The organism is Arthrobacter sp. 92, assembly GCF_050260325.1.
Lineage (GTDB): Bacteria > Actinomycetota > Actinomycetes > Actinomycetales > Micrococcaceae > Arthrobacter.
Genome location: NZ_CP189863.1, coordinates 4436150 through 4491259, shown reverse-complemented (window position 1 = coordinate 4491259; position 55110 = coordinate 4436150). Strand labels below are relative to the sequence as shown.

The 55110-nt window shown below is 66.4% G+C and carries 54 protein-coding genes (1 of these 54 running past the window's edge); 28 read left to right on the top strand and 26 right to left on the bottom strand.

The window, feature by feature from the left end:
- The first annotated feature begins 49 nt into the window (after positions 1-49).
- Together ACP4XC_RS20915 and ACP4XC_RS20910 are read left to right on the top strand one after the other, a co-directional pair.
- Positions 50-922 (top strand): ABC transporter permease, encoded by an 873-nt coding sequence (locus tag ACP4XC_RS20915; RefSeq protein ID WP_427175186.1) that lies wholly within the window; start codon positions 50-52, stop codon positions 920-922.
- Positions 919-1977, top strand: coding sequence for a sulfate/molybdate ABC transporter ATP-binding protein (locus ACP4XC_RS20910; RefSeq protein WP_427172646.1), 1059 nt, complete (start codon positions 919-921; stop codon positions 1975-1977). Before ACP4XC_RS20915 ends, ACP4XC_RS20910 begins: the two co-directional genes overlap by 4 nt.
- 61 nt (positions 1978-2038) lie before the next feature.
- Here the strand turns inward: ACP4XC_RS20910 and ACP4XC_RS20905 are convergent, their stop codons facing one another.
- Together ACP4XC_RS20905 and ACP4XC_RS20900 are read right to left on the bottom strand one after the other, a co-directional pair.
- Positions 2039-2557, bottom strand: coding sequence for a carboxymuconolactone decarboxylase family protein (locus ACP4XC_RS20905; protein ID WP_427172645.1), 519 nt, complete (start codon positions 2555-2557; stop codon positions 2039-2041).
- 193 nt (positions 2558-2750) lie between these two features.
- Positions 2751-3086 carry a hypothetical protein gene (locus tag ACP4XC_RS20900; protein WP_427172644.1) on the bottom strand — a complete coding sequence of 112 codons (336 nt, stop codon included), beginning with the start codon at positions 3084-3086 and terminating at the stop codon, positions 2751-2753.
- A gap of 242 nt (positions 3087-3328) precedes the next feature.
- On the opposite strand from ACP4XC_RS20900, the gene clpB reads away from it, so the two are divergent.
- Positions 3329-5986 carry an ATP-dependent chaperone ClpB gene (gene clpB / locus ACP4XC_RS20895; protein ID WP_427172643.1) on the top strand — a complete coding sequence of 886 codons (2658 nt, stop codon included), beginning with the start codon at positions 3329-3331 and terminating at the stop codon, positions 5984-5986.
- Between the two features lie 94 nt (positions 5987-6080).
- Here the strand turns inward: clpB and ACP4XC_RS20890 are convergent, their stop codons facing one another.
- Positions 6081-6596 (bottom strand): septum formation family protein, encoded by a 516-nt coding sequence (locus ACP4XC_RS20890; protein ID WP_427172642.1) that lies wholly within the window; start codon positions 6594-6596, stop codon positions 6081-6083.
- A gap of 540 nt (positions 6597-7136) precedes the next feature.
- On the opposite strand from ACP4XC_RS20890, the gene ACP4XC_RS20885 reads away from it, so the two are divergent.
- Together ACP4XC_RS20885 and ACP4XC_RS20880 are read left to right on the top strand one after the other, a co-directional pair.
- A complete protein-coding gene (locus tag ACP4XC_RS20885; protein WP_209748114.1) occupies positions 7137-7370 on the top strand; it encodes a DUF3073 domain-containing protein in 234 nt (77 codons plus the stop codon).
- Positions 7371-7738: 368 nt separating this feature from the next.
- Complete coding sequence (locus ACP4XC_RS20880) at positions 7739-8557, top strand: VOC family protein (protein WP_427172641.1); 819 nt, start codon at positions 7739-7741, stop codon at positions 8555-8557.
- A 108-nt stretch (positions 8558-8665) separates the two neighbouring features.
- Here ACP4XC_RS20880 and purM read toward each other — a convergent pair whose 3' ends face one another.
- The 8 genes from purM to ACP4XC_RS20840 all read right to left on the bottom strand — a co-directional run bounded on the left by purM (position 8666) and on the right by ACP4XC_RS20840 (position 16562).
- Positions 8666-9820 (bottom strand): phosphoribosylformylglycinamidine cyclo-ligase, encoded by a 1155-nt coding sequence (purM, locus tag ACP4XC_RS20875; protein WP_427172640.1) that lies wholly within the window; start codon positions 9818-9820, stop codon positions 8666-8668.
- On the bottom strand, positions 9817-11475 hold the full coding sequence (gene purF / locus ACP4XC_RS20870) for an amidophosphoribosyltransferase (protein ID WP_427172639.1): 1659 nt from the start codon (positions 11473-11475) through the stop codon (positions 9817-9819). The genes purM and purF overlap by 4 nt, the downstream gene beginning before the upstream one ends.
- 46 nt (positions 11476-11521) lie before the next feature.
- Positions 11522-11872 carry a hypothetical protein gene (locus tag ACP4XC_RS20865; protein WP_427172638.1) on the bottom strand — a complete coding sequence of 117 codons (351 nt, stop codon included), beginning with the start codon at positions 11870-11872 and terminating at the stop codon, positions 11522-11524.
- A gap of 39 nt (positions 11873-11911) precedes the next feature.
- Complete coding sequence (gene uraH, locus ACP4XC_RS20860; RefSeq protein WP_427172637.1) at positions 11912-12253, bottom strand: hydroxyisourate hydrolase; 342 nt, start codon at positions 12251-12253, stop codon at positions 11912-11914.
- Positions 12250-12747 carry a 2-oxo-4-hydroxy-4-carboxy-5-ureidoimidazoline decarboxylase gene (uraD, locus tag ACP4XC_RS20855; protein ID WP_427172636.1) on the bottom strand — a complete coding sequence of 166 codons (498 nt, stop codon included), beginning with the start codon at positions 12745-12747 and terminating at the stop codon, positions 12250-12252. Before uraD ends, uraH begins: the two co-directional genes overlap by 4 nt.
- Before the next feature lie 153 nt (positions 12748-12900).
- Entirely contained in the window at positions 12901-13710 is an 810-nt protein-coding gene (locus tag ACP4XC_RS20850; RefSeq protein ID WP_427172635.1) for an IclR family transcriptional regulator, read from the bottom strand.
- Between the two features lie 126 nt (positions 13711-13836).
- Positions 13837-15108 carry an aminopeptidase P family protein gene (locus tag ACP4XC_RS20845; protein WP_427172634.1) on the bottom strand — a complete coding sequence of 424 codons (1272 nt, stop codon included), beginning with the start codon at positions 15106-15108 and terminating at the stop codon, positions 13837-13839.
- Between the two features lie 50 nt (positions 15109-15158).
- Entirely contained in the window at positions 15159-16562 is a 1404-nt protein-coding gene (locus ACP4XC_RS20840) for an MFS transporter (protein ID WP_427172633.1), read from the bottom strand.
- A gap of 230 nt (positions 16563-16792) precedes the next feature.
- Here ACP4XC_RS20840 and purU point away from each other — a divergent pair, with 230 nt between their 5' ends.
- Positions 16793-17680: a formyltetrahydrofolate deformylase gene (purU, locus tag ACP4XC_RS20835; RefSeq protein ID WP_427172631.1), complete on the top strand. Its 888-nt coding sequence runs from the start codon at positions 16793-16795 to the stop codon at positions 17678-17680.
- Between the two features lie 85 nt (positions 17681-17765).
- Here the strand turns inward: purU and bcp are convergent, their stop codons facing one another.
- The 9 genes from bcp to ACP4XC_RS20790 all read right to left on the bottom strand — a co-directional run bounded on the left by bcp (position 17766) and on the right by ACP4XC_RS20790 (position 26389).
- Entirely contained in the window at positions 17766-18245 is a 480-nt protein-coding gene (gene bcp, locus ACP4XC_RS20830; protein ID WP_427172630.1) for a thioredoxin-dependent thiol peroxidase, read from the bottom strand.
- A gap of 67 nt (positions 18246-18312) precedes the next feature.
- Positions 18313-18978 (bottom strand): winged helix-turn-helix domain-containing protein, encoded by a 666-nt coding sequence (locus ACP4XC_RS20825; RefSeq protein WP_427172629.1) that lies wholly within the window; start codon positions 18976-18978, stop codon positions 18313-18315.
- An 8-nt stretch (positions 18979-18986) separates the two neighbouring features.
- Complete coding sequence (allB, locus tag ACP4XC_RS20820; protein WP_427172628.1) at positions 18987-20330, bottom strand: allantoinase AllB; 1344 nt, start codon at positions 20328-20330, stop codon at positions 18987-18989.
- Positions 20323-21522 carry a glycerate kinase gene (locus ACP4XC_RS20815; protein ID WP_427172627.1) on the bottom strand — a complete coding sequence of 400 codons (1200 nt, stop codon included), beginning with the start codon at positions 21520-21522 and terminating at the stop codon, positions 20323-20325. The genes allB and ACP4XC_RS20815 overlap by 8 nt, the downstream gene beginning before the upstream one ends.
- A gap of 2 nt (positions 21523-21524) precedes the next feature.
- Positions 21525-23315: a glyoxylate carboligase gene (gene gcl / locus ACP4XC_RS20810; RefSeq protein ID WP_427172626.1), complete on the bottom strand. Its 1791-nt coding sequence runs from the start codon at positions 23313-23315 to the stop codon at positions 21525-21527.
- A 164-nt stretch (positions 23316-23479) separates the two neighbouring features.
- A complete protein-coding gene (locus ACP4XC_RS20805; protein ID WP_427175185.1) occupies positions 23480-24418 on the bottom strand; it encodes a 2-hydroxy-3-oxopropionate reductase in 939 nt (312 codons plus the stop codon).
- 67 nt (positions 24419-24485) lie between these two features.
- Complete coding sequence (locus ACP4XC_RS20800; RefSeq protein WP_427172625.1) at positions 24486-25286, bottom strand: hydroxypyruvate isomerase family protein; 801 nt, start codon at positions 25284-25286, stop codon at positions 24486-24488.
- A gap of 329 nt (positions 25287-25615) precedes the next feature.
- Positions 25616-25792, bottom strand: a complete 177-nt coding sequence (locus ACP4XC_RS20795; protein WP_427175184.1) for a CsbD family protein — start codon at positions 25790-25792, stop codon at positions 25616-25618.
- A gap of 102 nt (positions 25793-25894) precedes the next feature.
- A complete protein-coding gene (locus ACP4XC_RS20790; RefSeq protein ID WP_427172624.1) occupies positions 25895-26389 on the bottom strand; it encodes a hypothetical protein in 495 nt (164 codons plus the stop codon).
- Positions 26390-26705: 316 nt separating this feature from the next.
- Between ACP4XC_RS20790 and ACP4XC_RS20785 the strand changes: the two genes are divergently transcribed.
- The 13 genes from ACP4XC_RS20785 (at position 26706) to ACP4XC_RS20725 (ending at position 41056) form a co-directional block, all read left to right on the top strand.
- Positions 26706-26954: a hypothetical protein gene (locus tag ACP4XC_RS20785; RefSeq protein ID WP_427172623.1), complete on the top strand. Its 249-nt coding sequence runs from the start codon at positions 26706-26708 to the stop codon at positions 26952-26954.
- Between the two features lie 83 nt (positions 26955-27037).
- On the top strand, positions 27038-28096 hold the full coding sequence (locus tag ACP4XC_RS20780; protein WP_427172622.1) for a serine hydrolase: 1059 nt from the start codon (positions 27038-27040) through the stop codon (positions 28094-28096).
- Between the two features lie 166 nt (positions 28097-28262).
- Positions 28263-28868, top strand: coding sequence for a cation transporter (locus ACP4XC_RS20775; protein ID WP_427172621.1), 606 nt, complete (start codon positions 28263-28265; stop codon positions 28866-28868).
- A gap of 106 nt (positions 28869-28974) precedes the next feature.
- Positions 28975-29895, top strand: a complete 921-nt coding sequence (locus ACP4XC_RS20770; protein WP_427172619.1) for a 2-hydroxyacid dehydrogenase — start codon at positions 28975-28977, stop codon at positions 29893-29895.
- Between the two features lie 106 nt (positions 29896-30001).
- The gene (locus ACP4XC_RS20765; protein ID WP_427172618.1) at positions 30002-33460 is read left to right on the top strand and encodes an NAD-glutamate dehydrogenase domain-containing protein; all 3459 of its coding nucleotides are present in this window, start codon (positions 30002-30004) and stop codon (positions 33458-33460) included.
- A 123-nt stretch (positions 33461-33583) separates the two neighbouring features.
- The gene (locus ACP4XC_RS20760; RefSeq protein WP_427172617.1) at positions 33584-35332 is read left to right on the top strand and encodes an ABC transporter ATP-binding protein; all 1749 of its coding nucleotides are present in this window, start codon (positions 33584-33586) and stop codon (positions 35330-35332) included.
- Positions 35329-37350 (top strand): ABC transporter ATP-binding protein, encoded by a 2022-nt coding sequence (locus ACP4XC_RS20755; RefSeq protein WP_427172616.1) that lies wholly within the window; start codon positions 35329-35331, stop codon positions 37348-37350. The genes ACP4XC_RS20760 and ACP4XC_RS20755 overlap by 4 nt, the downstream gene beginning before the upstream one ends.
- Positions 37351-37554: 204 nt before the next feature.
- Positions 37555-38040, top strand: a complete 486-nt coding sequence (locus ACP4XC_RS20750; protein WP_427172615.1) for an Hsp20/alpha crystallin family protein — start codon at positions 37555-37557, stop codon at positions 38038-38040.
- Positions 38041-38291: 251 nt separating this feature from the next.
- Positions 38292-39011, top strand: coding sequence for a GAF and ANTAR domain-containing protein (locus ACP4XC_RS20745; protein WP_427172614.1), 720 nt, complete (start codon positions 38292-38294; stop codon positions 39009-39011).
- 12 nt (positions 39012-39023) lie between these two features.
- Entirely contained in the window at positions 39024-39377 is a 354-nt protein-coding gene (locus tag ACP4XC_RS20740; RefSeq protein ID WP_427172613.1) for a hypothetical protein, read from the top strand.
- Positions 39378-39503: 126 nt separating this feature from the next.
- Positions 39504-39824 (top strand): YegP family protein, encoded by a 321-nt coding sequence (locus ACP4XC_RS20735; RefSeq protein WP_427172612.1) that lies wholly within the window; start codon positions 39504-39506, stop codon positions 39822-39824.
- 153 nt (positions 39825-39977) lie between these two features.
- Entirely contained in the window at positions 39978-40697 is a 720-nt protein-coding gene (locus ACP4XC_RS20730; protein ID WP_427172611.1) for a GAF and ANTAR domain-containing protein, read from the top strand.
- Positions 40698-40708: 11 nt separating this feature from the next.
- The gene (locus ACP4XC_RS20725) at positions 40709-41056 is read left to right on the top strand and encodes a hypothetical protein (protein ID WP_427172610.1); all 348 of its coding nucleotides are present in this window, start codon (positions 40709-40711) and stop codon (positions 41054-41056) included.
- Positions 41057-41098: 42 nt separating this feature from the next.
- Here ACP4XC_RS20725 and ACP4XC_RS20720 read toward each other — a convergent pair whose 3' ends face one another.
- The gene (locus ACP4XC_RS20720; protein ID WP_427172609.1) at positions 41099-41761 is read right to left on the bottom strand and encodes a PAS and ANTAR domain-containing protein; all 663 of its coding nucleotides are present in this window, start codon (positions 41759-41761) and stop codon (positions 41099-41101) included.
- Between the two features lie 139 nt (positions 41762-41900).
- Between ACP4XC_RS20720 and ACP4XC_RS20715 the strand changes: the two genes are divergently transcribed.
- Positions 41901-42317: a hypothetical protein gene (locus ACP4XC_RS20715; RefSeq protein WP_427172608.1), complete on the top strand. Its 417-nt coding sequence runs from the start codon at positions 41901-41903 to the stop codon at positions 42315-42317.
- 55 nt (positions 42318-42372) lie between these two features.
- Here ACP4XC_RS20715 and ACP4XC_RS20710 read toward each other — a convergent pair whose 3' ends face one another.
- Complete coding sequence (locus tag ACP4XC_RS20710; RefSeq protein WP_427172607.1) at positions 42373-43386, bottom strand: medium chain dehydrogenase/reductase family protein; 1014 nt, start codon at positions 43384-43386, stop codon at positions 42373-42375.
- A gap of 123 nt (positions 43387-43509) precedes the next feature.
- Between ACP4XC_RS20710 and ACP4XC_RS20705 the strand changes: the two genes are divergently transcribed.
- On the top strand, positions 43510-43869 hold the full coding sequence (locus ACP4XC_RS20705) for an ArsR/SmtB family transcription factor (protein WP_427172606.1): 360 nt from the start codon (positions 43510-43512) through the stop codon (positions 43867-43869).
- 28 nt (positions 43870-43897) lie between these two features.
- A complete protein-coding gene (locus ACP4XC_RS20700) occupies positions 43898-44395 on the top strand; it encodes an SRPBCC family protein (RefSeq protein WP_427172605.1) in 498 nt (165 codons plus the stop codon).
- A gap of 86 nt (positions 44396-44481) precedes the next feature.
- On the opposite strand, the gene ACP4XC_RS20695 is transcribed toward ACP4XC_RS20700, so the two are convergent.
- Positions 44482-44694 (bottom strand): hypothetical protein, encoded by a 213-nt coding sequence (locus tag ACP4XC_RS20695; protein ID WP_427172604.1) that lies wholly within the window; start codon positions 44692-44694, stop codon positions 44482-44484.
- 313 nt (positions 44695-45007) lie between these two features.
- Between ACP4XC_RS20695 and ACP4XC_RS20690 the strand changes: the two genes are divergently transcribed.
- The 4 genes from ACP4XC_RS20690 (at position 45008) to metH (ending at position 49579) form a co-directional block, all read left to right on the top strand.
- On the top strand, positions 45008-45301 hold the full coding sequence (locus ACP4XC_RS20690) for a hypothetical protein (RefSeq protein WP_427172603.1): 294 nt from the start codon (positions 45008-45010) through the stop codon (positions 45299-45301).
- Positions 45301-45432, top strand: a complete 132-nt coding sequence (locus ACP4XC_RS20685) for a hypothetical protein (RefSeq protein WP_427172602.1) — start codon at positions 45301-45303, stop codon at positions 45430-45432. Before ACP4XC_RS20690 ends, ACP4XC_RS20685 begins: the two co-directional genes overlap by 1 nt.
- 116 nt (positions 45433-45548) lie before the next feature.
- A complete protein-coding gene (locus tag ACP4XC_RS20680) occupies positions 45549-45854 on the top strand; it encodes a hypothetical protein (RefSeq protein WP_427172601.1) in 306 nt (101 codons plus the stop codon).
- 62 nt (positions 45855-45916) lie between these two features.
- Positions 45917-49579, top strand: coding sequence for a methionine synthase (gene metH / locus ACP4XC_RS20675; RefSeq protein WP_427172600.1), 3663 nt, complete (start codon positions 45917-45919; stop codon positions 49577-49579).
- Here metH and ACP4XC_RS20670 read toward each other — a convergent pair.
- The 3 genes from ACP4XC_RS20670 to ACP4XC_RS20660 form a co-directional block, all read right to left on the bottom strand.
- Positions 49569-52469 carry an ATP-binding cassette domain-containing protein gene (locus tag ACP4XC_RS20670; RefSeq protein ID WP_427172599.1) on the bottom strand — a complete coding sequence of 967 codons (2901 nt, stop codon included), beginning with the start codon at positions 52467-52469 and terminating at the stop codon, positions 49569-49571. The genes metH and ACP4XC_RS20670 overlap by 11 nt on opposite strands.
- The gene (locus tag ACP4XC_RS20665) at positions 52466-53023 is read right to left on the bottom strand and encodes a hypothetical protein (protein ID WP_427172598.1); all 558 of its coding nucleotides are present in this window, start codon (positions 53021-53023) and stop codon (positions 52466-52468) included. The genes ACP4XC_RS20670 and ACP4XC_RS20665 overlap by 4 nt, the downstream gene beginning before the upstream one ends.
- Positions 53024-53124: 101 nt before the next feature.
- Entirely contained in the window at positions 53125-53466 is a 342-nt protein-coding gene (locus ACP4XC_RS20660) for a YciI family protein (RefSeq protein WP_427172597.1), read from the bottom strand.
- A 382-nt stretch (positions 53467-53848) separates the two neighbouring features.
- On the opposite strand from ACP4XC_RS20660, the gene ACP4XC_RS20655 reads away from it, so the two are divergent.
- Positions 53849-54733, top strand: a complete 885-nt coding sequence (locus tag ACP4XC_RS20655; protein WP_427172596.1) for an aminoglycoside phosphotransferase family protein — start codon at positions 53849-53851, stop codon at positions 54731-54733.
- Between the two features lie 58 nt (positions 54734-54791).
- Positions 54792-55110: the 5' end (the start) of a DUF222 domain-containing protein gene (locus ACP4XC_RS20650; RefSeq protein ID WP_427172595.1), read on the top strand. It continues 1151 nt past the right edge of the window; 319 of the gene's 1470 nt are visible here — the first part of the coding sequence; it begins with the start codon at positions 54792-54794; its stop codon lies off the right edge, out of view.

The following is a 55110-nucleotide window of genomic DNA, read 5'->3' as shown; positions in this document are numbered from 1 at the left end:
CGGCCACGAGCACCCAGCCATGACAACCCGAACCCGCGTTGCCAGGGACATGTCCTCCGGGCGGCCGGCCAGCCGACGCTCCCGGCGCCCCGTTGCCGGCCATGCCTACAGCGGGATCCCGGCGTGGATCTATGCCCTTGCCGTCGTGGGCGGCGTCTTTGTGGTGCTTCCGCTGGCCGCCATGGCCGCCAAGGTCAACTGGGCGCAGTTCGTCCCGCTGGTGACGTCCGATTCCTCCCTCACCGCACTGGGGCTGAGCCTGCGGACCTCCGCGGCCAGCACCGTGCTTTGTATCGCATTGGGCGTTCCGCTGGCATTGGTGCTGGCCAGGGGAAATTTCCCCGGCCAGAGGCTGCTTCGCGCCTTGGTGCTGCTGCCGCTGGTGCTGCCTCCCGTGGTGGGCGGCATCGCTTTGCTGTACACCTTCGGGCGCCAGGGGCTGCTGGGCCGCAGCCTGGAGGTGGCGGGAGTACAGATCGCCTTTTCGACGACGGCGGTGGTCCTGGCCCAGACGTTTGTGGCGCTGCCGTTTCTGGTGGTGAGCCTTGAGGGCGCGCTGCGCACGGCCGGAGGGCGTTATGAGGCCGTGGCCGCCACTCTGGGCGCCAAACCCTCCACGGTCCTGCGGCGCGTTACCCTGCCGCTGGTCCTTCCAGGCCTGGCCTCGGGCGCGGTGTTGTCCTTCGCCCGCAGCTTGGGCGAATTCGGCGCGACATTGACGTTCGCGGGCAGTCTCCAGGGAGTGACCCGGACCCTGCCGCTGGAGATCTACCTGCAGCGGGAAACCGATGCCGATGCCGCCGTCGCCCTGTCCCTGGTGCTGGTGGCCGTCGCCGTTGCCGTGGTGGGTCTGACATATCGCAGGTCTTCGCCGGCCAGCGCCGGCGGCAGCGGCGCCACGCCCGGGGAGGTCCGGCCGTGACGTTCATGCTGCGGGCGGCGGTCCAGGAGCGCGGTCTCGACGTCGAATTGGCCCTCGGCCCCGGGGAAACGCTGGCAATCCTTGGTCCCAACGGCGCAGGGAAATCGACCCTGCTCTCAGTCATTGCCGGGCTGCTGCGGCCCGATTCGGGCCGTGCCGAGGTGGACGGCAAAGTGCTCTTTGACCTCACCTCAGGCACAAGCGTGTGGACCGCCCCGCACCGCCGCGGGACGGCCCTGCTGGCGCAGGAGCCGCTGCTCTTCCCGCACCTCACGGCCCTCGACAATGTGGCGTTCGGGCCACGAAGCGCCGGGATGGCCCGGAAAGCCGCCCGCGACTCGGCCCGGAAATGGCTGGCGGCGGTGGACGCCTCGGAGCTGGAATCCCGGCGCCCGGGCGAGCTCTCCGGCGGCCAGGCCCAACGGGTGGCGGTGGCGCGTGCGCTGGCCGCGAACCCGGACGTGTTGCTGCTGGACGAACCAATGGCCGCCCTGGACATCCATGCCGCCCCACTGCTCCGCCGGCTCCTGAGGGTGGTCCTTGATGGCCGCCGCGCCATCATCATCACCCATGACGTCCTGGATGCCCTGATGCTGGCGGACCGCGTCATTGTGCTTGAAGGGGGCAAGATCACCGAGGAAGGGCCAACCCGGGAGGTCCTGGAGCGGCCGCGCAGCCGGTTCGCGGCCGGCCTGGCCGGGCTGAACCTGATCCAGGGAACCCTTACCGCCACAGGCGTCAGCACGCCTCGGGGCCTGGAGATCGCCGGGCATCAGGAAGAACCCCTGCCGCCCGCCAGCCTGGGGCACGCGGGCGTTGCGGTCTTCCCGCCGTCGGCCGTTTCCATCTTCCTCTCGGCTGCCCACGGCAGTCCCCGGAACTCCTTCAAGGTGACCGTGACCGACCTCGAACCCCATGGTGACCAGATCAGGGTCCGGGCAGGAGGCATGTCCGCTGATATCACGCCCTCCGCCTCGGCGGAGCTGGGGCTCGCGCCGGGGATGGGCGTCTACTTTGTGGTCAAAGCGGCGGCAGTCTCTGTCTATCCCGCATAGGGTCCGGGGATATCTCGGGGTTATCCCGCATGGGATCAGGCCGAATGAGGTTCAGGAGCCGCTAGGGCTGGGCCGGTTGCGCGGTCGGCTGCCGCTGATCCCGCCGGACGGGGTGTTGGCTGGTGATGGACACCCGGTTGAAAGCGTTCATGGTGATGGCGAGCCAACTGACCGCGGAGTATTCCGCCGTGCTGAGGTGTTCGCGGGCGAAGGCGTCCTCGCGGTCCCGGGTGTGGGCGTCCGGCAGGATGGTGATGGATTCCGCCAACGTCAGGGCGGCCCGCTCCCTTGCCGTGAAAAGCCCGGTGTCACGCCAGGCCGGCAGGACGGCAAGGCGTTGCGAGGTCTCACCGGCCTTGAGGGCGTCGGCCACATGCATGTTCAGGCAGAAGGCGCAGCCGTTGATTTGTGAAATGCGGACGTGCATCAGTTCCACAAGCGTGCGGCTGATCCCGGCCTCATCGGCGGCTTCGCGGGCTTTCAGGCCGAGCCCGTTCAGGGCCCGCCATGCGGCCGGGGCCTCCTTGTCAAGGAAGATGTGCGCGGCGGCGGAGGCGCCGGATTCCGGTGTCTGGTCCATGGCTCCCAGAATACTCACCGGCATACTCACCGGCCCCCCGAACCTCCTGTTCGGGGGCCGACCTTTGGCGGCCCGCGCTCTTTCCGCGGCCGGTTCGGTAGCGACTACGCGGTAGCGACTACACGGTGGCGGCTGCGCGGCACCGGCTACGGCTCGGGCGATCAGGCAGAGCGGGCCGGAGGACGGCCGGCGGCTACATTCCCGGCATGTCCAAGGCCTCGTAGACCTGGATGCTGGCCGCGGGCATCATGAGGTGCGGGTGGCCTTCAAGGAGCGCCAGGGCGCCCTCCATGTCCTCAGCCTGCAGGACGCTGTAGCCGCTGACGTTGGTGGCGGTGTCCGATGTGCCGGCGGTGACCACCTCCTTGCCGGCGCCCAGGGGAGCCCCCAGATCCACCAGTCCGTCACCGGCTTTTTCGGCCCATTGCGTCCAGGCCTTCATGCCTTCCTGGGCAGCCTCGGGGGAGCTTTCCGCCATCAGCGACTGTGCGGACTGGGGCGCGATGTAAAGAACCACAAATTTCTTCATCGTAAATCCTCGTCTCGAGCGTGCCGCTGGAACCGGCCGTCCACGGTCACAGCCTGACCCTAACGGGAAGAAGGTGTCCGCGCTACGGCTGGACGGCATGAAAAACCTCCCGGCTGTCCGGGGGTCCTCCGCCCCTAGACAGGGGGTTCGCTCTGGGCAAACATGGTCCTTGAGGAGCGCGCTTTGAAAGTTGAGCGTAGTACACTCAACTTAAGTGCAGACTATTCCGGAAGGAGCTCTCTTTGGACGCCAAGTTCACCACCAAGAGCCAGGAGGCTCTGTCGGCAGCCGCCATGAACGCCTCCACGGCGGGAAACCCGCAGGTGGAACCCGCCCATCTGCTCAAGGCGCTCATGGACCAGAGGGAGGGCGTCGCCGTAGCGCTCCTGCGCGCCACCGGCGCGGATCCGGACGCGGTCAGCGTCCAGGCGAGCACCGCCATCAAGGCATTGCCGGCAACTTCCGGGACCTCGGTCCAGCAGGCGCAGTTGTCCCGCGCCGCACTTCAGGCCATCAAGAACGCCCAGAACGAGGCGGACAAGCTGGGGGACAGCTATGTCTCCACCGAGCACCTGCTGCTGGGCGTCTCCGCCGGCAGTGACGCCGTCGGGAAGCTGATGCGCGACGCCGGGGCCTCCCACGAGGCGCTGCTCGCCGCTTTGCCGGGAGTCCGCGGGGACCGTAAGGTCACCAACGCGGATCCCGAAAACACCTTCCAGGCGTTGGAGAAGTTCGGCACGGACCTTACGGCCATGGCCCGCTCCGGCAAGCTGGACCCGGTGATCGGCCGCGACGCGGAAATCCGCCGGATCATCCAGGTGCTAAGCCGGCGCACCAAGAACAACCCCGTGATCATCGGCGAACCCGGGGTGGGCAAGACCGCCGTCGTCGAGGGCCTGGCCCAACGCATCGTGGCCGGCGACGTGCCGGAGAGCCTGCGCGGCAAGACCCTCATTGCCCTCGATCTCGCCTCGATGGTGGCAGGGGCCAAATACCGCGGCGAATTCGAGGAGCGGCTCAAGGCGGTCCTGGAGGAGATCAAGAGCTCCGAGGGCCAGATCGTCACCTTCATTGACGAAATCCACACCGTGGTGGGCGCCGGGGCCACGGGGGACAGCTCCATGGACGCCGGAAACATGCTCAAGCCCATGCTGGCCCGCGGCGAGCTGCGGCTGATCGGCGCCACCACCCTGGATGAGTACCGCGAGAACATCGAAAAGGACCCTGCCCTGGAGCGCCGGTTCCAGCAGGTCTACGTCGGCGAGCCGAGCGTGGATGACACCATCGGCATCCTCCGCGGCCTCAAGGAGCGTTACCAGGCCCACCACAAGGTTTCCATTTCCGACTCAGCCCTCGTGGCGGCAGCCACGCTCTCCAACCGTTACATCTCGGGGCGGCAGTTGCCGGACAAGGCCATTGACCTCGTGGACGAGGCCGCATCCCGGCTGAGGATGGAGATTGATTCCGCGCCGGAGGAGATCGACCAGTTGCGCCGCCAGGTGGACAGGCTGACCATGGAGGAACTTGCCCTTGCAGGTGAAACCGACGCGGCTTCGGTGGAGCGCCTGGCCGCCTTGCGGGCCGACATGGCGGACAAGAAGGAGGAGCTGTCGGCCCTGAATGCGCGCTGGGAGGCCGAGAAGGCCGGGCTCAACCGAGTTGGCGACCTCCGCGCAAAGCTCGATGAATTGCGCTCCATGGAGGAAAAAGCTGAGCGCGAGGGTGACTTTGAGACGGCATCCAGAATCCTCTATGGCGAGATTCCGGCCCTCGAGCGGGAACTCAATGCCGCCGCCGAAGCGGAAGCCGCCGTGACGGACAAATCTTCGAAGATGGTGGCCGATGAAGTCACCGCCGATGACATTGCCGAGGTGATTTCCGCCTGGACAGGCATTCCCGCCGGCCGCATGCTGCAGGGCGAGAGCCAGAAGTTGCTGCACATGGAGGAAGAACTCGGCAAGCGGCTGATCGGCCAGCAGAAGGCCGTCGCCGCGGTGTCCGACGCCGTCCGCCGCGCCCGCGCGGGCATCAGCGACCCCAACCGCCCCACCGGCTCCTTCCTGTTCCTGGGCCCCACGGGCGTGGGCAAGACCGAGCTGGCGAAGGCACTCGCGGATTTCCTCTTCGACGACGAACGGGCCATGGTGCGGATCGACATGTCCGAGTACGGGGAGAAGCACTCCGTGGCCCGCCTGGTGGGCGCCCCTCCCGGCTACGTGGGCTACGAGGAAGGCGGCCAGCTCACCGAAGCCGTCCGCCGGCGCCCGTACTCCGTGGTGTTGCTGGACGAAGTGGAGAAGGCGCACCCCGAGGTGTTCGATATCCTCCTGCAGGTCCTCGACGATGGCCGCCTCACGGACGGCCAGGGCCGCACGGTGGACTTCCGAAACGTGATCCTGGTGCTGACGTCCAACCTGGGAAGCCAGTTCCTGGTGGATCCCGCCCTGGATGAGACCGCCAAGCGGAACGCCGTGATGGCCACCGTGCACGCTTCCTTCAAGCCTGAGTTCCTGAACCGTCTGGATGAGGTGGTGCTCTTTGACGCGCTCAACGTCGAAGAGCTGTCCAGGATCGTGGAACTGCAGGTCAAGGACCTTGCGGGCCGCTTGCAGGACCGGCGGCTGAATCTCGAGGTAACCGACGGCGCCCGTGCCTGGCTTGCCCTGACCGGCTTCGATCCGGTCTACGGCGCCCGGCCGCTGCGCCGGCTGGTGCAGAAGGAAATCGGCGACCGGCTGGCCAAGGCAATCCTTTCCGGCGACATCGTGGACGGAGACACCGTCCTGGTGGACACAGCGGCCGACGTCGACGAACTCACCGTTGCCGGACTGCACGCGCAGGAAGGGCCCGACGGCGGCCTTCTGGCCGGCAGCGGGCTCTCCGTGCGGCGCAAGGGCTAAGCCGCCAGCAGGCGCCCGTCTGCGGCGCGCACAGTAACGGGCCGGATGGTAGCCGGGTGGGGCGGCAGCCCGGCGGTAGCGGTTGGCCGGCGAGTCAGGGGAGCAAGGATTCCATGATGATGTTTCCCTTGTCCGAGGTGACGTAGCAGTCCACTCGCCGGTCGCCCTTCTCCCAACTGGTGTCGCTGGGGTAGGAATTGCGCTGCATCAGCACGTACTTGGAGACTGCGTCGCTCAGGTCTGCGCTGAGGCAGGCCTGGCGGCCCATGTCCCGGAGCGCAGTTATGCCGGGGTAGGGGTCGCTAGAGGCGTACCGATGGACGGCAACCAGCTGGGCCGAATGGGCGGTGTTGCATGCCACCACGGTGGATTTGGTGGCTTCCGGATCGAAGTCCTTGAAGCAGTCGCCGAGTTGATATTCGAGGGCGCCAACGCCTTCCTGTGGGAGTTGGCTCCGGGTGGCCTGCGCGGAAGGCGGCGATTCCGCGGTGGCTGATGCCGGCGCGGCGGTCCCGGCGGACTGCTGGTTCCAGCTGGCGAGGAGGGAGGCGACTCCCCACACGATGAGTCCCAGTACAACAACTGCCGCCAGCACGAAGGCCACTTTCATTCGGGTCTCCCGGGTCTCCCGCGGGTCCCCGCCCGTGGAGCGGCCACGTCGGGAAGAAGTTTCCTGCGGGTCGGTGTCCTCAGGGTCCGGGTCCTGCGGGCCGGAACTGGCGTCTCTTAGTCCTGGGCCAGCCTGGGTCGGGAGCCGGCCAGTGGGCGGCCTGGAGGGCCGTGGCGGCGGCACGGAGAGCCCCGGCGCAGTGCGCGGGGGCTCATTTGGCGTCCCCGGGTTGGCGCCATTTTTATTGTCATCGTCCACTGGGGGATCCACCTCTTCCCGGCCTCTGCTTCTTCGGCGGGCCGCCCGTGGGTGCGGCCCACCCTTGCGGTCCGAGAGTCGACTCTACCGAAGAAAAAGGCGCGGCAGGAGGAGGCCGCCGCCACCCGGCCAGGAGTCGCCGCCCACTGAGGTCCCGTCGCGGGGAGCAGTTACCGCTGAAAGCATGTAATCTAGGTGTACGACAAATTGACCAAACATTCCGGGGCCTCACTAACGCCAATGGTGACCACCTCCGGTCCGAGTACAAAAGGGGGTCACGCCATGGGGCGCGGCCGTCAAAAGGCAAAAGCTACCAAGCAGGCTCGGGATATCAAGTACTATTCCCCGAACACTGACTACACCGCGCTTCAGCGTGAGCTCAAGAGCTCTGAGGGGCGTGCTCCAAGCCGTTTCTCGAGTGAGCCGGTTGAGCCGGATTATTCGGCTTATGTGGATAAGTACGCGGACGATTTGGAAGAAGACGACGACGAGGTTGACACCCGTCGAATCGGCTAGTTCTCGCCCAGCGAATCTGCTCTAGCAAATTCCCGGGCGTGCCGTCGGCGTACAGTTCACCATCCCGATCTGTTCGCCGTGTTCGGCTCTTCTTATGCAGCACCCGGTGCTGATCACTGTTTTACGGCCCGTCGGGCACGCCTTTCACTGGTGTGCCCGGCGGGCCTTTTTGTTGTTGATGTCGGTCCCCCGTACTAGATTGCCCGTAGCGGGTTAGGCGCCGGGAGGCGCATTCACCCTCTCTACACGCCGCAATCGAAGGGACTGACTCCTATGCCAGATGTTGAGGGCGACAAGCAGCGGACGCCTTGGTGGAACTCCGGTGGCTCGGCGTTCAGCCTGGTGGCCGGCGAAACGTCGGTGACGCCATGAGCGTGCGCACCGGATTCGACACCGGCGAGGTTTGCTGGGCCGATCTGCAGACCAGGGACGTTGCGGCCGCCAAGTCCTTTTATGCTGCGGTGTTCGGCTGGCGCTTCGAAGACCTGCTCACCCCGGACGGGCGCAGCTACTCGAAGGCCTTCCTCGGCGGGGACCTCGTCACCGTGGTTGCGCCGCAGAGCCCGCTCCAGGAGGCCAAGGGCGCCGCCGCGCAGTGGAACATCTACTTCGCCGCCGATGACGCCCAGGCCATTGCCGCGGAGGCTCCGCACGCCGGCGGGACGCTGCAGTTTGGTCCCGAAGCCGTGGCGGATACAGGCGTGATGCTCTTCCTTGAGCCACCCGGGGGAGGAACCACCGGTGTGTGGCAGGCCGGCACGCATTTCGGGGCTGCCCGGCACCACGAGGCGGGTGCCTTCGCGTGGGCGGAACTGCTGACTCCCGAACCGCGGGCCGCCGTCGGCTTCTTCCAGCAACTGTTCGGCCACGAGGTCACCGAATACCCGCAGGACGACGGCGGCACTTACACCACGCTGACGGTGAACGGCGTCGAAGTGGCCGGCGTCGCCCCGCTGCCGGAGGACGGGACTGGCGAGGAACAGGACGCGGACGCTGAGAACGCTGAAGGCACCGGCTCCGCTGAGTGGCAGGTGTACTTTGGCGTCGCCAGCGTCGCGGAAGCGGTGAGGGCGGCGGTGGCCGCCGGCGCCGAGGTGCTGGTGGAACCGGACGAATCCGAGGACGGCGGCAGTATCGCCACGCTGCGGGACCCGCAGGGCGGGGTGTTCAGCCTGCTGGAGGTGTAGCGCCCCAACGCAAGCTCCGCTCTGCGCACTGCGCTTAAGCAGCGAGAGTGCCCCGAACCGCCGTCGGGAACTGCTACAACGGCGGCTCGGGGGCACTCTCTGAGAGCTCTAGGCGTAGGCGTTGACCAGGCGAACGGCGCCGCCGTCCACACCCTTGGCGCCCTGAACATAGTCCGGACCGGTCTTCACGATCGCATCCGAGTTCTCTTCCACGGTTCCCATGATCCAGGACGGGAGGCCGCGGTCGTTGAGGCGGTTCACTGCGGCGTCGGCAGCCTCCGCGGAAACGATCGCAACCATGCCCACGCCCAGGTTCAGCGTGCGCTCCAAGTCGGGCAGCGGGACGTTGCCCAGCTCCGAGACCAGCTTGAAGATTGCCGGGAGTTCCCACGTTGCACGGTCCACGGTGGCCAGCAGACCCTGCGGGAGGACGCGGGCCAAGTTGGCAGCAAGGCCGCCGCCGGTGACGTGGCTGAAGCCGTGAACAGCCCGCTCGCCCGAGTTCACGGGGAAGGCGCGGGCCAGGTCCAGGCAGTCCGCCGCGTACACGCGGGTGGGTTCAAGCAGTTCCTCGCCCAGTGTGCGGCCGAGTTCGGAGACCTGGCGGTCCAGGGCCCAGCCGGCATGGTTGATGACGCGGCGAACCAGGGAGTAGCCGTTGGAGTGAAGCCCTGACGAGGCCATGCCAATCACAACATCCCCGGCGCGGACCCGGTCCGGGCCGAGCAGATCGGCGGCTTCGACAACGCCGGTGGCGGCACCGGCGACGTCGTATTCGTGCTCTCCCAGCAGGCCCGGGTGCTCGGCCGTCTCGCCGCCCACCAGGGCGGTGCCGGCCACGGAGCAAGCCGCGGCGATGCCGCGCACGATGTCCGCGATGCGTTCCGGGACCACTTTGCCGCAGGCGATGTAGTCGGTCATGTAGAGGGGCTCGGCTCCCACCACCACGATGTCATCCACCACCATGCCCACCAGGTCGAAGCCGATGGTGTCGTGAATGTCCATGGCCTGGGCGATTGCCACCTTGGTCCCCACGCCGTCCGTGGACGTGGCCAGCAGCGGGCGCTTGTAGGTAAGGAGCCTGGAGACGTCGTACAGGCCGGCGAAACCGCCGACACCGCCGATCACGGAGGAGTTGTGGGTTGCCTTGACGGCATCCTTCATGAGTTCGACGGCGCGGTCGCCGGCTTCGACGTCGACGCCGGCGGAGGCGTACGTGATGCCGGCTGCGTTGCGGTCAGCGGCGGGGGAGGCGGAAGTCATACGGACTCTTTCTTGTCAGCTTCGGGCACGCGGTCAGCATCGGTGAGCAGGTTCTCAAACTCGGCGTCGGGTCCTGGGTCGCAGCCGGTGGCGCCCGCCTTTGCGGCCGGATCCTCCTCCGAGTCCACCACCACGGCGGCAGTTGAGGCGGCACCGAGTGCGGCATCGCCGGCAGCGGGCAGGCCGCCGAGGTCCGTACGCTCCAGCAGGTTCTTGCCGAGCTTGTCCGCGCCGGGCAGTTCGATGGGGTACTTGCCGGTGAAGCAGGCGGTGCAGAGCCGTTCGCGCGGTTGCCGGGTGGCGTCGATCATGCCGTCCTCGGAGATGTAGGCGAGCGAGTCGGCGCCGATGGCCTGGGTGATTTCCTCGATGGTGGCGCCGTTGGCGATCAGTTCGGCGCGGGAGGCGAAGTCGATGCCGTAGAAGCAGGGCCACTTGACCGGAGGGGAGGAGATCTTGATGTGGACGCTGGCGGCGCCGGCTTCCCGGAGCATCCGCACGATGGCGCGCTGGGTGTTGCCGCGGACGATCGAGTCATCCACCACTACTACGCGCTTGCCGCGGATCACGGATTCCAAGGCGTTGAGCTTGAGCCGGATGCCGAGCTGGCGCAGGGTCTGCGAGGGCTGGATGAACGTGCGGCCCACGTAGGAGTTCTTGACGAAACCGTGCGCGAAGGGGATGCCGGATTCCTCGGCGTAACCCACCGCCGCGGGAGTGCCCGATTCCGGCACCGGGATGACGATGTCCGCTTCCTGGGTGTTTTCGCGGGCCAGCTGGCGGCCCATCTCCACGCGGGATTCGTACACTGAGCGGCCGGCGATGGCCGCATCGGGACGGGCCAGGTAAACGTATTCGAAGACGCAGCCTGCCGGCGTCGGCTCGGCGAAGCGCTGGGAACGGACGCCGTCCTCGTCGATAGCGATGAATTCGCCGGGCTCGATTTCGCGGATGAAGCTCGCGCCCACGGTGGCGAGGGCGGACTGCTCGGAGGCCACCACCCAGCCGCGTTCCAGCCTGCCGAGGCAGAGGGGGCGGATGCCGTAGGTGTCGCGGGCCGCGTAGAGGGTTCCTTCGTCCATAAAGACGAAGCAGAAGCCGCCCTTGATCTTCGGGAGCAGCTCCATGGCGGTCTGCTCGAGGGTCTTGCTTTCCTCCCCCTCCAGCAAGGCCGTGACCAGGGCGGTGTCCGAGGTGTTGCCCTGCTTCATCTCGCCGCTGAGCTGGCCGTCGTTGCGGTCCATGATCATGGACTTGAGCTCGGCCGTGTTGGTGAGGTTGCCGTTGTGGGCCAGGGCCACGGTGCCCGTGGCGGTAGCGCCCAGGGTGGGCTGGGCGTTGGCCCAGTGGCTGGCGCCGGTAGTGGAGTAGCGGCAGTGGCCGACGGCCAGGTGCCCGGTCAGGGTGTTCAGCGTGGTCTCGTCGAAGACCTGGGAGACGAGGCCCATGTCCTTGTAGACGTTAATCCGCTTACCGTCGCTGGTGGCTATACCAGCGGACTCCTGACCGCGGTGCTGCAATGCATACAGCCCGTAGTAGGTGAGTTTTGCTACTTCTTCACCTGGTGCCCAGACCCCGAAGACGCCACAAGCGTCCTGAGGGCCCTTTTCGCCAGGGAGAAGATCATGAGAGAGTTTTCCATCGCCGCGTGCCACTGGTCGATTATCTCACGGTATGCGCCAGGACTTTCCCGGGGCCGGATTATGACCGTCCGCCGGCCTGCCCGCCGGGCCCGGTTTCGTCGTCGGAGGCGCTGTCGGGTCCGGTTTCCGGGACGGCCTCGACGACGGCGCTTTGGGTCCGCTTCACGCTCAGACGGTCCAGCAGCAGGGCCACGATGGCGCCGAGAACCACGCCGCCGGCGCCGAAGAGGACCATAAAGAACCCGAAGACCGAGCTGGGCTCGTAGCTGGCGTCCCCGGGCAGCCCGTACGCCACCACGGCGGCAACGATCATGCCCACAATGCCGCCGAGTATGAGGAACGGCACATATTTGGGCGCACGGCGAACGGTTATTTCGCGCCGCTCGGCCGGGGTGTTTTCAGAAGCCATGCCATCTAGCCTACTGCCCCGGGCCGGCCGCGACGGCGCCTAGCTGCCGCGGTACGTGGAGTACGCGAAGGGACTCAAAAGCAGCGGCACGTGGTAGTGCTCTCCGGTGGCGGACACGGCGAAGACCAGGTCCACCTCGGGGAAAAACGTGGGCGTGCCGAGCTTTTCGTAATAGGCGCCGGTGTCGAAGTTCAGGCGGTAGGTTCCGGCCGGAAGGGCCTCCGGGCCCAGTCCCTTGGCCCGCCCGTCGGCGTCGGTGGTGCCCGAAGCAACGAGGCTCCAGCCGCCGTCGTCGCGCGCGTAAAGCACGACGGCGACGCCGGCCGCCGGGCGTCCGGCCCCGGTGTCCAGGATGTGGGTGCTCACCTGTGAAACGGTCATTGGCTGATCACTCCTTCGAGCCGGAGCAGGGCGATTTCGCGCAGCTGCTGGGCCACTATGGCCTCTTCTTCTTCGGCGGTGTGGCCCAGGCGCTCGTTGAGCGCTGCCAGGATTTCCGGGGCGGTGCGTCCGGCGGCGCGGATCAGGAAGACGCGTCCGAACTTCGCTTCGTAGGCGCGGTTCCCGTTGGCCAGCGCGGCGGCCACGTCCTGGTCCGCGGGGTCCACGCCGGACTGTTCCGAGCGGGACATCGATGCCTCGGTGGTGGCGGCGGTGGGGCGGTCCCCGATTCGTGGGTGGTGCGCCAGGGCTGCCGCCACCTCGTCAGCGGTGAAGGGCGCCGCCGCGTCGCGGGCGAATGCCAGCAGGTCCCCGGTGGTGGTGAAAGGGCGGGCATCGGCGATCTGGTCCACCCAGCGCTGGACATCGATACAGGGGCGAAGTGCCGCGGCGACTTCAGTGCGGGGTGCCTCGTTGAAAACGGCAAGCTGCATGCTTGTTCATCCCTCGTGCAAAATGCTGGCATCCATGGCGTCGGCTATACGGAAAACCGGGGGTTGGCCGGCTGCAGGATTGCTACACGATTCCGCATCATGGAACTGTTATTTCAGCATGCGTAATAGTCAACCGGACGGGTGATGCCGGTGTCAAGAGGTTACCGGAACCGTGCCGCCAAGGCGGGCCGTGACTTTGCGGGCCGCGGCCTTGCAGGACTCACCAAGCCCCTGGAGGGTTTCGGGGGAGACCCGGAAGCGTGGCGCGGGGATGAGGACCGCCGCCACAATGTCGCCGCGGTGATCGTAGGCCGGTGATGCCACCCCCACCTCGTCGATAGAGGACTCGCCGTAATTGATGGCCCATCCCCGGGCGGCCACCTCCTGAAGCCGGGCCATGTAGGCCTCGAGGCCGATTTCGTCCAGCCCGGGATACGTGATGGCGCCGCTTCGGAGCAGGGCGCGGACCCGCTCGGGTGGTTCCGCGGCGAGGAACACCTGGACGGAGGCGCTCATGGCGTCCTTGTATCGGGCGCCCAGGGGGGTGGTGTGTTTGATCTGGTGATGGCTGGCGATTTGTTCCACGCACATGGATTCGGTTCCGTTCCACACCATCAGGGCGCTGGTCTCGCCCGTCCGCTCCGCGAGCTCGCGCAGCACGGGATACGCCACACGGCGTTCTTCCAGCTCGGCCAGCAGCGGTCCGGCCACGGCGATCAGTCCCAGTCCCAGGCGGAAGCGGCGGGTTTCGGGGTCGCGTTCCACCAGGTGTTCCTGTTCGAACGTGGACAGAATCCGCGACACGGTGCTCTTGTGCAGGCCCACCCTGCTGGCGATCTCGGTGACGCCCAAGAGCGGTTCGTCCGCCGTGAAAGTGCGAAGAACGGCGATGGCGTTGACGATAACGGAGGTGCCTTTGGCATCGCCGTTGGTGCCGGCCTCGCTGGATTCTGGCGGATTCATAGTGCTCACTATATTTCTTTGCGAATGCGGAACGGGGCATGCCCTCCCGTGGGCGCAGCCAGTGGACATAGTGCACTATGTCCACTGGCTGCGCCGAGCGGAGGGCATGCCCTGCGGGGGATGGGGTCAGGCGCCCACGATGTTGTATTCGGGGCCGAAGGGGAACTTGGTGATGTTCTCGGCTCCGTCCTCACCGACCACCAGGATGTCGTGCTCCCGGTATCCGCCGGCGCCGGGCTGGCCTTCGAGCACCGTGATCATCGGTTCCATGGAGACCACCATGCCCGGCTCGAGCACGGTGTCGATGTCCTCGCGGAGTTCCAGCCCGGCTTCGCGGCCGTAGTAGTGGCTCAGGACGCCGAAGGAGTGCCCATAGCCGAAGGTCCGGTTGGCCAGCAGCCCGTGGCCCACGTAGATCTCGTTCAGTTCAGCGGCGATGTCCTTGCAGACTGCTCCGGGCTTGATGAGCTCGAGGCCGCGCTTGTGGACCTCCACGTTGATGTTCCACAGCTCCAGGGAACGGGCGTCCGGTTCGCCGTAGAACAGGGTGCGTTCCAGGGCCGTGTAGTACCCGGAGGTCATGGGGAAGCAGTTCAGTGACAGGATGTCGTGCTCCTGGATCTTCCGCGTGGTGGCCCAGTTGTGGGCGCCGTCGGTGTTGATGCCGGACTGGAACCACACCCAGGTGTCGCGGATTTCCGAGTCCGGGAAGGTGCGGGCGATCTCGTGCACCATGGCCTCGGTTCCGATCAGTGCCACCTCATACTCGGTGATTCCGGCGGTGATGGCGTTGCGGATGGCCTCGCCGCCGAGGTCGCCGATGTGGGCGCCGTGCTTGATGACCTCGATCTCCTCGGCAGACTTGATCATGCGCTGGCGCATGGCGGCCTGGGCCACGTCCACGAGTGTTGCCGAAGGGAAGGCGGCCTGGATCTTGTTACGGTTCTCCAGCGGCAGGGAGTCGTCCTCGACGCCAAGGCGGCGGACGGCGATGCCCCGGGTGCGCAGCACTTCCTGGATGGCGAAGATGTAGTTGTCCCGGCGCCAGTCCGTGTACACCAGGTTGTCACCGTAGCTGCGGCGCCACGGCATCCCGGCGTCGATGTTGGCGGTGACGGTGACGGTGTCGTCCTTGGTGACCACCATGGCGTAGGAGCGGCCGAAGTAGGTGAACAGGAAGTCGGAGTAGTACTTGATGGAGTGGTAGCTGGTCAGGACGACGGCGTCGAGGTCCTTCTCCGCCATGATGCGCCGCAGCCCGGCGAGCCGGCGCTCGAACTCCGCGTCGGAGAAGGTCAGGCTGACCTTCTTGCCGTTGTTGAGGACTTTGAGGCGGTCCAGTCCGGCCACGGTGTTGATGGAACCGGCGGTGTTTGAATCGAGCTCGGTGATGGTCATGTGGTGGTGCCTTTCGTAATGTGTGTTCTTGGAGGGGAAGTGTGTGTGGCTCACTCGTGCCGGAGCGGCTTCCGGGACGTCTCGGCCGCGAAAAGGACGGCAATCAGGGAGACGAGGGATGCTGCCACGAGGTACCAGCCGGGGGCGAGCTTGCTGTGGGTCAGCCCGATGAGCAGCGTGGCCATAAACGGGGCCGTGCCGCCGAAGAGGGCGTTGGAAAGGTTGAAACTGACCGCGAAACCGCTGTAGCGGACCCTGGTGGGGAAGAGCTCGGCGAGGAAGCTGGGGAGCGTGCCGTCATTGAGGGTCAGCATGCCGCCCAGGAGAATCTGGATCAGGACGATCACCAGGAAGTTGCCGGTGTCCAGCAGCATAAACGCCGGCACGGTGAGCGTAATGAACAGCAAAGACGCCGTGATCAGCATGCGCTTGCGGCCGAACCTGTCCGAAGCGATCCCTGTCAGGAAGATGAAGCCGATGTAGCTGGCCAGGGCGATGGTGGTGGCCAGGAACGACTCCGCCGCGCCAAAGTGCAGTTCTTCGGACAGGTAGGTGGGCATGTAGCTGAGGATGACGTAGAAGCCCACGGCGTTCAGCAGCACGGCGCCCGTGGCAATGACCAGCTGCTTGCGGTAGGTCTTGAACATGGCGAAGGCGGGGGCCTTGACGGTCTCTTCTTCGGCTGCCAGGGCGCGGAAGGCCGGGGTGTCCTCGAGCTTGGTCCGGATGTAGCGGCCGATCAGGCCCATGGGGGCCGCCAGCAGGAACGGCAGCCTCCAGCCCCATTCATGCAGCTGGTCTGCGGAAAGCACGGTGCTCAGCAACGCCGCGATCAGGGAACCGAGAAGCAGGCCGGCGGCCGTGCTGGCAGGAACCACCGCGGCATAGAGTCCGCGCTTGTTGGCGGGGGCGTACTCCACCAGGAAGGCTGAGGCGCCGGCGTATTCACCCGCGGCCGAGAATCCCTGCACCACCCTGATCAGCAGCAGCAGGATGGGTGCCCACACTCCGATGCTGCCGTAGCCAGGGACCAGGGCGATGCAGAACGTGGCCAGGGACATGATCACGATGGAAAGCGAGAGGGCCTTCCGTCGTCCCATCCGGTCGCCGATGTGACCCCAGATGAAGCCTCCGAGGGGGCGGATGAAGAAGGAGACCGCGAAGACCCCGAACGTGGCCAGCAGTGCTGTCTGGCGGTCCGTCTCGGGGAAGAACACCGAGGAGATGACCGCGGCAAAATATCCGTAGACGGCGTAGTCGAACCATTCGACGAAGTTGCCGATGAAGCTGGCGGTGATGACCCGGCGCCGGGTCTCCTTGCTGACGGAACCGTCCCCGCCCCCAACGGGTTGGCTTCCAACGGAAGGCCCGCCAACGGCTGGGCCCCCGGCAGGCGAACCGCTGGCCGGCGTGGATGCCGGGGCCGCGGCCCGTGAAGTTGTGTCGTTACTCATATGTCCACCAGTGAATTAGGGGTTGCATTGAACGCAACGCTGTTGCATCAGACTAGGCGTGAGATGGAACACAGTCAATGCTTTTTTGTTTCCGGTTAGTGAACCCTCCACCCGGCGCGTAAAGCAGGGAAGGCCGCGGAGAAAATCTGATTGACGGCGTCGGTGGGGCGGATCTATTGTTGCAAGAAATGCAACCATGTTGCGTTGAACGCGTCCTATCAGGAGTAATCATGACCCCAGAACCCACCTCGGAGGTGCGGGCACGCACGGTCGGCCACATTCTGACGCTCGACTGCGCCGAAACTCCGGGCATCGTGCACGCCGTCACCGGATTTCTCTTGGAAAACGGGTGCGACATCGTGGACAACAAGCAGTACGGCGAACGCTCCGAAGGGCACTTTTTTATGCGTGTGCACTTCGAATCCGAGGGGGACGCCGGCACGGCCGGAAACCTGCGGGAGGCCTTCGCCCCGGTTGCGGCGGACTTTGGGATGACGTGGCGGCTTGAGCCGCATGGGTCCCGGCGACGCGTGCTGATCATGGTGTCTAAATTCGGGCACTGCCTCAATGACCTCTTGTTCAGGGCACGGATCGGCGAGCTTCCGGTGGACGTCGTGGCCGTGGTTTCGAACCACGCCGACCATCAGGCACTCGTGGAATGGCATGGCATCCCGTTCTTCCACGTCCCTGTTACCGCCGGGACCAAGCCGGCCGCGGAGGCCAGGCTGCTGGAACTCGTGGACGAACTCGACGTCGAGCTCGTGGTGCTGGCCCGCTACATGCAGGTTCTCAGCGACGGACTGACCCGGCAACTGGCGGGCCGTGCCATCAACATCCACCACTCGTTCCTGCCAGGCTTCAAAGGAGCAAAGCCTTACCATCAGGCCCACGCCCGCGGCGTCAAGACGGTGGGGGCGACCGCGCACTATGTCACCGGGGAGTTGGACGAAGGGCCCATCATTTCCCAGCAGGTGTTGGAAGTGGACCACACCTACGGACCCGACGACCTTGTGGCCGCGGGCCGGGACACAGAGTGCAAAGCCCTCAGCAATGCCGTGCGGTGGCATTGTGAGGGCCGCGTGATCCTGCAGGGAAGCAGGACCGTGGTTTTGAAGTGACAGAGCCGTTGAAGCAGCAGTGTTGAAGTAGCAGTGTTGAAGCGGCAGTGTTGAAGCGGCAGTGGTTGCCGCAGGAGTCGGGGCGTTAGACGCCCAGGGCTTCCTTGAGCGCCGCAACGTGGCCCTGCGCCGTGACCTGGTACTGGGCGAGCTTGACCTTGCCCTCGGGATCCAGAACTACGGTGGAGCGGACGATTCCCTCGGTGACTTCGCCGTTGACCAGCTTTTCGCCCCATGCTCCATAGGCCAGGGCCACGGCGTGGTCCTCGTCGGCCAGGAGCGGGAAGGTCAGCGCAAAGTCGCCGGTGAAGTGGGCCAGGGCTTCGGGGCCGTCGGGTGAAACGCCCAGGACCTCGTAGCCGGAGCCATGAAAGGACTCCAGGCTGTCGCGGAAGTCGCACGCCTCCGTGGTGCAGCCCGGGGTGGCGGCCTTGGGGTAGAAGTACACAATGACATTCTTGCCGCGGTAGTCAGCCAGCGAAACCTGCTTGCCTTCGGCGTCCGGAAGGGAAAAGTCCGGTGCCTGGGTTCCGGGCTGGAGCTTGGTGGTCAGGTTGGCGCTCATGGTGATCCTTCGGGAGTGGGTGTTCTGACAAGTGCTGAGAGACGGACAACTTTTAACAACTATCGGCTCAGATGCTGTATTCCGCCGGTCCGCGCACTTTGGCGTGGGGGCCGGGCACAAACTGGTAACCGCCGCCGCGTACGGTGGCGATCGCGTGCCGCGCACGGCTGAGCTTGCGCCGGACCCGGCCCACGTAGACGTCGATGGAGCGCGGCGCCGCCCCCGGCCATTCGAAGGACTCCAGGAACAGGCCAAGCTCCTCCCGGCTGATGGCTCGCGAGCAGTTCTCCACGAGGTAACGCAGGAGATTGAATTCGACGCCGGTCAGCGCCACCCGCTCCCCGTCCAGGAAGACCTCGCCGGCGGCCAGGTCCACGGCCATTTCGCACGGCGGACCGGCCGACGGCGGCAGGCGGGAGCCGCCGTCGTCGCCCCCGCCGCTCTCGGAGCCCCCGTCGCGGTCGCCGGAGCCCCGGCCCCCGCCGCTCTCGGAGCCCCCGCGGTCGCACGTTGCAGCTCCGGCGGCAGGCCAAAGGCGGACTTCCGCCTCCGGAGCAATTCTGAGGGCCCGCGCCAGCAGCAGCTCGGCGGCGCGGGCCATGACGGCGTCGTCAATTTCCTGGCCGTCCCCGAGGGTCACCCACACCGCCAGGCCCTGGGCCTTGAGGGCCGGACCCGGAGCGCATGCGCCGCGCGGGGGACGGGTGCGCGGGGAATGGACCTCAACAGCCATGACCGGCCTCAGATTCCGCCGCGGCGCAGGAGTTTGCCGGTGGGGGTCCGGCCGTCGATCTCATTGCCGCGAAGGAACGTCCGGCGGACCACCCCTGAGAGGGCTTTTCCGTCGTAGGGGGTGATGGGGTTCTTGTGCTTGAGCTTGGAGACATCCACCACGAAGGCCTCGTCCGGGGCGAACACCGAGAAGTCGGCGTCGTAGCCGAGGGCGAGCTGGCCCTTGGTGGTCAGCCGCGCCAGCTCGGCCGGTTTCCGGGCCATCCAGGCCACCACCTGTTCCAGCGGGATGCCGCGGTGACGGGCCTCGGTCCAGATCAGGGAGAGGCCAAGCTGCAGCGAGGAGACCCCGCCCCATGCCACGGCAAAGTCGCCGTTTTCCAGGTCTTTGAGGTCAAGCGTGGACGGGGAATGGTCCGAGACGATGCAGTCGATGGTGCCGTCCTGCAGGCCCTTCCACAGCAGCTCCCGGTTGGAGGCCTCGCGGATGGGCGGGCAGCACTTGTAGGCGGTGGCTCCGTTGGGGATTTCCTCGGCCATGAGTGTGAGGTAATGCGGGCACGTCTCCACGGTGAGGTGGACGCCGTCGCGCTTGGCCGTGGCGATCATGGGCAGCGCGTCGGAGGAGGACAGGTGCAGGATGTGGGCGCGGGCACCGGTCCAGCGGGCGCGCTCGATCACTTCGGCGATGGCCTTGTTTTCGGCTCCGCGGGGACGGGAGGCCAGGAACGTCGAGTACTGGTCACCACCCGGATGCGGCGCGTGGTCGATCGCGTGGGAGTCCTCGGCATGCACGATCATGAGCGAATCGAAGGACTTGAGCTCGGCCATGTCCTCTTCCATCTCGTCCGCATCCAGGTGCGGGAACTCGTCCACGCCCGAGTGCAGCAGGAAGCACTTGAAGCCGAACACGCCTTCGTCATGGAGGGGGCGGAGATCGGCCTTGTTGCCGGGGATGGCCCCGCCCCAGAACCCGACGTCCACAAACGCCTGGTCCTGGGCCACTTCGCGCTTGAGCTTGAGGCCTTCCACCGTGGTGGTGGGCGGGATGGAGTTCAGCGGCATGTCGATGATGGTGGTCACCCCGCCGGCGGCCGCGGCCCGGGTGGCGGAGGCGAAGCCCTCCCACTCGGTGCGGCCGGGTTCGTTGACGTGGACGTGGGTGTCCACCAGGCCGGGGATGAGGGTCTCGTCTCCGGCGAGCTCGATCACTTCGGCACCGGATAACCCGTTGCCCAGCGGTTCGATCGCCACGATCCGGCCATCGCGAACGCCCACTTCGCGCGGCGCGATGCCGGCCGTGGTGAGTACGCGCTCGCCGCGGATCACGAGGTCATATGTTTCGTCAGACATGGAGGGGCTCCTTTGTGTCGGCACTTTTCACTGCTGCCAAGTCCGTCAGTCGCACGCCGATGTGCCGTCCCAGGCGTTCCAGAAGCGGACCCGCTTCCGCTATACATGTGTCTACATTGCTTTCCAGCTCGGTCAAAGCGTGAACCTCCCGGAAGCCGGATCCGCCGAGCTGGCTAGCGTTCAAAGTAGTCCGCCCGCACACGGCGATCACGGGCACCCCTTCCCGGGCCGCCGCCCGCGCCACGCCCACGGGCGTTTTGCCGAGCAGGCTTTGCTCATCCAGGCTGCCTTCGCCGGTGATCACCAGGTCGGCGCCCGACAGGCGTTCCGGCAGTCCCGTGAATTCGAGCACGACGTCGATGCCGGGCCTGCGCGTGGCGGCCAGGACCGCGATGGCAGCGTAGCCCACGCCGCCTGCCGCACCGGCGCCCGGAGCGTCGGCCGCCCGGAGCGCCCGGGATCCGATTTCCGTGGCCAACACGTCCACGAAGTGGGCGATGGCCGCATCGAGGGTTTCAACGTCCGCGGGAGTGGCGCCCTTCTGCGGGCCGAAGATGGCAGCGGCGCCGTGTTGCCCGAGCAGGGGGTTGTCCACATCGCTGGCCAGGACAAAGCGTGCCTCGTCCAGGCGGGAGTCGAAACCGGAGAAATCGATCCGGTCCAGCCGGGCCAGGGCCGCTCCACCGGGCGGCAGGTCGCGGCCCTCGGCATCCAAGAGCCTCGCGCCGAGACCCTGCAGGACCCCTGCGCCGCCGTCGGTGTTCGCGCTGCCGCCGACACCGAGGATGATCTGCCGGCAGCCGGCGTCGAGCGCCGCCCGGATCAGTTCCCCGGTGCCCAGCGAGGTGGCGCCAGTGGCGCTCGCCGAGTCCGGAATGCCGCCGTGCGCGCCTGAGGCGGCAAGCGCTGCGAGCCCGGAGGCGGCCGCCATTTCGATGACCGCCTGGCGGCCCTGGACCGCAAAGTCCGCCCGGAGCGGCTGCCCGGTAGGTCCGCTGACCATGGCGCTCCGGCGCGTGAAGCCGGAGCCGACGGCGGCATCCAAGGTGCCTTCGCCGCCGTCGGCCACTGGAATCCGGATCACTTCAAGATCTCCGCCGGCCGCAGCCTTCAACCCTGCCTCGAGGTGCCGCGCCACGTCAGGGGCGCAGAGCGACCCCTTGAACTTATCCGGTGCAATCACAACGCGCATGGCTAGGCCTGCAGTGCCAGGATGGCGGTGGGGGCGTCCTCGCGGGTCACGGCCAGGTCCTCGAACTCGTTCACGTTGTTGAGCTCGGTGCCCATGGAGATGTTGGTGACCTTCTCCAGGATCACTTCCACCACCACCGGAACCTTGAACTCGCCCATGAGCGCCTTGGCCTTGTCGAACGCGGCGCCCAGGTCGTTGGGGTCCTCCACGCGGATGGCCTTGCAGCCCAGGCCCTCGGCCACCTTGATGTGGTCCACGCCGTAGCCCGCCGCGTTCGCAGAGAGATCAGTGGAGTTGATGTTCTCGAACGCCAGGGACACATTCTGTTCCATGTTGAAACCGCGCTGGGACTGGCGGATCAGGCCCAGGTAGGAGTTGTTGACCACCACGTGGATGTAGGGCAGGTTGAACTGCGCGCCCACGGCCAGTTCCTCGATCATGAACTGGAAGTCGTAGTCACCGGACAGGGCAACCACGGTCTCGTCCGGCTTGCCGCGCACCACGCCCAGGGCGGCCGGAGCGGTCCAGCCCAGGGGACCCGCCTGGCCGGCGTTGATCCACTTGCGCGGGCCAAAGACGTGCAGCATCTGGGCGCCGGCGATCTGGGACAGGCCGATGGTGGACACGTAGGTGGTGTCTCGTCCAAATGAACGGTTCATCTCTTCGTACACGCGCTGCGGCTTGATGGGGATGTTCTCGAAGTGCGTCTTGCGGTGCATGGTGGCCTTGCGCCCGGCGCATTCGGCAACCCAGCCGGTGTAGTCCGGCAGGGAGGCGGCCGCTTTGCGCTCGCGGGCCAGAGCAACCAGGCCCTCCAGCGCCGCGCCGGCGTCGGACGCGATGCCCAGGTCCGGGGAGAACACGCGGCCGATCTGCGTGGGCTCGATGTCGATGTGTACGAACGTGCGGCCGGCCGTGTAGGTGTCCAGGCCGCCGGTGTGGCGGTTGGCCCAGCGGTTGCCGATGCCGATGACGAAATCGCTCCGCAGGTAGGTCTCGTTGCCGTAGCGGTGGCTGGTCTGCAGGCCAACCATGCCCGCCATCAGCGGGTGGTCGTCCGCGATGGCGCCCCAGCCCATCAGGGTGGGGATGACGGGCACACCGAGCAGTTCGGCCAGTTCCACCAGCTGCGCGGAGGCGCCGGCGTTGATGATTCCGCCGCCGGCCACGATCAGCGGGTGCCGCGCGGCGGTGAGCATGTCCAGTGCCTTTTCCAGCTGCTTGCGGCTGGCCCGGGGCTTCTCCACGGGCAGCGGCTCGTAGGTATCGATGTCGAATTCGATCTCGGCCATCTGCACGTCGATGGGCAGGTCCAGCAACACCGGGCCCGGGCGGCCGGAGCGCATCAGCTGGAAGGCCTTCTGGAAGGCGCCGGGAACCTGGCCCGGTTCCCGGATGGTCATTGCCATCTTGGTGACGGGCTTGGCGATGGATTCGATGTCCACGGCCTGGAAGTCTTCCTTGTGCAGCTTGGCCACGGGAGCCTGGCCGGTGATGCAGAGCATGGGGATCGAGTCGGCCCAGGCCGCGTACAGCCCGGTGATCATGTCGGTTCCGGCCGGTCCGGAGGTGCCGACGCAGATGCCGATGTTGCCGTCCTTTGCCCGGCTGTAGCCGTCCGCCATGTGGCTGGCGCCTTCAACATGGCGGGCCAGGGTGTGGCGGATGCCGCCGTGGTTCCGCATGGCCGAGTAGAAGGGGTTGATCGCCGCGCCTGGCAGGCCGAACGCCTCGGTGGCGCCCTCCTTTTCCAGGATGGCGATGGCAGCGTCTACGGTGCGCATCTTGGTCATTGTGTGCTCCTAGGAAGTCTGTTGGGCTCGTGTAGCCCGGAAATTGGGTGTGCTGAAGGGAAGCCCGGCGAACCGTCGCGGGGCACTTTGGGGGAGTCGTCGTCGTGAATTACGACGGCGTCCGGCGTGTCCGTGTCGAAGTGCCCCTTTTCGGGGCTGCCGGCCTATTTACGTCCTGACAGCTGCAGGACCTGCTTGAAGAGGCCGGAGTGGTCCAGTCCGCCGTCGCCCTGGTTGACGGTGGCGGCGACCAGCTGAGCGGCGAGGGCGCCCAGGGGAAGTACGACGTTGGCCTCGCGGGCGGCGGAGGTGACGATGCCGAGGTCCTTGTGGTGCAGGGCCAGGCGGAAGCCGGGTTCGAAGTTGCGGTCCAGCATCTTCTGGCCCTTCTGGTCCAGGACCTTGGAACCGGCCAGGCCGCCGCCGAGAACCTTAAGGGCTGCGTCGGTGTCCACGCCGTAGGCCTCAAGGAAGGCGATGGCCTCCGCCAGGACCTCGATGTTGACGGCAACGATCAGCTGGTTGGCCGCCTTGACGGTCTGGCCGGATCCCGCGGGGCCGACGTGGACGATGGTCTTGCCGACGGCGTTGAGGACGTCCTGTGCTGCCTCGAAGTCTTCTTTTTCCCCACCCACCATGATGGAGAGTGCCGCGTCGATGGCACCCTGTTCGCCGCCGGAAACCGGGGCGTCGAGGGCGCGGATGCCGGCGGCCTTGGCGTCATCGGCCAGGCGCTTGGCCACGTCCGGGCGGATGCTGGATGCGTCGATCCAGAGGGTGCCCTGCCTGGCGTTGGCGAAGACGCCGTCCGCACCGCTGACAACGCCCTCGACGTCGGGGGAGTCCGGCACCATGGTGATGACCACGTCGGCGTCCTTGACGGCATCCGCGATGCTGGTTGCACCCTTGCCGCCTTCGGAGACGAGCTTGTCGATCCTGTCCTGGCTGCGGTTGAAGCCGGTGACGGTGTGGCCGGCCTTGACGAGGTTGATGGCCATGGGCAGGCCCATGATGCCGAGACCGATAACTGCAACGTTGCTCATTGTGGTTCCTTTACTGAAGTTTGAAGTGGTGCGAGCGGGACGGACCCAACTAGGTCGCAGTAGATGTCGTTATGAGGGCTCAAAACGACATCTACTGCTAGCCAGTTGGGCGGGCGGGGAGCGGAACCTAGCGGGAGGCGCGTTCGCGGATGGCCCAGGAGAACGCCGTTTCCTTCGGTTCCTTGTATTCGAGACCGATGTAGCCGCCGTAGCCGAGTTCGCGGCTGCGGGCGATCCATTCGCCGAGCGGAAGCTCTCCGGTTCCGGGGGCTCCGCGACCGGGGTTGTCGGCGATCTGGATGTGGCCGAAGTCCCTGGCGTGCTTTTCGATGACGGCGGCCACGTCGTCCCCATTGACCGCCAGATGGTAGAAGTCCGCGAGGAGCTTGATGTTCTCCGCACCGGATTCTTCCTTGACCCTGGCGATCACTGCGAGGGCGTCCTGTGCCGTGAGCAGCGGGTACTTGGGGGCGCCGCTGACTGGTTCGAGGAGGATGGTGCCGCCGATGCGGGCCACGCCGGCGGCCGCGGTGGCGAGGTTCTCGGCGCCGATGGCGTCCTGCTTTTCGGCGGATTCGCCGTCCACCCGGTTGCCGTAGAGGGCATTGAACGATGTGCAGCCCAGCCGCCCGCCGATGCCTGCGACGACGTCGACGTTGTCGAGGAACTCGGCCGAGCGTGCCGGCCACGAAACCAGCCCGCGGTCGCCTCCCGGCATGTTGCCGGCGTTGAAGTTCAAACCTGTGAGCTGAACACCGGCGTCGGTGATGGCGCGCTCGAACTTTGCGACGTCCGCGTCGGCAGGGACGGAGGTGTCAAAGGGCCACCAGAATTCGACGGCGTCAAAGCCGGCAGCCTTCGCCGCGGCGGGGCGCTCGAGGAGCGGCAGTTCCGTCAGCAGGATGGAGCAGTTCACTGTGTACGTCATTGTCTAAGTCCTTGCGGGTCCGTGGTGCGGCGTCTTTGCCAGCAGTGGAAGCTTCCTACGCGTTCTATCTATTTCGTATTGTGGAAGTTATATTCTGCTGTATGAAAAGTGTAGGGAAGGAAGGGTGCGGGAGTCAAGATGGGCTCGAGGGATATTTGTCGACGCCGTCGGTCCGGAAGCCGCATTGGAGCGCGGGCCGGAGAGCGCCCCCAGCCCCGGAGCAAGAGACCGGAGCAAGAGGGGCACAAGAGAAGGGCGGTTCCCGGCCCTTCCGCCCGGAAACCGCCCTTTGTCCTCTTGTTCGGTGGCAAGGCCTGGGCCCGCGTAGGTCAGTGCTTCCGGAAAGCGTCCTTGATTTTCTCGCCGGCCTGCTTGAGGTCGGCCCTGACCTGGCGTCCCTTGCCTTCGGCCCTCATCCGTTCGTTACCGGTGGCGCCGCCGGCTGTTGCCTTGCCCTTGCCGTGGAGTTTCTCCGCGGCGTTGTGAATCTTGTTACCCCATCCCATCATGGTCCTCCTGTTAAGACGGCCCGGGCGGCGTGAGTGCCGTAATGGCCGCTACTTAATTGTAAGAATTTGTGGCCATGAAGGGAGTTCTAAACGGAAGGTTCAGGGCCGAACCGTTGCGACGTCGCTCTTTTCCCAGGAGGTCCAATCAGACCAGTTGTCGTTGTTGTTGTTCCTCACGCGGAAGGAGACCCTCTGGTACACCTCCTCGGCGCCCCTGCGGTCCAGGTTGGGCACGTTGTCGATGCTGTGGATGGTTACCCGCTTGTCGCTCCGGTCGAAGCTTTCCGTGAATTTGTCGCGTCCCAGGAAGTCGTCGTTCCGGCGCCCTCCGGGGTCGTCCTCATAGCGCTCCTGACGGATCTCCACGGTCTTGGGACCGTTGCAGGACACTCGAATCCTGAAGTCGGCCTTGCGGCCATGTTCGTCGGTCGGCTTGAGGGGATCCACCGTGCAGCCACGTAACGACGTTGCGGCCTCGGCCGGCGCGGCGGCCAAGGCCAAGGGTCCCCCAATGAGCCCCAACGAAACCGCCGAGACCAGAGCGGCCCTGGCCCGGATGCGTCGGGATTTCTCGGGTGATGCGGTGATGAACATCTTTCCTGCTCCTACACAATCAAGGTTAGAACAGGCCCGTCCGGCCGCGATCACGTTTGTCTGAAGCGGCAGCCGTTCCTGTCCGGTTCAAGCAGCCCCTGCAGTGGGGGTTGGTGCCGGGCACCGCTTTTCGCATTGGTTAACCCGGTAAGACAATCCTCTCTCCGCGTGGCCGTCCCCGCCAGCCTTGTTTCCGGGATTGACTGCGCACCGCGGCGCTGTGGCCAGGGCACCGTCCGGGACCATAGGCTGTGGGAACCGGCTGGCCGCAAACCGGGCCGGAACGCCGGGGACCGAACCAAGGAAAGGCCCTGCCATGACGAGCCAGAACGATGAGAACCATGATGCCGGCCTTCGCGGCCCGGGTGACCCCGATGCTGTTGATTTAGGGCAGCCGCACCCGGACTCCATGAAGACCAAGGGCGCCAGGAACATCCGCGAGGAGCAGCAGACCCAGGCCGCCGGATCGGTGCCGGCAGCCTATGTGGGGAGCGGGGACCCCGACGCCGAGCATAAGCCGGAAGAAGCCGCCCAGGACGCGGGTACGTGGGACGAGAACGTGTAGTTGCCGGGGCGCTTCCTGGATATGCCCCGCGGACAGCGTTTTCATAGCTGAGGCATAGGTTCGGTGGCTACGTTGAGGCCACCATGGAACAACAGACCCCGCCCCAACCCCGGCACCGCCCCCGCATTCACGAAGGCGGCAGATGGACGCGCCGGCCGGCCCGGGCCCGCCGCCTGATCCTGGCCACCGGCGCGGCAGTTCTGGTGATCACGGTGGGGGCAGCCCTCCATGCCGGCGCCCAGGCCGGCTCCGCGGCCTCCCCTGCCCGGCCCACCGCGAGGACACAGTCCACCGCGACGTCGCAGCCCACCGCCGCCGCGGCTGCCAAGCGAGGGGTTGTCCCGCCCGCGGCAACCCCTACCGCGGCAACCCCTACCGCGGTCGCCACTCCCCAGGCCACCCCGCCGGTGGGGATCGACGCAACGGCCGCGCCCTCGGGCGACATCAATGCCGCACTGGACAATGAAATCAACAGCATTCTCAACGCGAACAGCCAGTACCAGATCGGCGTGGCCCTGGTCAGCCTTTCCGGGGGTGCGGGGCAGGATATGGTCCATCAATACGGGGTGACGGACCCGTTCGAGGCGGCTAGCACGGCGAAGGTCTTGGCAGCTGCGGCCTACTACCACCTTGTCGAAACGGGCGGCGCATCGCTGGATGACCCCATGGGGAGCTTCACGGCAGGGTTCCAAATCCAGGAAATGGTTCAGGACAGCGACAACGACTCCTGGTCCCTGGTGATGGACGCGATCGGACACCAGGAACTCAGCGACTACGCCGGATCCATCGGGGTCACCTACAGCCCCGAGAGCAACACCCTGACCCCGGCGGCGATGGCGAGCGTCCTGTCCCAGCTATACACCGGACAGCTGCTCAACCCGGCGGATACCGCCGAGCTGGTGTCCTACATGCAGGACACCAACTATGAAACGCTTATCCCCGCCGCTGTTCCCCCGGGCGTCACCGTTTACCACAAGTACGGGCTGCTCGACGGCGAACTTCACGACGCCGGCATTCTCACCAAAGGGGACAACTCCTACGCCCTGGTGATCTACACCAAGAGCGAGGACCTCAGCGATCTCCAGGAACGCACCGACGTGATCCACCAGCTGACACAGGCCGTGGTCAACCGGCTGTTCTAACCGCACATTGGCGGGGCCCGCGCCGGGTCCCGACGAACGGCTGACGGGCCTGATCCGCCGACTCCTGCGATCATTGAACGGTTGGCCGTTCCGCTGGAAGGGCGAGCTTCCGGCACTGAGCAGCTTTCGGCACTGAACAGCCTTCGGCACTGAACAGGAGATTCCCATGCATGATGAGGCCACCCGGACCGTGGACATGAGCAGGTTGCGGCGCCGTGGTTTCGCCCTTGAGTGGGCCACTCTGGGCTGGAACGTGATCGGGGTGGCGGTCCTGGCGGCTGCTTCATTCGCCGCCGGCTCGGTGGCGCTGGCTGGTTTTGCGCTGGACAGCCTCATCGAGATCGGCGCCAGCACGGTGGTGATTTGGGAGCTCTCGGGAACGGGCGAACACCGTCAGCGTTTCGCGCTGAAGCTGATCGGAGGTGCGTTCCTCGCGTTGGCCCTATACCTGCTCATCCAGTCAGGCGTTGCTCTGGCCTCCGGGCACCATGCATCACCCAGCCCCCTCGGGATCGGCTGGACAGCCGTCACCGCCGTCCTCATGTTCGCCCTTGCGGCGGGAAAGTCCCGCACAGGCAAGGCGCTGGGCAACCCCGTCCTCACCGCCGAAGGCAGGGTGACATTCATCGACGGGCTCCTGGCGGCCTCGGTCCTGCTTGGAGTACTGCTGGCTGATCTCGCCGGCTGGTGGTGGGCGGACCCGCTTGCCGGTCTGGTGATCGTCTACTACGCCATCCGCGAAGCCGTGGGAATCTTCCGCCACACCAGCTAGCCAGCAGAACGGGACGCGGAGGCACCCATCGAAGCACCCAACTGAGGGCCAACCGCGGGTGGCGGGTGCCGCCGTCGGCCGCCGGTGCTCCGTTAGGCTGGCACGTATGACCCGCAAACTGACTGTGAGCCTGCCGGACGCAACGCTGCGTGACTACCTCCAGCCGCAGGCGGGTGTGACGTTCGTGGAGTGGGATTTTGCCGGGCCGCCCCCGGAACCCCGGCTCGACATCGTGGTGCCGCCCTACATGCGTGGACCGCAGGTGCTGCGCAGCCTCGAGGGTGTGGAGACCGGGCTCGTACAGAGCCAGTCCATCGGCTACGACGGCGTGGCCGAATCGCTCCCGCCCGGACGGGTCTTCGCCAACGCCGCCGGCGTGCACGAAACCTCCACCGCGGAACTGGCCCTCGCCATGATCCTGGCCAGCCAGCGCGAGTTCCCCCGCATCCTGCGGAACCAGCAGGACGGCGTATGGGAGTCCAGGCCAACAGCGAGCCTGGCCGACCGCCGCGTGCTCATTGTCGGCTACGGGGGTGTGGGCAAGGCGATTGAAAGCCGGCTCCTCCCGTTTGAAACCAGCGTGACCCGTGTGGCCAGCAGGGAACGGACGGACGGAAACGGCCGCGTCCACGCAATAGCGGAGCTTCACGCGCTGCTGCCGGAGCACGACATTGTGATTGTGGGGGTACCACTCAGCGACGTCACCCGGCACCTGGTTGACGATGCCTTCCTCTCTGCCATGGCGGACGGCGCTCTCTTGGTGAACATTGCCCGGGGGCCCGTGGCGGACACGGAGGCTCTTGTCCGACACACGGCGTCCGGGAGGATCCGTGCCGCGCTGGACGTTACGGACCCCGAACCGCTGCCGCAGGACCACCCGCTGTGGCGGACTCCCGGCGTGATCATCACCCCGCACGTGGGCGGCGCGAGTTCGGCGATGCTCCCGCGGATGGGCCGGCTGGTCCAGCGGCAAATCGACCTCATGCTGGCCGGTGAACCGCCCGCAAACGTGGTGCTGACGAGCTAGCCTCTGAGGCCCGGGAGCAACCTGGTTGACGCTCAGCCCCGCGGCCCGGAAACCCCGATTCAGCCGTGGCCCTTGAATTAAATGATGGGGCAGGGGAGAAAAGAATATGTCGTACTCCACGGATGACCCGGACACACAGGTCTCGCGGTGGACGACGGACTGGGACTCGGAGTTCACCCGGCTGGCGGCGGAGAGGCTCGGTGCCGGCCGGGCAGCGGAACTGTGCGGCCTGTGGCTGGGCGCGTTTCCGCTTTCCTATCGTGAGGACTTCAGTTCCTCCGCGGCCCTCAACGATGTGCTGGCCCTTGAGACTTTGGCAGGCGCCCCAGGTGCGGGCGGTCCGGGTCCTGGTTCCGGACCCGGGGCGGCCCGGCACGTGGCCTTCCAATCGGACGAACGCCGCGGGCCTCATCCACGCCTGAAGATCATCAGCCTCACCGAACTGACGTTGGATGATTTTGTGCCCCCGCTCCGGGACCTGGGCCTGACCGTGACGGAGGAGAAGCCGTACCGGCTGTTGCACCCGGATGGCGCGGCCGCCTGGATTTACGGCCTGGGACTGCAGGATGCGGGGCCGGACCTGCCCGATGGGCAACAGCTTCGGATAGCATCCGCGCTGCGGGCCGTGTGGGCCGGAGCCGCTGAATCCGACAGTTTCAACAGGCTCGTTACGGCGGCCGGCCTGGCATGGCCGGAGGCGGCGGTGCTGCGCGCGTACTCGCGGTACCTCCGCCAGGCCGGGCTGACCTTCTCCCATGACCGTGTGGCCCGTGTGCTTGCGGCGCACGCTCAGGCCTCGCGGGATCTCATCGGATACTACGAAGCGCGGTTCGACCCCGACCAGGAGGCGGCCGGCAGGCCGCAGCTGATCGCTGCTGCCCTGAACAGGCTCGAAAAGGACCTTGACGGAATAAGGGGCAACGACGACGACCAGATCATCCGGTCTTTTCTGCAGGTCATCACATCGACAGTCCGGACCAATTCGTATCAGCACGCCGCAAATGGCGGACCCACGAGCCACCTCGTGTTCAAGATCCACCCCGCAGGACTGCCCTTCGTGCCGGATCCTCGCCCCGATCACGAGTTCTGGGTCTACGCTCCCCACATGGAGGGCATCTATGTGCGGTACGGCAGGGTGGCGCGGGGCGGATTGCGATGGAGCGATCGGCGCGAGGACTTTCGAGCGGAGGTCCTCGACCTCCTCCGGGCCCAGGCGGTCAGGAACGCCGTGATCGTTCCCGCAGGGGCCGGGGGTGCCTTCATCAGCAAGGGGCAGGCGGCCAGGGCGGCTCCGGCCGAGGTTCTGCCGCATGGACAGGACGCCTACCGCACGTTTATTCACGGCCTGCTGGACGTCACGGACAATCTGGTGCTGAATGGCCGGGCCGTCGCTGTGCGGGCACCCGGCCGGGTGGTCCGCCACGACGGCGACGACGCCTACCTTGTTGTTGCCGCGGACCAGGGCACCACCGGATTCTCCGACCTTGCCAACTCCATAGCCGCGGAACGTGGCTTCTGGCTGGGGGACGCCTTTGCCCCGGACGGATCCTCCGGCTACGACCAGCGGGCCATGGGCATCACGGCCCGCGGCGTGTGGGAATCGGTCAAGCGGCACCTCCGGGAAATGGGCTTCCCTTATGAGTCCGGGTCGATTGACGCCGTGGCGGTGGGGGATATGGGCGGCGACGTGCTCGGACAAGCGATGCTCTATAGCGAACGGATCGCGCTCCTGGCCGCCTTCGACCGCCGGCACATTTTCATCGACCCGCGGCCGGACACGGCAGCCACGTTCGCTGAGCGGGCCAGGCTCTCCGGGCTCCGCGAGTGGTCCTGGGCCGAGTTCGACGCCAGTCTCCTGTCCCCGGGCGGAAACGTCTACTCACGCCGCGCGGACGCCGTCGAGATCTCCCGGGAAGCGGCCGAAGCCCTGGGCTACGACGGACCGCTGAGGATGGCGCCGGATCAGTTGGTCCAGGCCGTGCTGCGCGCGCCCGTGACCCTGCTTTTCCACGGCGGCCCCGGAACCTACGTCAAAGGCAGCGCGGAGTCCCACCTCGATGCTGCCGACAAGGGCAACGACCCGGTGCGGATCAACGCTGATGAGCTTCGCGCCAAAGTCATCGCGGAAGGCGGAACCCAGGGTGTGACGGCCCCCGGCCGAATCCAGGCCGCCATGCGCGGAGTGCGAATCAACACGGACGCCATTGACCGCTCGGCGGGCCTCGACTGCTCGGATCACGAAGTCAACATCAAAATCCTTCTGAACGCCGCGGTTGCCGCCGGCGACCTCACGGGGCTGAAACGTGCGTCCGTCCTGACGCAAATAGCGCCCGACGTGGCTGACGCGGTCCTGGGCAACAGTTTCGAGCAGAATTACGCACTCGGGACCACTGTAAATCACAAACCGTCCGTGGCACGCGTCTTTGCCAGGGCCATCACAGCGCTGGAGGAATCCGGCCGCATTGACCCCCGGACGGATGCCCTGCCCGGACGTGAGGAGTTGGCCACACGGATCCGGAACGGACAAAGCCTCACGAGGCCGGAAATCGCCGTTCTGATGGCACACATCAAGTCGTCCTTGCGTGCGGCTTTACTGGCCAGCCCGCTGCCCGAGGAGCCCTGGGCGCAGCTGGAACTTGAGGGATACTTTCCGCCACCCCTCGTGGCCAGGACCCGCGCGCACCTCGGCACACATCCCCTGCGGCGGGAAATCATCAGCACCGTGCTGGCGAACCGGCTGGTCAACCACGCCGGCATCACGTTCGTCCACCGGCTGTGCGAAGAAACCGGCGCCGGTGAGCCAGACGCCGTCCGCGCCTACTGCGTCTCGGCCGGGATCTGGGGCCAGCAGGAGTTTTTCGACGAAATCCGCGCATTGGACGGCCGGGTGTCCACCGCCGTCCAGGATCAGCTGGACCGGGTGATGCGCCGGCTGCTGGACCGCTCCAGCAGATGGTTCCTGAAGAACCAGGTTTCAACGCTGTCCGTGCGGGACGAAGTCGACAGGTTTGCCGGACCGGCGGCCAAACTGTCGGAGGCGCTTCCGTCACTGCTCCACCCCAGCCAGAACGATGAAGTGGCGGAAACGGCCGGGCATTTCCAGGAACAGGGGGTGCCGGCCGGCATGGCCCGCAAGGCCTCCGCCCTCCTTTATCAATATCCGCTCCTGGATATCATCGCGACCTCCGGCAAGACCGGACTGCATCCGGAAGAACTGGCCAGGACCTACTTTGACCTGTTCGAACAGATCGAGGGACGCAAGCTGCTGAGCCGGATAGACACGCTGCCCCGCAACGATGCCTGGGAGACCATGGCCCGTGCATCCCTGCGCGAGGACTTTTATGACGTCCTGTCCAGCGCCGCCCGAACTCTGTCACTGACCGCATCGGGCACCGCCGGCACATCAGGGCATTCTCCGCTGGTCGAGGGAAAACTCCGGCTGATCTCCGAGGCCCTGCAGGAGCTCTCCGACGCCGACTCCGCAACGGACCGGGATTTCGAAATTCTCTCGGTCATCCTCCGGGCCCTCCGCAGCCTGCGCACCGACGCGTTCCACCTGCGCTGACCAAGCCCGCCACGCGCGGCCCGATTCGCCGTGAGAGGAAGCCGGTCCAGCCCCAGCTTGCGGACGTACACTGGCCTTCAAATTACTTTCTGGGAGATCCTCGTAGGCTGAGTTGGAGATCGGATGCTGTGGAAACTGCTCGTTGAATACCTGAGGCCGCAGCAGCGGCTGCTGTTCGCCGTCGTCGTTTTCCAGCTGGCGCAGTCCATCGCTTCCCTGTACCTGCCCACTCTGAACGCGGACATCATCGATCAGGGTGTGGCGAAGGGGGACACCGGCTACATCCTGCGAACCGGCTCCCTGATGTTGTTCATCACGCTCCTGCAGATCGCCTGCGCCGTCACCGCCGTGTACTTCGGCGCGAAGGCAGCGATGGCCCTGGGCCGGGACGTCCGCGGAGCGATCTTCACGCGGGTGGCCGAGTTCTCCGAGCAGGAGGTGAGCCGGTTCGGAGCGCCGAGCCTCATCACCCGCTCCACCAATGATGTCCAGCAGGTCCAGCAGTTGGTGCTGATGTCCGCCACGCTGATGGTGGCCGCGCCCATGCTGAGCATCGGCGGCGTGATCATGGCGGTCCGGCAGGATGCGCAGCTGTCGTGGCTCATCGCGGTGAGCGTGCCCGTGCTGATGATTGCCGTCGGGTTGATCATCACCCGCATGGTGCCGCTGTTCCGTCTGATGCAGACCCGGATCGACAGCGTCAACCGGGTCCTCCGCGAACAACTTGCCGGCATCCGCGTGGTGCGCGCGTTCGTGCGGGAGGACATTGAGACCGCCCGCTTCGGGAAAGCCAACGAGGACGTCACGGACACGGCACTGCGCGCCGGGCGCCTGATGGCGCTCGCGTTCCCCACGGTCATGCTGGTGCTGAACGTCTCCAGCGTGGCCGTGATCTGGTTCGGCTCGTTCCGGATCGAGGACGGCTCCATGCAGGTTGGCACGCTGATCGCCTTCCTCAGCTACCTCCTGCAGATCCTGATGTCCGTCATGATGGCCACGTTTATGGCCGTGATGATTCCCCGCGCCGCGGTCTCGGCGGACCGGATCGGCGCCGTGCTGGGCACCGAATCCAGTGTCCGCCCCCCGCTGAACCCCGTGTCCCTCGCGGCGGGGCCGGGCGGCCGCTACAGCGGCCAGCTGGAGATGCGCGACGTCGGGTTCGCCTACCCGGGTGCCGAGCAGCCGGTTCTCTCGCACGTCAGCTTCACCGCCCGTTCGGGGCAGACGACGGCGATCATCGGCAGCACTGGCTCCGGCAAGACCACCCTGGTGAACCTCATGCCGCGACTCTTCGACGCCACGAGCGGTGCGGTGCTGATCGACGGCGTGGACGTGAAGGACCTGCACCCGGACCTCCTGTGGGGGCACATCGGACTGGTTCCGCAGAAGCCGTACCTGTTTTCCGGTACCGTCCGCAGCAACCTGCTCTATGGCAAGCCCGACGCCACTGAAGAAGAGCTCTGGGGGGCGCTCTCCATCGCGCAGGCGGAGGACTTCGTCCGCGAAATGGAGGGCGGCCTGGACGCACCCATCTCGCAGGGCGGCACCAACGTCTCCGGCGGGCAGCGGCAGCGGATCGCCATTGCCCGGGCACTGGTGAAACGGCCCGAGCTCTACATTTTTGATGACTCCTTCTCCTCGCTGGACACCGCCACCGATGCCCGCCTCCGACAGGCGCTCAAGCACAACACGGCAGGAGCCACCCTGGTGATCATCGCCCAGCGCGTGTCCAGCATCGTGGACGCGGACCAGATCCTGGTGCTCGACGACGGCAGGATCGTGGGCCACGGAACACACGAAGAGCTCCTGGAGACGTCCGATACGTACCAGGAGATTGTGAGCTCGCAGCTGGCGGCGGAGGAGGCGGCATGAGCACTGTTCGTGGGAACCGGACCGGAACGGCCGCTGCTGCCGGCGGCCCCGGCGGGGACTCCGCCGTCGTACGCATGCCTGTCCGGCCGCGTGGGGGTCCCGGGCACGGCGGCCCGTTCGCCGGGATGAACATTCCGGCGGAAAAGGCAATGAACTTCGGGCCCTCCGCCAAACGGCTGCTGGGCGAGCTTCGCCCCGAGCGGCTGTGGCTGTTGCTGGTGCTGGCGCTCGCCGTGGTGAGCGTGACGTTCTCGGTGATCGGACCGCGGCTGCTGGGGGAGGGCACCAACCTGATCTTCTCCGGAGTGGTGTCCAAGCAGCTTCCGGCCGGGGTGAGCAAGGAGCAGCTGATTGCGCAGCTGCGGGCCGCTGGGGAGAACCAGAAGGCGGACATGCTCAGCGCCATGACGCTGACGCCCGGGACGGGGATCGACTTCACCGCGCTCTCCACTGTGCTGCTGTGGGCGTTGGCGCTGTATGTGCTGGCCTCGGCGTTCAGCTGGGTGCAGGCCTATGTGCTCAACGGCGTGGTGCAACGCACGGTGTTCCGGCTGCGCGAGCGGATCGAGGCGAAGATCAACCGGCTCCCATTGCGCTACTTCGACTCCGTGCAGCGCGGTGAGCTGCTCAGCCGGGTGACCAACGACGTGGACAACATCTCCCAAAGCATGCAGCAGTCCATCAGCCAGGCGGTGACCTCGCTGCTGACCGTGGCCGGGGTGCTGCTGATGATGGTGCTGCTCTCGCCCACTTTGGCGGTGATCGCGCTGGTGACGATTCCGCTGACGCTGGTGACCACCACCATGATTGCCAAGCGTTCACAAAAGTTGTTTGTGGCGCAGTGGAAGCACACCGGGGAGCTGAACGGGCAGATCGAGGAGACGTACACCGGACATGCGCTGGTGAAGGTGTTCGGCCGGCAGCGGGAGGTGGAGGAACGGTTCCGGCAGAAGAACGTGGAGCTGTTCGACGCCAGTTTCGGCGCGCAGTTCATTTCCGGCCTGATCATGCCGGCCATGACCTTCATCGGGAACCTGGTCTATGTGGGGATCGCCGTGGTGGGCGGCCTGCAGGTGGCCTCCGGCGCCATGCAGCTGGGCGACGTGCAGGCGTTCATCCAGTACTCGCGCCAGTTCACCCAGCCGCTGGCACAGCTTGGTTCCATGGCCAACCTGCTGCAGTCCGGAGTGGCGTCCGCGGAGCGGGTGTTCGAGCTGCTGGACACGGAGGAACAGCTGTCCGATCCGGATGTCCCGTTGCAGCCCGAGGTGACGCGCGGGCGGCTGGAGTTCGAGGACGTCTCCTTCTCCTATTCGCCGGACAAGCCCCTGATCTCCGATCTGAGCCTGGTGGCGGAGCCTGGGCAGACGGTGGCGATCGTGGGCCCCACCGGCGCCGGGAAGACCACGCTGGTGAACCTGATGATGCGGTTCTACGAGCTGGATAAGGGGCGGATAACGCTCGACGGCGTGGACGTCGCCGCCATGACCCGGCACGAGCTGCGCTCGCGGATGGGCATGGTGCTGCAGGACACCTGGCTGTTCGGCGGGACTATCCGGGACAACATCGCCTACGGCCGCCCGTCTGCCTCTGAATCCGAGATTCTCGAGGCGGCGCAGGCCACATACGTGGACCGGTTCGTACGGTCCTTGCCCGAGGGCTATGACACCGTGCTCGACGACGAGGGCGGCAACGTCTCCGCGGGTGAGAAGCAACTGCTCACCATTGCCCGCGCGTTCCTGGCCCGCCCTTCAGTCCTCATTCTGGACGAGGCCACCAGCTCGGTGGACACCCGCACCGAGGTGCTGGTGCAGAAAGCGATGAGCGCCTTGAGGAGCGACCGGACGAGCTTCGTGATCGCGCACCGGCTTTCCACCATCCGCGACGCCGACCTCATCCTGGTGATGGAGGCCGGGCAGATAGTGGAGCAGGGGACGCACGCGGAGTTGTTGGCCGCGGGTGGGGCGTACGCCGCGCTGTACGCGGCGCAGTTCGCCGCACCGGTGGCGGAGGTTTAGGGGTCCGCGCCCGCGGTTATGTCGACGGGGCCAATGGATTTTGGCGGGATGTGCCTCGGTCCGTCCGTGTTCGCAGCTCATCTGTGACGAGCGCAAGCAGTTCCAGGGCGGGTCTTTTGCCCCTGCCCGCTCCGCGTCAGCGGGCGTCTACTGAAGGTGTTAGCCCATTTCGGGCACCACATCGCAACTCACTGGAGGTACGTCATGTCTGATCTGCTCAGGTGGTCCCCATTCCAGACCAGCCGCTGGCTGGACACGTTCCGCACCAGCCCCTTTGATCTGCTCCGCCGGACCCCGTCGGAACTGATGGACGCCATGGACAGGGTCTTCCAACACGAAAACCAGCCACTGCCAATCCGCGTCGAGGAGTACGTGGACGGCAACACGCTCGTTGTCCGGGCCGAAGCGCCGGGGCTGGATCCGGACAAGGATATCGACGTTTCGGTCGTTGACGGCGCCCTGCAGATCCGCGCTGAGCGCAAGGAGGAGAAGGAAGAGAAGGGAAAGGACAGCTACCGGTCCGAATTCCGCTATGGCTCGTTCTTCCGCTCCGTTCCGCTGCCGCAGGAGGTGAAGGAGGAAGACATCAAGGCCACCTACAAGGACGGCGTCCTCGAAGTCCGCACGCCAATTCCGGAGCGGGCCATGACTGAGTCCAAGGGGACCAAACTTCCCATCACGCGCGAATAGCAGCAACTCGATCTTGATGCCTTCCATGGCCTGGCCGCACTTCCGGCGGCACAGGCATGCTGATCTGCGCGGCACTGGGGGAACCGGCCCACCGCGACCCGCCGTGGAGCGACCCGTGGACGCCCAGCCAGATGCGGAGGTACCGGACCGGGGTTAAGCTGAAGCTGCGGCAAGAACAGGTGCCCGCACACGAACTCTCCGGACGGTCCTCCCGGACTCGGATCGTCCGGCGACTGGCTGGAGGATGATCCATGGCGAAGAAGCTCCCACTGGATGAGCTCTCCGGCGCGGTCGGGCGGATCCGCCGCCTGCTCCTGACCGAGGAAAAGGTCGACGCCGCCGTTCAGCTCCTGGCACGGGCGATCAAGGATTCCATTCCCGGCACCGTCGGGGCCGGGGTGTCGGTTCTGGACGCCCGCGGCCGCAGAATCAGCCGAGGAGTAACCGACGCCGTAGTGGAACAGGCTGACGCGCTGCAGTACGAACTCGGTGAGGGCCCGTGCCTGACGGCTTGGGCCGCCGAGGAATCCATCCTCGTCGACGACGTGCGCACAGATGACCGTTGGCCGCGATGGAGTGCGGCTGTCAAGGGGTTGCCCATCCGGTCCGTGGTGAGCGTTGCCCTCGTCTCCGAGAAGAAATGCATTGGCGCCGTGAAGGTCTACGCCGCGCTTCCTTCCGCCTACACACCGGCCAGTGTGCGGTTGCTGGAGCTGTTCGCCGCTCCGGCAGCGACGCTGCTCTCGCATGTCCAAAGCAGCGAGGTGCCGCAGCACATCAGTGAAAACCTCCAGGCCGCCCTGGAAAGCAGGGACATGGTGAACCGTGCATGCGGGATGCTGATGCAGCGGGACGGTATCGCGTACGAGCGTGCTTTGGAGGAACTGATGCTCCAGGGCCGGCGCCGTGGCACAACAATTGCCCAGGCCAGCGCCCAACTCATCGCCGAAATGTCGGCCGGCGGGAACTAGAGGCGCGCCACCATGGGCTTTGACCCCAACGAACCCGAGCAACGGCAGCGGCTCCGGGCAGCTCTGAAAGCCGCGGACCTTAAGTCAGGGGAGCTCTGGCTGAACTATTTCAGCATCGGCGGCAGCGTGGGCGAATACGAAGTCGAAGCGTACCTGCAGGGCCTGCTTTCGCTCCCGCCACTTCAGCGGGACCTGCTCGCCATGGCCGCCAATGAACTTATCGAGGCTGTGCCCCGTCTTTTTGCGCCCTACTCTGACGACGCGAACCTCGCCCAGCCGGACCAGGAGTCGAATACGGCGGACGATCGCGATACCCAGGATAGTGCTGGGGCTGACGAGTACACCGACCCGCCCGAGAACGAATAGTCAATTGCCGGGCGGGGCCTGCGTGGCGCCGCTTACGGGACTGACACCGGCCCACGGGCGGAAGTAGGCTTTAAGCCTGACCGAGAGTCCGACCGAGAAGACCAATATGACGGAGGGCTGACGACGATGTCCGGACACTTCGAATTGATTAGCGCACCCGAAGGCGGGTACAGGTTCAAGCTGCTTGGCAAGACCGGGGAGCTTGTGGCGATTTCAGTAAAGTTCCCCACGAAACGAGCCGCCGTGGAGGGGATCGCCATGGTTCGCGAGATCGCCGGGACCGGTCTGATACGCGACCTAAGCAGCAGCCGCCGGAGCGAACCATCCCACCGGATCAGGGCCTCGCAACCAGTGCCAGTCCACCACGCCTCCCAGCGGCAGCGAGTTCCAGCCGGCCACAATTCGCTTCGGGAATTAAGTCAGATGCGACCCAGTTCATCGCACTGACCCGAGTCGGTGAACTGAACACGGGGCGCCGCCGACACGCTTGGCATTGCTCGGCGTGTCCCGGCAGCGCGCTCCGGCGCCTGTTCGGAATAAGCTGGTTGCTAGCGCGGGAAGCAACGAGCCCCGGCGCAGGTTACTGGAGATCGAGAGCGTATGGCGCAGCAGCTTCCCCTGGATGAATTGACCGGTCTGATAGCCCGTATCCGCGGGTTGCTGCTGACGGAGGAAAAGGTCGACAGGGCCGTTCAGCTGCTTTCCCAGGCAATCAAGGAATCTTTGCCCGGCACGGTCGGGGCCGGGGTGTCCTTGTTGGATTCGCGGGGGCGTAGGCTCAGTAGCGGTTTTACCGACTCGGTGGTGGAGCGGGCCGATGCGGCGCAATATGCAACCGGGCAGGGACCCTGCCTGACCGCATGGGCGTCGGAAAAAATCGTCCTCGTGGATGAGATTTCAGCGGACAGCAGGTGGCCGGAGTGGGCCGCGGCGGTTGACGGGCTGCCCGTGCGTTCAGTGGTCAGCGTCCCGCTGTTGGCTGGGAAAGCCTCGATCGGGGCGCTGAAGATGTATGGGGCGCAGCCCGGGGCATACGACGGGGACAGCGGCCGGATCCTGAGCCTCTTCGCGGAGCCCGCGGCAACGTTGTTGTCCCACATCCAAGCGAGCGATGCGCCCCACCGGATGACTGCAGGACTGCAGGAGTCCCTGTTCACCAGGGACCTGGTCAACCGGGCTTGCGGAATGCTGATGGAGCGCCACGGAATCAGCCATGAGGAAGCCCTGGACCAGCTGATCCGGGAGGCGCGTTCAACCAACGTGCCGCTGGCCCGGCTCAGCGCCCGAATGGTCGCAGGCGCGACTGGTATGGGGGGATAGAGGGTCTTCTCATGGGTTTTGATCCCAACGAACCGGAGCAGCGCCGCAGGCTTCATGAAGCAATTAAGGATGCGGGCATTCCGGTCTCCGAGCTATGGCTTCGGTATTTCGGAATTTCCGGTGACGCCGGCGAGTACGAGGTCGAGGCCTACCTTCAGGGGCTGATGTCACTTCCCCCGTTGCAGCGGGACCTGCTGGCGATGGCGGCCAATGAGCTGATCGATGGTCTCCCGCGGCCGCGCGCGCCCTACTCGGCGGACCTTGAGGTTCCCCCGGCAGCCTCCGAAGGAGACCGCCTGGAGGAGGCCCAGGCGGGCTCCGACCCGGACGACGCCGACGAGTCCGACGGCGGGAACTAGCGTTCACGCCTGGGTGTCCAGGGTGGCCATTACCGCGTGCGCTCAGCGGTGCGGGCGGGGCAGGGAGCTTTGGGTCAGTTCCTGAATGAACTGCCCCAAGGGGGTGAGGTCGGCTGGATTGTCAGCCAGGGTAACGAGGGCGCACGCCACGCCGGCGAGTTTGATGTTTCTGTTGTTGCTGTAGGTCACCAGCAGCTTGAAAGCTTCCTCTGATGCGATGCCCAGCCGCCCAATAAGGATGCCCTCTGCCTTGGCGATGGTGGCGCGTGTGGCCAGAGCACCCTGGACGGCTTCGCGCGCTGCCAGCTGGGTTTCGCGGTGGACTGTCGAGGTGAGGTCCAGCATGACTCCCGAGACAGTTAGCAGCTTCCCGGCCTGGTCCAGCACCGCCTCCCCGGCTGTCAGCACCCTGTGTTCGTGCGACTGGGCATCGATCACGCGATGGTAGATGGCCACATGCCCGCCGTGGGCAAACAGCTCACGGTTGACTGCCTGAATTCGCGGCAGGTCGTCACGGTGTTTATGCGCCAGTGTCAGTTCGAGGGTCGGAACGACGTCACCGCGGTGGTATCCATGGATATCGTAGAGCTCATCAGACCACCACATGGCCCGGGTTGTGCCGTCAAGAATAAAGGTTCCGGCCGTCAACGGGGAGGCCCCCAGAGTGCTGGAGTAGGTCCGTGCCTGCGCGGGAATAGTGTTCATAGGATCCCCTTTCGCGGGCTTCCCCCACCACCCGATCGTACGCCGATTGCCTGCAGGCGCGGCAGCGCGTCCAAGTTCCCAGGGCCCGGGAGGTCCTGTGGCCCTACTGCAGGGCGGCGGAAATAAGTAGCATTTCGTCATGGAACAGCCGCAGGACGCGAGCGCTGAAGAACCGGTGGTTTCTGCCACCACGGTTTTCGCCAGCCTCTCGGAGTTGAGGGACGCACCCGGGTACAGCCCGAAGGCAATAGCCGAACGGCTCATAAACTCGCTGGGCAAGGACGCCGTGGCACCTCTGCTGGGCATCAGCGTGGATCTTCTGGACCGCTGGGCATCGGGGCAGGACGCGCCGAATGCGGACGGCCGGCTCCGGCTCGCGGACCTTGATGCCCTTGTGGGGCACCTCCATGGTGCTTTCACGCCGGCCCAGGCGATGGTCTGGATGTGCAGCCCCAACGTGCAGCTGGGCTCCAGGCCTATCGATGTCTACCGCACCCGGGGATCGGCGCCGGTGATCGGAGCCATCCGGACCCGCGCGCAGGGGGCGTTCGGCTGACTGAATTCCTTGGGCGGAGGTAGGAGCCGGCCCCTGCCGCGAAGGAGACCCACACCTACGGCACCAATACGATCTTCCCCGTGGCCGCCGTGCTCTCGAGCAGCTCATGGGCCTTTCGTGCCTCGGACAGCGGCAGGCGCTCGGCCACCACCGGGTGGATCTCGCCGCGGCGGAGCATCCCCAGCAGCACCCCGAAGTCCTCGCGGAACCAGTCCTGGTGGTGGATGCGCAGCTTCTGGATCCGGTAAGCGAGCACGCGTCGTCGTGGTGAGAGCAGCCCCCACAGCGCCACGGCCGCGGTTGCCGCGTACCACTCGATCACCGCCGGCCAATTCTTGCGCCCGTGTGCGAGAGTGGCGTAACGCCCAAACACCACGAGCCGTCCCCCGGGCCGCAGCGCGCGGAAGGAGCGAAGCGACAATGTGCCGCCGATGCCGTCGAGCGCAACGTCCACACCGCCGTCGTTCATCGCGCGGACCCGGGCCAGGAAGTCCTCGTGCTGGTAGTCGATCGCCACGGCGCCGAGCCGTTCCACGGCGGCGCGGTCGGTTGCCGAGGCCGTGCCGATCAGGCGCAGGCCGGCCAGTGCTCCGAGCTCGAGGACCGCGGTTCCCACCCGGCCGGCCGCGCCGTGCACCAGAACGCTTTCCCCGGATTTCGCCTTGGCCGCGCGGTGCAGCAGTTGGTAGGCGGTCATGTATGGAAAGACGAGGCTGACCACCTCGGCCGGGTCGAGGTCCTCGGGCACCTCGACGGCGTACGCCTCCGGCACGCAGACAAGTTCGGCGTTGGCGCCCCACACCGTCAGTGCGCCGATGCGGTCGCCCACTCGCAGCCTTGCGCACCCCGGGCCGAGCTCGTCGACGATTCCCACGAGCTCGTACCCCGGCGTGAATGGCGGCTTGGCGCCGCCCAGATAGGTGCCGGCCCGCAACTGGGCATCGGTGAACGATACTCCCGAAGCCAGAACCCTGACGCGGACCTCACCCGGGCCGGGCCGGGGGTCTTCGACCTCCGCCACTCGCAGGACTTCCGGGCCGCCGAAGCGGTCGATCATCACGCGCTTCATGAGGCTCACTTTACGCCGGTCGCATCACCGGCACGCCGGTCAGTCCGGCGCTTATTCGGCCCCTCCGCGAGGGAATTCGAGGCCATTGACATGGTGTCCGCGCGGGGACTATCCTACAACCAAATGGTTGTAGATCAGCTCAGCGACGAAGAACTTGACCGTCTCTTCCAGGCGTTGGCCGACACCACGCGGCGGGACATCGTGCGCCGGGTGACGGTGGGGGAGTACTCGGTGTCAGGGCTGGCTTCGCTTTATGCCATGAGTTTTGCCGCCGTCCAGAAGCACGTGGCGGTGTTGGAACGCGCCTCCCTCGTGACGAAGGAGAAGCGTGGAAGGGAGCAGATCGTGCGTGGTGACCACGAAGGGCTGCAGAAAGCCCGGCGGCTGCTCGATGAGTACGAGGTGATCTGGCGGCAGCGCGCCGAGCGGATCGCGGACCTCCTCGCTGAACCGGGCCAGGCAGATACAGGCCAGACACAATAAAAATGCAGAAGGCTAGGAAGGGAACATCATGACTGTTATCAGTTCGGACAAGAACCTCGAGGCGTTGAGCATCACCATGATCGCCGAGTTCGACGCCGGCGTGGAGCGCGTCTGGCAGATCTGGGAGGATCCGCGCCTGCTCGAGCGTTGGTGGGGTCCGCCCAGCTGGCCGGCCACCTTCGAGAAGCACGACTTCGTTCCCGGGGGCGAGGCCAGCTACTTCATGACCGGACCCGAGGGGGAGAAGGCTCGTGGGTGGTGGCGGTTCACCGCCATCGACGCCCCGCACCACCTCGAGTTCGACGACGGCTTTGCAGACGAGAATGGTGCTCCGGTTGATGCCATGGGCGCCATCCACGGGGCGGTGACCCTGGAGCCGATCGGGGAGCGCACCCGGATGACCGTCAGGTCCACCTTCGAGGCGGAGGAACAGATGGAGCAGGTCCTCGCCATGGGCATGGAAGAGGGCATGCAGCAGGCGATGGGCCAGATCGACGGCATCCTCGCCGAACACGCCAATGCCTGAGCGGCAACGCAAGCTCGGCTGACTGCCTGGAGGGCAAACAGCAGAGGACGACGGCGAGGCCTCCCGCCGTCGTCCTCCTGCGTTTTCTAGCGGGTAACTTCCTCGAAAGTGGCGCCCTGGGGGGCGTCGCGCTTCAGGCTCAGCGTGAAGGTGTTGGGTCCGCTGCACGTGACCGCGATGGCGGATTTGGGGGTCTTGGCCCGTGCCGAGAGGGCCTGCGCGGCCGCTTCCAGGGTGTGGTCCATGGTGGAGCGGTCCCAGATTTTAAGCGTCACGGAGTGATCGGTGTCGAACGTCATTATTCGCTGCCTCATTCATCAATTAGGTCGTGGGCTTCGCGTCGGTGCGGAGCCCGGGACGGGGTCGATCCGTGAACGCTAAGAGACCTTGTGCAGCTCGATGAGCTCACTGGTTTGGCCTCGTTGCGTCCACCAGGTTTGGTTCAACTTTTGCTTCCAGGCCGCTGCATTCCTCTAGCCGTGCGAGTGAATGTCAGGGCCCGGCAGGCTGCGAAATGGTCCTCTCAGCCTTCTTTTCCATCATGCCGGGCGCGACGCTGGCCGCTCAAGCGCGAGTCCGCTTATTGCGCGTGAGACTGGTCACGTCGTGCAGGTGGGCGGGGAATTGGGTGCGGGGGCGGCGGCGGTCCGCGTCGGCGGAGTGGTCGAGTTGCTGGAAACGGACGAGCAGTCGCCGGAGGCTGTTGGTTCTGTTCCTGCCGGCGGGCGCGGGCATCTGGTGTTCGAGAACGTCTCGTTCTCCTATTCGACGGACAAGCCGCTGATCTCGGACCTTTCGTTGGTGGCCAAGGGCCTGCGCTTCAACGCCGTGGTCCCGGCCTCACCATCGCCAACACCGTGGCCAACTGGGGATCCCAGCTCGCGGCCGAACGCCTCGGCCCGCTGATGCAGGGCACCGTCCCCACGCCCGCCACCGCCGCGCAGCTGGCCGCATCCATCACGTTCCTGCTCAGCGACGACGGCCCTAACATCAACGGCGCCATCCTCGCCTCCGACGGCGGCTGGTCTGCGCTGTAGGGGCACGGATACATACGCCAGAAGGGCAACGCGGCACCGGTTCAACGCCGGCCCTACCGGGATGACGCTCGAAGGCCTATCTTTGACCTGACACAGCCCGAGGGAGAGGAAAGACGATGTTCACACTGCAGATCAGCTATCCAGTCCGGGACTACGAAGCTTTCAAGAAAGTATTCGACACCGATCCTGCAGGCCGCGCCGCCTCGGGCGCTAGGTCTGTCCGCCTGTTCCGGGATACAGAGGACCAGAACGCCGTGGCCGTGCTCCTTGACTTCGACACCAAGGATGCTGCGAACGGCTTTCTGGAACGGCTCCGTAGCGACGTGTGGGACAAGCCGGAGGTGATAGGGCAGCTGATGACGGGAGCGCCCACAGCCAGGATCCTGGAGGAAGTGGCCCGCGAGGGCCAGGGCGCGGGCTGACCCCCGTCGTAGTACATGGAAATACAGGGCACTGCATAGGTCCCCGCCCGTAGTCTGTTGAGATGCCTCGTTTTGCGCTTGATATTGAGTCCGTGCCCCGTCCCGTTCGATCCCAGGCGCTGCTGGATGCAGTGAACCATCGGGTCGTGATCGCCGATGGGGCGATGGGCACCATGCTGCAGGGCCGGGAGCTGTCGCTCGAGGACGATTTCCTGGGGCTGGAAGGTTGCAACGAGATCCTCAACGCCACGCGGCCGGATGTTCTCGCGGACATTCATGACGCGTACTTCGCGGTGGGCATCGATGCGGTCGAAACCAACACCTTCGGTGCGAACTGGTCAAACCTCTCCGACTACGGCATCGACGACCGGATTGAAGAGCTCGCCCGCAAAGGCGCCGAAATCGCCCGGGACCGCGCAGAAGCGGCAGAAAAAACAGACGGACGGATGCGCTGGGTCCTGGGCTCGATGGGGCCGGGCACCAAACTCCCCAGCCTGGGGCACACCACCTACGACCACCTCAAGCAGACCTTCGCCCTGCAGGCCGAGGGCCTCATCGACGGGGGAGCGGACGCCTTCCTCATCGAGACCAGCCAGGACCTCCTGCAGACCAAAGCCGCTGTCAACGGCTGCAAGCAGGCCATCGTCACCCGCGGCATCCGGCTCCCGATCTTCGTCGAGGTGACCGTCGAAACCACCGGAACCATGCTGATGGGATCCGAAATCGGCGCCGCGCTCACCGCCCTCGAACCACTCGGGGTCGACGCCATCGGCCTGAACTGCGCCACCGGGCCGGATGAGATGAGCGAGCACCTGCGCCACCTGGCCAAGCAGTCCTCCGTGGCGATCGCCTGCATGCCCAACGCCGGCCTGCCCGTCCTCGGTGCCAACGGCGCGCACTATCCGCTCTCGCCCACCGAACTCGCCACCGCGCACGAGCAGTTCGTCCGGGAATTCGGCCTTGGCCTGGTGGGCGGATGTTGCGGTACGACGCCGGAGCACATGGCCGCCGTCGTCGAGCGTCTGGCGCCCTTGCGCGCCAGCGTTGCTGTCACCAGCGGCGGGAAGAGCTCCGCTAGCGGAGAGGGAGCCGCCCGCGTTCCCACCGAGCGCGAAGCAGGCATCGCCTCCCTCTACCATCATGTGAACTTCGACCAGGAGTCCGCCTACCTCGCCATTGGCGAGCGCACCAACGCGAACGGTTCGAAGGCGTTCCGCCAGGCGATGCTCGACGAGCGTTGGGACGACTGCGTCGATATCGCCCGCGAGCAGGTCCGCGTCGGCGCGCACCTGCTCGACGTGTGCATTGATTACGTGGGGCGCGACGGCGTGGCCGACATCAAGCAGGTCGTCTCACGTTTCGCGTCGGCTTCCACGCTCCCGCTCGTCATCGACTCCACCGAACCGCCCGTGTTGCAGGCCGGGCTCGAACTCATCGGCGGGCGTCCGGTGGTCAACTCCGTCAACTACGAGGACGGCGACGGCCCGGAAAGCCGCTTCGCGCGCATCATGCCGCTCGTGAAGGAACACGGCACCGCCGTGATCGCCCTGACCATCGACGAACACGGCCAGGCACGCACCACCGAGGGCAAGGTGGCCATCGCCTCGCGCCTCATCGATTCCCTGGTGGGTGAATGGGGGATGCGCGTCGAGGACATCATCGTCGATTGCCTGACCTTCCCCATCGCCACTGGCCAGGAAGAAACCCGCCGGGACGGCATCGAAACGATCGAGGCCATCCGCCAGATCACCGCGAAGTACCCCGGCATCCACACCACGCTCGGCGTCTCGAACGTCTCCTTCGGCCTGAACCCGGCAGCGCGCATGGCCCTGAATTCGGTGTTCCTGCACGAGGCTGTGCAGGCCGGCCTGACCAGCGGCATCATCGACGCGGCCAAGATCGTGCCGCTCGCTTCCCTGCCGGAGGAGCAGCGCAAGGTGGCGCTGGACCTCGTCTGGGACCGCCGCGAATACGACGCCGACGGCAACATCACGTACGACCCCCTGAACAGCATGCTGGACCTCTTCGCCGGGGTCGACACCGCAGCGCTGAAGGACCAGCGCGCTGCGGAACTCGCGGCGCTGCCCACCGGCGAGCGCCTGGAGCGGCGCATCATCGACGGCGAAGGAAAGGGCCTTGAAGAGGACCTGGACCTGGCCCGCGCCGAGGGCATGACCCCGCTCGGCATCATCAACGACTACCTGCTCGAGGGCATGAAGGTGGTGGGCGAGCGCTTCGGCGCCGGCGAGATGCAGCTGCCGTTCGTGCTGCAGTCCGCCGAGGTGATGAAGAATGCGGTGGCCCTGCTCGAGCCGCACATGGAGAAGTCGGATTCCTCGGGCAAGGGCACCATGGTGATTGCCACCGTGCGCGGCGATGTGCACGACATCGGCAAGAACCTGGTGGACATCATCCTCACCAACAACGGCTACAAAGTGATCAACATCGGCATCAAACAGGGGATTGCCGAGATCATGGCCGCGGCCGAGGAGCACGACGCGGACGTGATCGGCATGTCCGGCCTGCTGGTGAAATCCACTGTGGTGATGAAGGAGAACCTCGCCGAACTGCAGTCCCGTGGCCTGGCGAAAAAATGGCCGATCATCCTCGGCGGGGCAGCCCTGACCCGCGCCTACGTGGAGCAGGACCTGGCGGAACAATTTGAGGGAACTGTCAGGTACGCCAAGGACGCCTTTGAGGGCCTGGCACTCATGGAGCCTTTGGTGCAGGTGGCCCGCGGCGCCGACCCGGCCGCCGTCGGCCTTCCGCCGCTGAAGAAGCGGATCCATAAAGGCGGCCCGAAGTTCACGGTGACCGAGCCGGAGGCGATGCCCGGCCGGTCCGACGTCGCCGCCGACAACCCCGTGCCAGCGCCGCCGTTCTGGGGCACGCGCATCGTGCGCGGCGTATCGCTCCACGACTACTCCGCCTTCCTCGACGAACGCGCCACCTTCATGGGGCAGTGGGGGCTCAAGCCCGGCCGCGGCGAGGACGGCGCCTCCTACGAGGAACTGGTGGAACGCGAGGGCCGGCCGCGCCTGCGGTACTGGCTGGACCGCATCCTCGCCGAGGGAATGCTGGATGCGTCCGTCGCATACGGCTATTTCCCGGTGGTCTCCGAGGGGGAACAGGTGGTGGTGCTCCACCACGGGGAGGATCGCGACGGCGTCCTCGGCACCGCGGGACTGCTCGCCCCCGACGGCGGCTCAGGCGGTCCGATCGGCACCGAGCGGCTGCGCTTCGACTTCCCGCGCCAGCGCCGCGACCGGCACCTGTGCCTCGCCGACTTTGTGCGCTCGCGTGAATCGGGGCAGATCGACGTCCTTCCGGTGCAGCTGGTCACCGCCGGCTCCAAGATCGACGAGGTGACTGGCGAGCTGTTCAAAGGAAACCACTACCGCGACTACTACGAACTCAACGGACTGGTCATGCAGCTCACCGAGGCGCTGGCGGAGTTCTGGCATGCCCGCATCCGCTCGGAGCTGGGTTTCGCTTCCGAGGAGCCCAAGGACAAAGCCGGGCTGTTCAAGCTCGACTACCGCGGTGCGCGGTTCTCGCTCGGCTACCCCGCGTGCCCGGACATGGAGGACCGCCGCAAGGTAACGGAACTGCTGCGTCCAGAGCGGATGGGCGTGGTCCTGAGCGATGAGCTGATGCTGCACCCTGAACAGTCCACCGACGCGTTCGTGTTCCACCACCCGGAGGCGAAGTACTTCAAGGTGTGAGTTGGCGCCGGTCTGCGGCCGGGGTGGAGGGAGCCTGATCGGATTGAGCCTGCGCGGCTTGCCCACCGGGTCCAGGAACCACGCCGGAGACCGGCTTCACCCGCCGGAGTGCGGCCAGAATGGCCCGCCCCACCACAGCGATTCCGATGATGGTGGTGACGGCACGCAAGGTGTCCCAGCCCGCCGTCGACGTCAAAAGCGAGTAGAGCAGGAAGCTGCTGAGGTTGGTGCCCAGCGCTGCGCCGGGCACGTAGGAGATGCCGGTGCCGGCGCCCACCGCGAAGGGCCAGAACCACAGGTTGGTCAGCAGGCCGAACAGGTAGGACGCCAGGATGCCGTAGCCGCATAGCATCCACAGTTCGGCCTTGCCCCGCACACGCCGGGGGAGCAAGCCGGCCCCGGCGCCCACCCACGCGCAGGCGAAAATCTGAAACGGTGTCCACGGCCCGATCCCACCCCACAAAGCGCTCGAGAGGGCGATGGTGGCAGCGCCGAGGAGCAGGCCGAAACGGGCACCGAAGGCCCGGCCGGCCAGGATCAGCAGGATAAAGACCGCCTCCACGCCCCCGACGCCGGTACTCGCCACCCGCACCGCCGAACCTACGGCGGCCAGGACGCCGAGCAACGCCACCGTATGTGCGGAGCGGACCGAGCCGTCCAGGGACACGACGATGGCGATGACGGCGATCGGCGCAATGGCCAGCGCCGCGTAGGGGAGGGCCGCGGCGGCATCGTCCGGGAAGGCCGCAGCGAGCAGTGGCCAGCAGAATGCTGCGAGTGCCAGAAGGTTTGCAGCTGCGAGAACTGCAAGCTCGACGCCCCTCGGCATCCGGATGCGGCGCTGTCTTGCGGCATCCTGAGAGTCTGTTTGTTCGATGACCCGTGGCCCTGGCCCGGTTCCTGTCAGCCGGGGCAGCAGCGGAAGGTGCGGTTCCGGCGCGTTGGCCGGCACGGCCTCCGGCACGGCCTCCGGCACGGAAGAGGGCACGACACCGTCACGCATCGGGAGGATCCTGGCGCCGAGGCCACGGGCAAAATCGAGGTCATGCGTGGCGATCAGGACCGCCGCGCCGGAGTCCGCTGCGGCCCGCAACGCCGCCGAGACTGCCGTGCGCGCCGCAGGATCGAGTCCGCGGGTGGGCTCATCGATCAGGAGCACTTGGGGGTCGTCCATGGTCTGCAGCGCGATGGCAAGGATCCTGCGCTCTCCTGCTGAGAGATCCCGCGGATGCTCATGTCCAATGGGAATCCGGACGTCTCCCCGTAAACGGGCAAGGTGTGACGCCGCAGTGCCAGGCGAAGGCTGTCCCCGGCCATTTCGGCGCACCTGGCGCCGTTCGGCAGCGCGGAGCTCCCCGGCGACGGTATCCCTGGTGAAGAGGTCGTCCGAGGCGTCCGGGACGAGGGCGACGCGGCCGCCGTCGGCCGTTCCTCCACGGTGCTGGCCTTCACTGCGCGTGCCTTCACCCAGGGCGAGCGCCACCAGGAGGGACGACTTCCCGGCCCCGTTCGGCCCCACCAAGGCCACCACTTCACCGCGGTGCAGGGTCAGGGATGCGTCGCGCACCAGCGGCGTGCCCTTGCGGTGCACCGCGAGCCTTGTTGCCGTCAGCACGGGCGGGAGCTCCGCTGGCCCTGCCGGTGTTGGACGGGCTTCGACAGGGGCCGACGGCGCGGATGGGGCATCACCCGGCACCAGGGCGCCGTCGTCGATGGTCCACCATGAGTCGGCAATCGGGACGAGCTGCTCCGCCCGGTGCTCCGCCACAATGACGCAGACACCGTCGTCGCGGGCGAGGGCGTTGAGCACGGCGATCACGTGTCCGCGAGCTGCGGTGTCCAGGTCCGCCAGTGGCTCATCAACCAGGAGCAAGGCCGGATGGTCCACCACCGCGGCGGCGATGGCCACGAGCGTCGCCTCGCCGGCCGAGAGGGTGCTGACATTCCGGTCCAGCAGCGCCGACACTCCGATATGCTCCGCGACCTCCAGCACCCGGGCTCTGGCAGTACGGGATGCCATGCCGCGGAGCTCCAGTGCCAGGCCGATTTCGTCCCGGACCCGGGTGGTGGCGAAGGCGGCGCGGGGATTCTGCAGGACGACGCCGCTGAGGCGGGCCGTATCGCGCGGCGGCGTGGTGGCACGGTCCGTTCCGCCGACGCGCACGGTGCCGGCAATTTCTCCACCATCAACATGTGAGAGCAGGCCGGCGATACCTCGCAGGATGGTGGACTTGCCGGATCCCGTCGGCCCGGTAATGACCGTGATTGAACCGCTCGACGGCGTGAACCCTGCGACGCGCACCTGCGCGTCACCGATACGGAATTGTGCGTCCCGGATGAGGACCGGCGCTGCGATACCCTGGCCGGGCTGATGAGCTGCCCGGCTCCCGAAGCCGCGCAGCTCCAGGGCCGCGGCAACCCGGCCCGCGTGCTCAAGGGTGCGCTCGAGCACGGGCACCAGGGCGCGGGATCCGAAGCGTTCGCCCCGCAACCGAAAGGCCAGGCGTACGGAGGTCACGGCGTCGGCGAGCGCCGGGAGCGCCGCCCAAGCCACCACAAAGGTCCGGGCCAAGCCCTGCATGGGGCCGCCCCGGGCCAAAACCACGAAGCCGCGGGCCACGTCCACCCAGGCGTTGAGCAGGCCGAAAACAAGGATCGTCCCGGCAATCGGCAGGGCGGACAGGACCGCCGCCCACAGGCCAGGCGCCGTGACCGGACCGAGGAGGATCACATGGGCGTACGGGGCAGGCAACGGCACCGCGGGCAGGTTGAGCAGAACCGGTCCACCAAGGCCCGCCCCGTTGAAAAGGATGCGGTAGATGACCCGCGCCACGATGAAGACGACGGCGAGAGCCGCGCCTGCGCGTAGCGGCGCGGGCCGGAAGGTCATGCCGAGGGTGCGGCCGGTGCGCCGTCGACCGTGAAGAGCAGCTCCAGGCTCTGTCCCGGGCTCACTTGCAGGGTGGCGAGGCCTTCCTGCGCGTAGGCCCAGTCACCGGATACCGGCTTAACCCAGAGCGCCCAGTAGGCGAACGCTGCCGGCATCTTGCTGCAGTCTTCCCGGTAGGTGCCGCCCTTGTGGGTGATGTCGAGGTCTGCGGCCGGCACACCGTTCACACGGCACACCAGTTCCTTTGGATACTGGGCAGTGCCTTCGGTTTTCACCTTTGCGTCGTCGAGCACCTTGGAAGCCGGCGTCGCCGCGCTCACGGGCACGCAAACGGACGTGTCAGCGGCAGCCTGCTTCAGGGCGCCCGAATCGATGATGACCTTCACTCCGGCGCAGGGCCCCGAAGCGGCGCTGGATGAAGCTGTTGCCGAGGAAGCCGGTGCAGAGGTGCTTGGCTGGGTGGTGGCCGGCGCGGAACAGGCGGCGAGGGTAAACAGGAGACCTGCGGCGGCGAGGGAACTCGCGGCGGCGGTGCGAATCTTTGTCAAAGTCACCTGTCAAGGGTAGGGCGTGCTTGTCCGGATCCGGAGGCCGTCGCGTTGTGTGACGTTACATGCGCGCGACGCACCACGGACTCTCGCTGAGATAGCCCTCGTCAGCTGGCCGGGTCGTACTGGAACTGCCGGACCTCTTGCGAGCAGCGGCAGGCGACGGCGATCTTCGCTGCCCACTCGAGTGCAGCCTCCCGCGAGGGCAGTTCGAGAATGGTGTAACCGCCGTTGGGGACCTTGTGGTCTGGGTACGTGCCCTCGGTGACGGTGCCGTCACCTGCCACGAGCACCGGGTCCACGTCTTCGTCGATCCCGCCGCCGAAGACGTACACGCCCGCCGCCTTGGCTTCGTCGATGACGGCATGCGCGGCATTGACCACCGCCTCGAAGTCCTCCTCGGGGAACACCATGGCCTCACCAGGGAACGAGATTAGATACCTCGTCATTCGAGGTCTCCTCTACTCCGGCGGCGTCATCCGCCTGCTCTCCTCTGCGGCACCGCTCTGGCGCCCAGCCCGATTATGGCCCCGGCGCCCGACCTATGGTCAAGATAGGGGGTCGCGGCCGACCGTAGAACCTGCTCGGGCGTCCGCTAGTTCCGCGACGTTCGTTTGCGGTAATAACCGATCAACCGCTTGGTGGATTCTGCCAGGGTTGTCTGATCATCAAGAGCGTGGGCCATTGAGCCGAATACGCGTCTCGCCGCTGACCAAAGAAGTCAGCCCGGACGTGACCACCGCGCCCCATCCGCTCTTTGTGACGTGATCTATATTCGGACAGGGGGATAGGACCGGATTGCATCTTAGGACCAATGAGGAGAACTTCTGCATGGCGCGAATGCCACCAGCCACGGTTGAAGTGAGTGACGCCGTGGTCCAGGGCCTCGTCCGGGACCAGCGGCCCGACCTCGGCGATCGTCCTTTGGCGCGGGTTGCGAATGGCTGGGACAACGCGACCTTCCGGCTCGGCGACGACCTGGCCGTCCGGTTGCCACGCAGGGTGGAGGCAGTTTCGCTGATACTGCATGAACGGCGCTACCTTCCCGACATAGCCCGCCGCTCCCCGGTTGCGGTTCCTGTCCCCGTCCATGCCGGCCAGCCGACGTCGGGCTTCCCTTGGCCGTGGAGCATCGTGCGGTGGGTGCCCGGTGTCGCCGCGGCCGACGTCGGCCCGGCAGGCCGAGGGCTGGCCGCTGAAGGCCTGGCGGACTTCCTCCTGTCCCTCCATGCGCCCGCCGAAGCCGGCGTCCCGGTGAATCCTTTCCGGGGCGTGCCGCTGACGGACCGTGACGCTGTGGTGGTGGAACGGCTCGGGGACGGCGAACGCTACCCGCAGGCAGCAGCGCTGAGAGGGGTGTGGGCGGAGGCCTGTGCCGCCAATGCCTGGGATGGTCCGGCGATGATGCTCCACGGGGACCTTCACCCGGGCAATATCCTGCTGGCGCACGACGGCTCGCTGGCCGGCGTCATCGATTTCGGCGACGTCGGGGCAGGGGACCCGGCCGTCGACCTTGCGGTGGGGTGGCTGATGTTCGACGCCGTCGCTCGCCAACGTTTCATGCACGCCTTTGGCCCCGCAGTGGAAAGGGACACCTGGATGAGGGCCCGCGGCTGGGCTCTCATCCTGTCCACGGCCATGCTGAGCAACTCCGACGATAATCCGCGGATGTTCGCCGTGGGAGAGTTCGGGATCAGGCAGATCCTGGAAGGCTGACGTTGCCTGCAAATCTGATGCCGGCGTTAATGTCAGTGCCTACTGACATGCTGTGGGTATGGAAGTCAGAGCAGTTGCGGAGACGCTGGAGGCCATGGAGGCCTCCCTTGCTGCCCTGGCCGCATTTGCCGGTCACGGGAGCGGAAACGCGGCCTCGGCTGACCCTCTTCAGGACGAAGCCGACGCATGCCTGGACGGTCTGGCTGAGGTGGGAAGAACGGAAGCCAGGCTGGCCGCGCTGAAGGTGCACTTCGCCGCCGGATACGCCCACGCTGCCGCAGCCCTGGCGGCCCCGGCCGTTTCCCCGCAGGAGCGCACCGCCCAGGAAATGGCGGTGACAGCAGAGGTGGCCTGCGTCCTGACTGTGAGTGAAAGAT

Excerpts from the sequence above, each read along its gene's own strand:
- purM (WP_427172640.1), bottom strand. The coding sequence starts at position 9,820 with ATGACTTCCGCCTCCCCCGCCGCTGACCGCAACGCAGCCGGCATCACG.
- ACP4XC_RS20885 (WP_209748114.1), top strand. The coding sequence starts at position 7,137 with ATGGGGCGCGGCCGTCAAAAGGCAAAAGCTACCAAGCAGGCTCGGGAT.
- ACP4XC_RS20695 (WP_427172604.1), bottom strand. The coding sequence starts at position 44,694 with ATGACGTTCGACACCGATCACTCCGTGACGCTTAAAATCTGGGACCGC.
- ACP4XC_RS20770 (WP_427172619.1), top strand. The coding sequence starts at position 28,975 with ATGACCCGCAAACTGACTGTGAGCCTGCCGGACGCAACGCTGCGTGAC.
- ACP4XC_RS20725 (WP_427172610.1), top strand. The coding sequence starts at position 40,709 with ATGGGTTTTGATCCCAACGAACCGGAGCAGCGCCGCAGGCTTCATGAA.
- ACP4XC_RS20905 (WP_427172645.1), bottom strand. The coding sequence starts at position 2,557 with ATGGACCAGACACCGGAATCCGGCGCCTCCGCCGCCGCGCACATCTTC.
- ACP4XC_RS20730 (WP_427172611.1), top strand. The coding sequence starts at position 39,978 with ATGGCGCAGCAGCTTCCCCTGGATGAATTGACCGGTCTGATAGCCCGT.
- ACP4XC_RS20680 (WP_427172601.1), top strand. The coding sequence starts at position 45,549 with ATGTTCACACTGCAGATCAGCTATCCAGTCCGGGACTACGAAGCTTTC.
- ACP4XC_RS20890 (WP_427172642.1), bottom strand. The coding sequence starts at position 6,596 with ATGAAAGTGGCCTTCGTGCTGGCGGCAGTTGTTGTACTGGGACTCATC.
- ACP4XC_RS20710 (WP_427172607.1), bottom strand. The coding sequence starts at position 43,386 with ATGAAGCGCGTGATGATCGACCGCTTCGGCGGCCCGGAAGTCCTGCGA.
- ACP4XC_RS20775 (WP_427172621.1), top strand. The coding sequence starts at position 28,263 with ATGCATGATGAGGCCACCCGGACCGTGGACATGAGCAGGTTGCGGCGC.
- ACP4XC_RS20825 (WP_427172629.1), bottom strand. The coding sequence starts at position 18,978 with ATGGCTGTTGAGGTCCATTCCCCGCGCACCCGTCCCCCGCGCGGCGCA.
- ACP4XC_RS20655 (WP_427172596.1), top strand. The coding sequence starts at position 53,849 with ATGGCGCGAATGCCACCAGCCACGGTTGAAGTGAGTGACGCCGTGGTC.
- ACP4XC_RS20750 (WP_427172615.1), top strand. The coding sequence starts at position 37,555 with ATGTCTGATCTGCTCAGGTGGTCCCCATTCCAGACCAGCCGCTGGCTG.
- ACP4XC_RS20865 (WP_427172638.1), bottom strand. The coding sequence starts at position 11,872 with ATGGCTTCTGAAAACACCCCGGCCGAGCGGCGCGAAATAACCGTTCGC.
- bcp (WP_427172630.1), bottom strand. The coding sequence starts at position 18,245 with ATGAGCGCCAACCTGACCACCAAGCTCCAGCCCGGAACCCAGGCACCG.
- ACP4XC_RS20705 (WP_427172606.1), top strand. The coding sequence starts at position 43,510 with ATGGTTGTAGATCAGCTCAGCGACGAAGAACTTGACCGTCTCTTCCAG.
- ACP4XC_RS20685 (WP_427172602.1), top strand. The coding sequence starts at position 45,301 with ATGCAGGGCACCGTCCCCACGCCCGCCACCGCCGCGCAGCTGGCCGCA.
- ACP4XC_RS20880 (WP_427172641.1), top strand. The coding sequence starts at position 7,739 with ATGAGCGTGCGCACCGGATTCGACACCGGCGAGGTTTGCTGGGCCGAT.
- ACP4XC_RS20760 (WP_427172617.1), top strand. The coding sequence starts at position 33,584 with ATGCTGTGGAAACTGCTCGTTGAATACCTGAGGCCGCAGCAGCGGCTG.
- uraD (WP_427172636.1), bottom strand. The coding sequence starts at position 12,747 with ATGCAGCTTGCCGTTTTCAACGAGGCACCCCGCACTGAAGTCGCCGCG.
- purU (WP_427172631.1), top strand. The coding sequence starts at position 16,793 with ATGACCCCAGAACCCACCTCGGAGGTGCGGGCACGCACGGTCGGCCAC.
- ACP4XC_RS20850 (WP_427172635.1), bottom strand. The coding sequence starts at position 13,710 with ATGAATCCGCCAGAATCCAGCGAGGCCGGCACCAACGGCGATGCCAAA.
- ACP4XC_RS20715 (WP_427172608.1), top strand. The coding sequence starts at position 41,901 with ATGGAACAGCCGCAGGACGCGAGCGCTGAAGAACCGGTGGTTTCTGCC.
- ACP4XC_RS20700 (WP_427172605.1), top strand. The coding sequence starts at position 43,898 with ATGACTGTTATCAGTTCGGACAAGAACCTCGAGGCGTTGAGCATCACC.
- ACP4XC_RS20745 (WP_427172614.1), top strand. The coding sequence starts at position 38,292 with ATGGCGAAGAAGCTCCCACTGGATGAGCTCTCCGGCGCGGTCGGGCGG.
- ACP4XC_RS20800 (WP_427172625.1), bottom strand. The coding sequence starts at position 25,286 with ATGACGTACACAGTGAACTGCTCCATCCTGCTGACGGAACTGCCGCTC.
- ACP4XC_RS20840 (WP_427172633.1), bottom strand. The coding sequence starts at position 16,562 with ATGAGTAACGACACAACTTCACGGGCCGCGGCCCCGGCATCCACGCCG.
- ACP4XC_RS20815 (WP_427172627.1), bottom strand. The coding sequence starts at position 21,522 with ATGCGCGTTGTGATTGCACCGGATAAGTTCAAGGGGTCGCTCTGCGCC.
- ACP4XC_RS20660 (WP_427172597.1), bottom strand. The coding sequence starts at position 53,466 with ATGACGAGGTATCTAATCTCGTTCCCTGGTGAGGCCATGGTGTTCCCC.
- ACP4XC_RS20755 (WP_427172616.1), top strand. The coding sequence starts at position 35,329 with ATGAGCACTGTTCGTGGGAACCGGACCGGAACGGCCGCTGCTGCCGGC.
- allB (WP_427172628.1), bottom strand. The coding sequence starts at position 20,330 with ATGTCTGACGAAACATATGACCTCGTGATCCGCGGCGAGCGCGTACTC.
- ACP4XC_RS20740 (WP_427172613.1), top strand. The coding sequence starts at position 39,024 with ATGGGCTTTGACCCCAACGAACCCGAGCAACGGCAGCGGCTCCGGGCA.
- ACP4XC_RS20670 (WP_427172599.1), bottom strand. The coding sequence starts at position 52,469 with ATGACCTTCCGGCCCGCGCCGCTACGCGCAGGCGCGGCTCTCGCCGTC.
- ACP4XC_RS20780 (WP_427172622.1), top strand. The coding sequence starts at position 27,038 with ATGGAACAACAGACCCCGCCCCAACCCCGGCACCGCCCCCGCATTCAC.
- ACP4XC_RS20720 (WP_427172609.1), bottom strand. The coding sequence starts at position 41,761 with ATGAACACTATTCCCGCGCAGGCACGGACCTACTCCAGCACTCTGGGG.
- ACP4XC_RS20765 (WP_427172618.1), top strand. The coding sequence starts at position 30,002 with ATGTCGTACTCCACGGATGACCCGGACACACAGGTCTCGCGGTGGACG.
- ACP4XC_RS20735 (WP_427172612.1), top strand. The coding sequence starts at position 39,504 with ATGTCCGGACACTTCGAATTGATTAGCGCACCCGAAGGCGGGTACAGG.
- ACP4XC_RS20795 (WP_427175184.1), bottom strand. The coding sequence starts at position 25,792 with ATGGGATGGGGTAACAAGATTCACAACGCCGCGGAGAAACTCCACGGC.
- ACP4XC_RS20790 (WP_427172624.1), bottom strand. The coding sequence starts at position 26,389 with ATGTTCATCACCGCATCACCCGAGAAATCCCGACGCATCCGGGCCAGG.
- metH (WP_427172600.1), top strand. The coding sequence starts at position 45,917 with ATGCCTCGTTTTGCGCTTGATATTGAGTCCGTGCCCCGTCCCGTTCGA.
- ACP4XC_RS20915 (WP_427175186.1), top strand. The coding sequence starts at position 50 with ATGTCCTCCGGGCGGCCGGCCAGCCGACGCTCCCGGCGCCCCGTTGCC.
- ACP4XC_RS20845 (WP_427172634.1), bottom strand. The coding sequence starts at position 15,108 with ATGACCATCACCGAGCTCGATTCAAACACCGCCGGTTCCATCAACACC.
- ACP4XC_RS20900 (WP_427172644.1), bottom strand. The coding sequence starts at position 3,086 with ATGAAGAAATTTGTGGTTCTTTACATCGCGCCCCAGTCCGCACAGTCG.
- gcl (WP_427172626.1), bottom strand. The coding sequence starts at position 23,315 with ATGACCAAGATGCGCACCGTAGACGCTGCCATCGCCATCCTGGAAAAG.
- ACP4XC_RS20785 (WP_427172623.1), top strand. The coding sequence starts at position 26,706 with ATGACGAGCCAGAACGATGAGAACCATGATGCCGGCCTTCGCGGCCCG.
- uraH (WP_427172637.1), bottom strand. The coding sequence starts at position 12,253 with ATGACCGTTTCACAGGTGAGCACCCACATCCTGGACACCGGGGCCGGA.